General features: G+C 35.1%; 62 protein-coding genes (2 of these 62 only partly in view). 9 read left to right on the top strand and 53 right to left on the bottom strand.

The features are described from left to right. Positions 1-435: the end of an NADP-dependent oxidoreductase gene (locus tag PYW37_RS01270; RefSeq protein WP_023190008.1), read on the top strand. The gene continues 477 nt to the left of window position 1, outside the view; the window shows 435 of its 912 coding nt (coding positions 478-912); the start codon falls outside the window, past its left edge; it ends in the stop codon at positions 433-435. A 32-nt stretch (positions 436-467) separates the two neighbouring features. Here the strand turns inward: PYW37_RS01270 and PYW37_RS01265 are convergent, their stop codons facing one another. From PYW37_RS01265 to guaB, 15 genes are all read right to left on the bottom strand, one after another. Continuing rightward, positions 468-1,127: a uracil-DNA glycosylase gene (locus PYW37_RS01265; protein ID WP_003129839.1), complete on the bottom strand. Its 660-nt coding sequence runs from the start codon at positions 1,125-1,127 to the stop codon at positions 468-470. Continuing rightward, positions 1,124-1,765: a GyrI-like domain-containing protein gene (locus PYW37_RS01260; protein WP_023190009.1), complete on the bottom strand. Its 642-nt coding sequence runs from the start codon at positions 1,763-1,765 to the stop codon at positions 1,124-1,126. Before PYW37_RS01260 ends, PYW37_RS01265 begins: the two co-directional genes overlap by 4 nt. A gap of 65 nt (positions 1,766-1,830) precedes the next feature. Further along, entirely contained in the window at positions 1,831-2,547 is a 717-nt protein-coding gene (locus PYW37_RS01255) for a YebC/PmpR family DNA-binding transcriptional regulator (protein WP_025016584.1), read from the bottom strand. 155 nt (positions 2,548-2,702) lie between these two features. Then, complete coding sequence (locus PYW37_RS01250) at positions 2,703-3,128, bottom strand: hypothetical protein (RefSeq protein ID WP_012897058.1); 426 nt, start codon at positions 3,126-3,128, stop codon at positions 2,703-2,705. Between the two features lie 69 nt (positions 3,129-3,197). Then, positions 3,198-4,367, bottom strand: a complete 1,170-nt coding sequence (locus PYW37_RS01245; protein ID WP_023190010.1) for a nucleotidyltransferase — start codon at positions 4,365-4,367, stop codon at positions 3,198-3,200. 50 nt (positions 4,368-4,417) lie between these two features. Next, on the bottom strand, positions 4,418-5,152 hold the full coding sequence (locus PYW37_RS01240) for a class I SAM-dependent DNA methyltransferase (protein WP_012897056.1): 735 nt from the start codon (positions 5,150-5,152) through the stop codon (positions 4,418-4,420). Positions 5,153-5,252: 100 nt separating this feature from the next. Next, complete coding sequence (gene rsfS, locus PYW37_RS01235) at positions 5,253-5,612, bottom strand: ribosome silencing factor (RefSeq protein ID WP_003129832.1); 360 nt, start codon at positions 5,610-5,612, stop codon at positions 5,253-5,255. Between the two features lie 165 nt (positions 5,613-5,777). Then, a complete protein-coding gene (locus PYW37_RS01230) occupies positions 5,778-6,203 on the bottom strand; it encodes a GNAT family N-acetyltransferase (RefSeq protein WP_021469173.1) in 426 nt (141 codons plus the stop codon). A gap of 45 nt (positions 6,204-6,248) precedes the next feature. After that, a complete protein-coding gene (yqeK, locus tag PYW37_RS01225) occupies positions 6,249-6,839 on the bottom strand; it encodes a bis(5'-nucleosyl)-tetraphosphatase (symmetrical) YqeK (RefSeq protein WP_017864046.1) in 591 nt (196 codons plus the stop codon). Beyond that, positions 6,832-7,431: a nicotinate-nucleotide adenylyltransferase gene (locus tag PYW37_RS01220; protein WP_012897052.1), complete on the bottom strand. Its 600-nt coding sequence runs from the start codon at positions 7,429-7,431 to the stop codon at positions 6,832-6,834. The genes yqeK and PYW37_RS01220 overlap by 8 nt, the downstream gene beginning before the upstream one ends. Positions 7,432-7,477: 46 nt before the next feature. After that, a complete protein-coding gene (gene yhbY / locus PYW37_RS01215; RefSeq protein ID WP_003129828.1) occupies positions 7,478-7,792 on the bottom strand; it encodes a ribosome assembly RNA-binding protein YhbY in 315 nt (104 codons plus the stop codon). Between the two features lie 44 nt (positions 7,793-7,836). Beyond that, complete coding sequence (gene hflX / locus PYW37_RS01210; protein ID WP_023190011.1) at positions 7,837-9,081, bottom strand: GTPase HflX; 1,245 nt, start codon at positions 9,079-9,081, stop codon at positions 7,837-7,839. Positions 9,082-9,164: 83 nt separating this feature from the next. Then, the gene (locus PYW37_RS01205; RefSeq protein ID WP_023190012.1) at positions 9,165-9,668 is read right to left on the bottom strand and encodes an NUDIX hydrolase; all 504 of its coding nucleotides are present in this window, start codon (positions 9,666-9,668) and stop codon (positions 9,165-9,167) included. A gap of 69 nt (positions 9,669-9,737) precedes the next feature. Next, positions 9,738-10,892, bottom strand: coding sequence for a ribosome biogenesis GTPase YqeH (gene yqeH, locus PYW37_RS01200; protein ID WP_025016585.1), 1,155 nt, complete (start codon positions 10,890-10,892; stop codon positions 9,738-9,740). Positions 10,893-11,088: 196 nt separating this feature from the next. Continuing rightward, entirely contained in the window at positions 11,089-12,570 is a 1,482-nt protein-coding gene (gene guaB / locus PYW37_RS01195; RefSeq protein ID WP_003129822.1) for an IMP dehydrogenase, read from the bottom strand. A 381-nt stretch (positions 12,571-12,951) separates the two neighbouring features. On the opposite strand from guaB, the gene PYW37_RS01190 reads away from it, so the two are divergent. Continuing rightward, entirely contained in the window at positions 12,952-14,322 is a 1,371-nt protein-coding gene (locus tag PYW37_RS01190; protein WP_044009726.1) for a GH25 family lysozyme, read from the top strand. A 67-nt stretch (positions 14,323-14,389) separates the two neighbouring features. Here the strand turns inward: PYW37_RS01190 and PYW37_RS01185 are convergent, their stop codons facing one another. The 26 genes from PYW37_RS01185 to PYW37_RS01060 form a co-directional block, all read right to left on the bottom strand. After that, positions 14,390-15,769 carry a DUF2142 domain-containing protein gene (locus tag PYW37_RS01185; RefSeq protein ID WP_044009727.1) on the bottom strand — a complete coding sequence of 460 codons (1,380 nt, stop codon included), beginning with the start codon at positions 15,767-15,769 and terminating at the stop codon, positions 14,390-14,392. A gap of 8 nt (positions 15,770-15,777) precedes the next feature. Further along, positions 15,778-17,505, bottom strand: coding sequence for a hypothetical protein (locus PYW37_RS01180; RefSeq protein WP_025016587.1), 1,728 nt, complete (start codon positions 17,503-17,505; stop codon positions 15,778-15,780). A 25-nt stretch (positions 17,506-17,530) separates the two neighbouring features. Next, complete coding sequence (tagD, locus tag PYW37_RS01175; protein ID WP_032943240.1) at positions 17,531-17,941, bottom strand: glycerol-3-phosphate cytidylyltransferase; 411 nt, start codon at positions 17,939-17,941, stop codon at positions 17,531-17,533. A gap of 33 nt (positions 17,942-17,974) precedes the next feature. Continuing rightward, positions 17,975-18,874 (bottom strand): glycosyltransferase family 2 protein, encoded by a 900-nt coding sequence (locus PYW37_RS01170; RefSeq protein WP_044009728.1) that lies wholly within the window; start codon positions 18,872-18,874, stop codon positions 17,975-17,977. Between the two features lies 1 nt (position 18,875). Continuing rightward, positions 18,876-19,421: a glycosyltransferase gene (locus PYW37_RS01165; protein ID WP_174433831.1), complete on the bottom strand. Its 546-nt coding sequence runs from the start codon at positions 19,419-19,421 to the stop codon at positions 18,876-18,878. Positions 19,422-19,423: 2 nt separating this feature from the next. Then, a complete protein-coding gene (locus PYW37_RS01160) occupies positions 19,424-20,002 on the bottom strand; it encodes a glycosyltransferase family protein (protein WP_174433833.1) in 579 nt (192 codons plus the stop codon). Next, positions 19,986-20,831, bottom strand: coding sequence for a LicD family protein (locus PYW37_RS01155; protein WP_025016589.1), 846 nt, complete (start codon positions 20,829-20,831; stop codon positions 19,986-19,988). Before PYW37_RS01155 ends, PYW37_RS01160 begins: the two co-directional genes overlap by 17 nt. After that, on the bottom strand, positions 20,831-21,970 hold the full coding sequence (locus PYW37_RS01150) for a glycosyltransferase family 4 protein (RefSeq protein ID WP_044009729.1): 1,140 nt from the start codon (positions 21,968-21,970) through the stop codon (positions 20,831-20,833). The genes PYW37_RS01155 and PYW37_RS01150 overlap by 1 nt, the downstream gene beginning before the upstream one ends. Continuing rightward, positions 21,967-23,394, bottom strand: coding sequence for a lipopolysaccharide biosynthesis protein (locus PYW37_RS01145; protein WP_025016590.1), 1,428 nt, complete (start codon positions 23,392-23,394; stop codon positions 21,967-21,969). Before PYW37_RS01145 ends, PYW37_RS01150 begins: the two co-directional genes overlap by 4 nt. Continuing rightward, entirely contained in the window at positions 23,394-24,335 is a 942-nt protein-coding gene (locus PYW37_RS01140; RefSeq protein ID WP_025016591.1) for an NAD-dependent epimerase/dehydratase family protein, read from the bottom strand. The genes PYW37_RS01145 and PYW37_RS01140 overlap by 1 nt, the downstream gene beginning before the upstream one ends. Continuing rightward, positions 24,319-24,684 carry a DUF2304 domain-containing protein gene (locus PYW37_RS01135; RefSeq protein ID WP_025016592.1) on the bottom strand — a complete coding sequence of 122 codons (366 nt, stop codon included), beginning with the start codon at positions 24,682-24,684 and terminating at the stop codon, positions 24,319-24,321. Before PYW37_RS01135 ends, PYW37_RS01140 begins: the two co-directional genes overlap by 17 nt. Further along, entirely contained in the window at positions 24,684-25,403 is a 720-nt protein-coding gene (locus PYW37_RS01130) for a glycosyltransferase family 2 protein (RefSeq protein WP_032943221.1), read from the bottom strand. The genes PYW37_RS01135 and PYW37_RS01130 overlap by 1 nt, the downstream gene beginning before the upstream one ends. 93 nt (positions 25,404-25,496) lie before the next feature. Further along, positions 25,497-27,263 carry a rhamnan synthesis F family protein gene (locus PYW37_RS01125; RefSeq protein ID WP_025016594.1) on the bottom strand — a complete coding sequence of 589 codons (1,767 nt, stop codon included), beginning with the start codon at positions 27,261-27,263 and terminating at the stop codon, positions 25,497-25,499. Next, positions 27,253-28,218 (bottom strand): glycosyltransferase family 2 protein, encoded by a 966-nt coding sequence (locus PYW37_RS01120; RefSeq protein WP_025016595.1) that lies wholly within the window; start codon positions 28,216-28,218, stop codon positions 27,253-27,255. Before PYW37_RS01120 ends, PYW37_RS01125 begins: the two co-directional genes overlap by 11 nt. A gap of 8 nt (positions 28,219-28,226) precedes the next feature. Next, positions 28,227-29,603 carry a DUF2142 domain-containing protein gene (locus tag PYW37_RS01115; RefSeq protein ID WP_232238906.1) on the bottom strand — a complete coding sequence of 459 codons (1,377 nt, stop codon included), beginning with the start codon at positions 29,601-29,603 and terminating at the stop codon, positions 28,227-28,229. Then, positions 29,596-30,789: an ABC transporter ATP-binding protein gene (locus PYW37_RS01110; RefSeq protein WP_011675427.1), complete on the bottom strand. Its 1,194-nt coding sequence runs from the start codon at positions 30,787-30,789 to the stop codon at positions 29,596-29,598. The genes PYW37_RS01115 and PYW37_RS01110 overlap by 8 nt, the downstream gene beginning before the upstream one ends. Positions 30,790-30,802: 13 nt before the next feature. Beyond that, the gene (locus PYW37_RS01105) at positions 30,803-31,612 is read right to left on the bottom strand and encodes an ABC transporter permease (RefSeq protein ID WP_025016596.1); all 810 of its coding nucleotides are present in this window, start codon (positions 31,610-31,612) and stop codon (positions 30,803-30,805) included. Continuing rightward, a complete protein-coding gene (locus tag PYW37_RS01100; RefSeq protein ID WP_025016597.1) occupies positions 31,613-32,551 on the bottom strand; it encodes a glycosyltransferase family 2 protein in 939 nt (312 codons plus the stop codon). It abuts the gene before it with no gap. Next, positions 32,541-33,749, bottom strand: coding sequence for a beta 1-4 rhamnosyltransferase Cps2T (gene cps2T / locus PYW37_RS01095; RefSeq protein ID WP_025016598.1), 1,209 nt, complete (start codon positions 33,747-33,749; stop codon positions 32,541-32,543). Before cps2T ends, PYW37_RS01100 begins: the two co-directional genes overlap by 11 nt. Before the next feature lie 133 nt (positions 33,750-33,882). Then, complete coding sequence (gene rfbD / locus PYW37_RS01090) at positions 33,883-34,782, bottom strand: dTDP-4-dehydrorhamnose reductase (protein ID WP_025016599.1); 900 nt, start codon at positions 34,780-34,782, stop codon at positions 33,883-33,885. 57 nt (positions 34,783-34,839) lie between these two features. Next, a complete protein-coding gene (locus tag PYW37_RS01085) occupies positions 34,840-35,220 on the bottom strand; it encodes a VOC family protein (RefSeq protein ID WP_023190039.1) in 381 nt (126 codons plus the stop codon). A gap of 256 nt (positions 35,221-35,476) precedes the next feature. Then, positions 35,477-36,529 carry a dTDP-glucose 4,6-dehydratase gene (gene rfbB, locus PYW37_RS01080; protein WP_023190041.1) on the bottom strand — a complete coding sequence of 351 codons (1,053 nt, stop codon included), beginning with the start codon at positions 36,527-36,529 and terminating at the stop codon, positions 35,477-35,479. A gap of 41 nt (positions 36,530-36,570) precedes the next feature. Next, positions 36,571-36,825 carry a hypothetical protein gene (locus tag PYW37_RS01075; RefSeq protein WP_003129781.1) on the bottom strand — a complete coding sequence of 85 codons (255 nt, stop codon included), beginning with the start codon at positions 36,823-36,825 and terminating at the stop codon, positions 36,571-36,573. After that, the gene (locus PYW37_RS01070) at positions 36,825-37,418 is read right to left on the bottom strand and encodes a dTDP-4-dehydrorhamnose 3,5-epimerase family protein (RefSeq protein ID WP_010905193.1); all 594 of its coding nucleotides are present in this window, start codon (positions 37,416-37,418) and stop codon (positions 36,825-36,827) included. The genes PYW37_RS01075 and PYW37_RS01070 overlap by 1 nt, the downstream gene beginning before the upstream one ends. Positions 37,419-37,816: 398 nt before the next feature. Further along, a complete protein-coding gene (gene rfbA, locus PYW37_RS01065) occupies positions 37,817-38,686 on the bottom strand; it encodes a glucose-1-phosphate thymidylyltransferase RfbA (RefSeq protein WP_025016600.1) in 870 nt (289 codons plus the stop codon). 198 nt (positions 38,687-38,884) lie between these two features. After that, complete coding sequence (locus tag PYW37_RS01060) at positions 38,885-39,544, bottom strand: DUF1129 domain-containing protein (RefSeq protein WP_012897029.1); 660 nt, start codon at positions 39,542-39,544, stop codon at positions 38,885-38,887. Positions 39,545-39,679: 135 nt separating this feature from the next. Between PYW37_RS01060 and rpmB the strand changes: the two genes are divergently transcribed. The 3 genes from rpmB to PYW37_RS01045 all read left to right on the top strand — a co-directional run bounded on the left by rpmB (position 39,680) and on the right by PYW37_RS01045 (position 42,179). Beyond that, positions 39,680-39,874, top strand: coding sequence for a 50S ribosomal protein L28 (gene rpmB / locus PYW37_RS01055; RefSeq protein ID WP_003129776.1), 195 nt, complete (start codon positions 39,680-39,682; stop codon positions 39,872-39,874). Between the two features lie 278 nt (positions 39,875-40,152). Next, positions 40,153-40,515, top strand: a complete 363-nt coding sequence (locus PYW37_RS01050) for an Asp23/Gls24 family envelope stress response protein (RefSeq protein ID WP_025016601.1) — start codon at positions 40,153-40,155, stop codon at positions 40,513-40,515. After that, positions 40,515-42,179: a DAK2 domain-containing protein gene (locus PYW37_RS01045; RefSeq protein ID WP_021721783.1), complete on the top strand. Its 1,665-nt coding sequence runs from the start codon at positions 40,515-40,517 to the stop codon at positions 42,177-42,179. The genes PYW37_RS01050 and PYW37_RS01045 overlap by 1 nt, the downstream gene beginning before the upstream one ends. Positions 42,180-42,309: 130 nt before the next feature. Here the strand turns inward: PYW37_RS01045 and msrB are convergent, their stop codons facing one another. Beyond that, positions 42,310-42,738, bottom strand: a complete 429-nt coding sequence (msrB, locus tag PYW37_RS01040) for a peptide-methionine (R)-S-oxide reductase MsrB (protein ID WP_023190049.1) — start codon at positions 42,736-42,738, stop codon at positions 42,310-42,312. Between the two features lie 334 nt (positions 42,739-43,072). Here msrB and PYW37_RS01035 point away from each other — a divergent pair, with 334 nt between their 5' ends. The 4 genes from PYW37_RS01035 (at position 43,073) to PYW37_RS01020 (ending at position 47,378) form a co-directional block, all read left to right on the top strand. Next, the gene (locus PYW37_RS01035; RefSeq protein WP_003129762.1) at positions 43,073-43,531 is read left to right on the top strand and encodes a ferrous iron transport protein A; all 459 of its coding nucleotides are present in this window, start codon (positions 43,073-43,075) and stop codon (positions 43,529-43,531) included. 101 nt (positions 43,532-43,632) lie between these two features. Further along, the gene (feoB, locus tag PYW37_RS01030; protein WP_023190052.1) at positions 43,633-45,762 is read left to right on the top strand and encodes a ferrous iron transport protein B; all 2,130 of its coding nucleotides are present in this window, start codon (positions 43,633-43,635) and stop codon (positions 45,760-45,762) included. Next, entirely contained in the window at positions 45,749-45,949 is a 201-nt protein-coding gene (locus tag PYW37_RS01025; RefSeq protein ID WP_003129760.1) for a hypothetical protein, read from the top strand. Before feoB ends, PYW37_RS01025 begins: the two co-directional genes overlap by 14 nt. A gap of 280 nt (positions 45,950-46,229) precedes the next feature. Beyond that, positions 46,230-47,378: a CPBP family intramembrane glutamic endopeptidase gene (locus tag PYW37_RS01020; protein WP_023190054.1), complete on the top strand. Its 1,149-nt coding sequence runs from the start codon at positions 46,230-46,232 to the stop codon at positions 47,376-47,378. 21 nt (positions 47,379-47,399) lie between these two features. On the opposite strand, the gene PYW37_RS01015 is transcribed toward PYW37_RS01020, so the two are convergent. The 11 genes from PYW37_RS01015 to PYW37_RS00965 all read right to left on the bottom strand — a co-directional run. Continuing rightward, positions 47,400-48,305: a prenyltransferase gene (locus PYW37_RS01015; protein ID WP_023190056.1), complete on the bottom strand. Its 906-nt coding sequence runs from the start codon at positions 48,303-48,305 to the stop codon at positions 47,400-47,402. Between the two features lie 192 nt (positions 48,306-48,497). Further along, positions 48,498-49,478, bottom strand: coding sequence for a polyprenyl synthetase family protein (locus PYW37_RS01010; protein ID WP_012897024.1), 981 nt, complete (start codon positions 49,476-49,478; stop codon positions 48,498-48,500). 149 nt (positions 49,479-49,627) lie between these two features. Next, positions 49,628-50,239 (bottom strand): nitroreductase family protein, encoded by a 612-nt coding sequence (locus PYW37_RS01005; protein ID WP_003129755.1) that lies wholly within the window; start codon positions 50,237-50,239, stop codon positions 49,628-49,630. A 244-nt stretch (positions 50,240-50,483) separates the two neighbouring features. Beyond that, a complete protein-coding gene (rlmN, locus tag PYW37_RS01000; protein ID WP_012897023.1) occupies positions 50,484-51,581 on the bottom strand; it encodes a dual-specificity RNA methyltransferase RlmN in 1,098 nt (365 codons plus the stop codon). A gap of 193 nt (positions 51,582-51,774) precedes the next feature. Beyond that, a complete protein-coding gene (locus tag PYW37_RS00995) occupies positions 51,775-52,533 on the bottom strand; it encodes a YutD family protein (RefSeq protein WP_012897022.1) in 759 nt (252 codons plus the stop codon). A 14-nt stretch (positions 52,534-52,547) separates the two neighbouring features. Then, a complete protein-coding gene (locus PYW37_RS00990) occupies positions 52,548-53,891 on the bottom strand; it encodes a bifunctional metallophosphatase/5'-nucleotidase (RefSeq protein ID WP_010905177.1) in 1,344 nt (447 codons plus the stop codon). A gap of 252 nt (positions 53,892-54,143) precedes the next feature. After that, complete coding sequence (locus PYW37_RS00985; protein WP_023190059.1) at positions 54,144-54,596, bottom strand: dUTP diphosphatase; 453 nt, start codon at positions 54,594-54,596, stop codon at positions 54,144-54,146. A 63-nt stretch (positions 54,597-54,659) separates the two neighbouring features. Continuing rightward, positions 54,660-56,096 carry a glycoside hydrolase family 1 protein gene (locus PYW37_RS00980; protein ID WP_025016602.1) on the bottom strand — a complete coding sequence of 479 codons (1,437 nt, stop codon included), beginning with the start codon at positions 56,094-56,096 and terminating at the stop codon, positions 54,660-54,662. 130 nt (positions 56,097-56,226) lie between these two features. Next, positions 56,227-56,421 (bottom strand): hypothetical protein, encoded by a 195-nt coding sequence (locus PYW37_RS00975; RefSeq protein WP_023190065.1) that lies wholly within the window; start codon positions 56,419-56,421, stop codon positions 56,227-56,229. Continuing rightward, entirely contained in the window at positions 56,418-56,624 is a 207-nt protein-coding gene (locus PYW37_RS00970) for a hypothetical protein (protein WP_025016603.1), read from the bottom strand. The genes PYW37_RS00975 and PYW37_RS00970 overlap by 4 nt, the downstream gene beginning before the upstream one ends. Positions 56,625-56,748: 124 nt before the next feature. Continuing rightward, positions 56,749-57,486, bottom strand: the final stretch of a protein-coding gene (locus PYW37_RS00965) for a PTS sugar transporter subunit IIC (protein WP_012897016.1). It continues 747 nt past the right edge of the window; 738 of the gene's 1,485 nt are visible here — the last part of the coding sequence; its start codon lies beyond the right edge, outside the window; the stop codon is at positions 56,749-56,751.

Below are 57,486 nucleotides of genomic sequence, written 5' to 3'. Positions count from 1 at the left end.
TTTACGGTTCAACTTGCTCAAATTTTAGGCGCTAAAGTAATCGGTACTGCTTCTGACTCTACCGCTGACTTCCTACAAGATTTAGGTGCCGAACAAATAAGTTATGGCCCGGGTCTGGCTGACCGTTTGAAAAATAAAGAAATCACGGCGGCTATCGATCTATTCAGCCATGAAACGCTTAAAGCTGCTCTCGAATTAGAAGTCAAAGCTGATAAGATGTCGACTGTCATCATGTATCCAGAGCCTCCAGCTGGGATTCCAACGGCTACAGGTGGCGAAGCTCTTCCTTCTGATATGGAAATGATTTTAAATGCCATCTCTAATCATCAACTGACGGTTCCAATTGCAGCAAAGTACTCTATCGATGACTATTTGGAAGCAATCAACTTACAGATGAATCGTCACGCACATGGAAAAATCGTTCTTTATTTTTAAATAAATAAAAAAGCAGTCAAATCAGACTGTTTTTATTTACTCCAATCAATCGGACTTTGACCAGATTCAACCAGAAATTCATTGGTTTTTGAGAAAGGATGCGAACCAAAAAAACCACGACTTGCTGACAAAGGTGACGGATGCGCCGCTTCTAGTATGAGATGCTTACTTCCATCAATTAGTTTGGCTTTCTTTCTAGCAAACCCCCCCCAAAGAATGAAAACTTTTGGTCGCTCATCATCTGAGGCAATCTTGATAATTTCGTCTGTCAACGGTTCCCAAATTTTACCAGCATGGGCATTTGAAGCAAACTCAGGTACGGTCAGAACTGCGTTTAGAAGTAAAACACCTTGTTCGGCCCAAGCCGTCAAATCACTGTCATCTTTAGAAAAACCTTCCTCACGCAATTCTTTTTGGATATTAACAATCGAGTCTGGACGATTCACTTTGAAAGTAGCAGGATAAGAAAAAGCCAAGCCTTGAGCTTTTCCAGGCTGAGGGTAAGGGTCTTGCCCAACAATGATAACCTTTGTTTGCGCCAAAGGAGTCAATTCAATCGCCCGAAAAATTTGATTTTCTGGTGGATATACTTTGCCCTCTTGATAAGTCTGATTGATAAATTCAATCATTTTAGGAAAATAATCTTCTGCTAATCGGTTGCGTAAGGGTTGTGACCAATCTGTTTTCTTCATTTTTCTTGTCCTCTCTCCACAAAAATTCGGAGGGTTGTTTTCAATTTTTCTGTTGCTGTCTTTCTGAAATCACTGGTATAAATTTCTCGATGATGAAATTCTTTGTGAACAGCTTTTAAATCATGTTCTTTAGCATACTCAAAGAGTTTCTCAAAGCTCTCCCCTTCGTCATCAAAAGAACCTAAATGAATGGTTTGCAGACATAATCCGTCTTGAATAGCTTCAAATTTAACTTTTGATAAATCAGATCCTTTTTTACTCTCAACTAACTTCTTAGCTTTTTCAACTATTTCAGAATCCACAAAATCGGGCATTCTAATCATCAATCGCCAAATAAAGTCATTTTTATCTAGTTTACCAGCTCTAGGTTCATTTTTACTGGTCCATAAACCTTCAAGAGGCGGAACCACAAAAGGTTGGAAATTTTCAATTATAAAGTCTGGGTTTCGATAAGACATTGAAATCATATAGGCTGTCGCATACAAATATTGAATGGCTTCTTGAAAAGCTGGACTTGTTGGTGCTCCTTTGCCATCTATCATTAGATAATTAAGGGCAGGCAGCTCAATTAAAGAAATTCCTTTTGGTAAATAATAATTTTTATCAGATTTTTTATAATCAATTTTCGGGCTAGACATGCTTTTATTATATCAAATTTATAAATAAAAAAACCTGCCTTAATGACAGATTTTGTATTTTCAAATTAGAGATTTGCAACGTTATGATAAACTTTTTGGACGTCATCGTCATCTTCAAGAGCATCAATGAGTCCTTCAAAGATTTCTAAATCTTCAGGTGAAAGTTCAACTTCTGATTGAGGAATCATTTCTAATTCTGTTGTTGAGAACTCAGTAATTCCAGCTTCTTTAAGTGCTGCAATTCCTTTATGAAGGTCTGTTGGTTCTGTATAAACAACAATATTTCCTTCTTCTTCGGTCACATCACGAACATCAACTTCAGCATCAAGCAAAATTTCAAAGATATGGTCAGGGTCAGTTCCTTCAAAAACAATCAACCCTGTATTGTCAAACATATAGCTGACAGCACCGGCTGCTCCGATATTCCCACCATTTTTGTGGAAAGTAGTACGGACATTAGCGATTGTACGGTTAACATTTGAAGTCAAAGTTTCGACGATAACCATTGAACCATTTGGTCCAAATCCTTCATAACGTCCTTGAACGAAAGTTTCATCACCACCACCTTTAGCTTTATCGATTGCTTTATCAATAACGTGTTTTGGAACTTGCGCTTGTTTGGCACGTTCAATAACGAATTTTAATGATGAATTTGATTCTGGATCTGGTTCACCTTGTTTAGCAGCGGCATAGATTTCAACACCGAATTTTGCATATACTTTAGAAGTTGCACCGTCTTTAGCGGTTTTTTTAGCAACAATATTGGCCCATTTACGTCCCATTGGAATAATCTCCTTGAAATTTTATTTAAATTATTGGCAGAGGATTAATCTGCATGATTTTTTCTATCATATTATATCACAATTTGTAAAGGCTCGTCTATGAGAAATCAAAAAAATCCCGATTTTACGGGATTTTACTTTAATTTCATCAGGGATTATTCTTGTGAGGAAATTTCATTAGAGTTTTCTTCACCTTCTTTTATTTTCATTCTTAATAAGAACACGGCAGCAATAATCCATAAAACAAGCGAAACAAATATAATAACCCAAGCAAAGATTCCTGCAATCAGTGTTAAAATTGCTGCTGCATTGCTCAAATTGAATCTTCTATTTTGGCGAAGTAAAATAATCGCAAGGACAAATGTTGCTATTCCCACAAACCCAATAATAATTTTGATAAACATAGCAGGGCCAGAATTTGCTGCATTAAATCCGGCTTCAAAGCTGTTTGAACCAGTTGAATTGAGTGCTTGCGATAGTGAAGCCATTGAAACGATGGTTGAAAGCACAACCAAGGCAGCACCAATGATGTTAAGAATCCCCGTCACTTTGACAAGATTCTTCATGCTTTTTTCAGTCATAATAAAAATTCCTTTTCTTTTTATCATAACATATTTTTTACGTTATTTACAAATATTTATCGTAAATGTCTATCTGATTGATGAACGAATTGGTTTTCGACCAAAATTTTGTTCTTCAAATTGAACATTTCCTAATTGATAAATTTCATCAGCTTTCTGTGTCAAGTTGTCCCATGGGTTTTGCCCAATTTTACTGATAATTTTTCCCCGATTTTGAGCTAAAATTTCTTGACCAGTTTTTGAAAAGCCTAGCACATGAATTTGTTCTGGTAAATCAAACTGCTTTGGAATATTTAACAAAATATAAGTTAAAAACCTACGAACACGCGCTTTCGTATAACGTTTGGTATAAACTTGTTCGACCAATTCATCAAGATTTTTAGCAGATTTGACCGCCTTTTTTAAGCGGACAGAAAGTTCTTGATTGACTTGAAAAATATTTTCCAAGTGCTCATCAACTCGAATTTTATATTGCAGAAGTGGAAAATAAGCTGCCCAATTAGTTTTTGGACTTGCATAAGTCGCTAAAATGGCTGACGGAACATGATTTTTTATTGCTGACAAGTCTGTCAGCACCGATTTATTACTGACAGATTGATTAGTTTGCTCTGTCAGTAAATTTTGCCTTTCTGTCAGTGAAAATAACTCCTGACGGAGTGCGGTTGCACTAGCAAATCCTTCTGTCAGCTCTAGTGAATGAAATTTTCCGACGCGTTTAATCGCTTGTAAATTAATTTGTTTACCTGCCGCTGCTTTAGCATAGGCAAGAGCTAAGACGTGATTTGGTGTGTTCCCGTCAAATTCAATTCCCGTAAAATGCTGCCACATTTTTTGAGTTTTTTCAGGGTAGGAAAACTGGTCAGCTAATGATTGAATGTAACTTTCCATTTCCTCCCCTCTTTTTTCATAAATATCAGCAATTTCATTATAATCAATTGCTGATTCTGAACCAAAAGCCAGGTCAGTAATTCCAAGATTTTTTAAAATAGCCACAGCACCACTTGCAAAAAAATCAGCTGCCTGTACCGAAACAGTGACAGGTAATTCAACCACTAAATCAGCACCACAAGCTAAAGCCATTTGTGCTCTCGTCCATTTATCAAAAATAGCAGGCTCACCTCGCTGCATCCAATTCCCTGACATGGCTACTATTTTTATGCCCTCAATCTGGTCCAAAAGATATTCATGTCCCTTATGAAATGGATTAAATTCGGCAATAATTCCTGTAATCTTATTCATTTTCTACCTCTAAAAAAATCTGTCAGTAACTGACAGAAATATTTTTTCGATTATTTTTTACAGACAAAGAACCAACGCGCACTTTCTTCGCTCGGCGCCTCGTCAGTAAAATCTGCACAGACCATCGCTTCTTTAAAGCCAGCAGTTGCCAAGCGTGCGAGATAATCGTCGATTGGATAAGTCCGTTCTTCATGAACTTCGTCTTTTCGTGTAAATTTCCCATCAGAACCCTGAATGAAAAAACTTAATTCATGGACAATAGAATGTGGAACTTCTCCTCCAAATGAGTCCCATAAAAAAGCAAAATCTTCCGCATTTTCATGGTAAGAGTAATTGGGGAAAACTTCATCTACTTGATAAGTTGAATGCACATCAAAAATAAAAGTTCCACCTTCATTTAGTATTTCAAAAACACCATCAAACGTAGCTTGTAATTCATCCAAATTTTCCAAATAGCAAAGTGAGTCAGAATAGCAAGTTACCGCATCAAATTTTCCAAGTCCAGAAAGTTCGCGCATATCCCCAGCAGTAAAATCAAGTTGATAACCAGCTTGTCGAGCTTTTTTACTGGCCAAAGTTAACATTTCTTCAGAAATATCAAGTCCAGTCACTTTGTAGCCTTCTTGGGCCAAACGAACTGATAAAGCACCAGAGCCACAAGCTAATTCAAAAACTGATTTTGTTTCTTTTGGTAAATGTCTTTTTGTAAAATCAAGCCATTGCTCATAAAGTTCTTGGTCCATGACCTGATCATAGACTCTCGAAAAATCTTCGTAAAATGCCATTTCAGACCTTTCTAGAATTACTGACAGCTCTTTTAATAGGGCTGTCAGTAAATTTTAAAATAAATAAGAGCTCTGTCAGTAAGACCGACAAAGCTATTAATTATTCAGCCATAAATCCAGAAATATCTACCATTGGTGCATCAGACCAAAGTTTTTCTAAATTAAAGTGTCCACGTTCATCATGGCCAAAGACACTGACTACGATATCACCAAGGTCAATCAAAACCCAACCTGTTTTTGCATCGCCTTCAATATGACCTGCTGCTTTTGCTCCAGCAAGTTCAGCCGCTTCAGCAATATTATCAGCAATTGCATCTAACTGACGGCTATTCATTGCTTCCATGATCACAAAATAATCTGCAACAAATGTCACTTCAGACATATCTAAGGCCACAATATCAAGTGCTTTTTTATCATCGGCTGCTTTTACAACCACTTCAAGTAATTTTTTTGAATCCAATTCTTTCCTCCGAGACTTTTTGCCTCTTTTTATTCATTAAAAATCTTTTTAAGATTTATTATTCATTTTCTCTAGATCCTTTACAATCAAATGTAAAAACTAGACCCACTTATTTTAACATAAAAAGTTACAGCAACCAAAAGTTGCCTGTTATATTCATTATTTTTAGAGAAATTTTAAAAAACGCTTCTGTGAATGATTACTGGTATAACCTTGATGTTCATAAAATTGATGCGCCTCATGCCTTTGCACTCCGGAGTTCAGTCTAATAACTTTAATCTCTCTCGCTTTAGCCTTTTCTTCTAAGGCATTAAGTAATTGAGCACCAATTCCCTGTCCTTGATTTTTTTCATCCACAACTAAACCTAAGACATTTAGCATCACTTGTTCAGCATAAACCGGAGCATAAATTTCTGCTTCGATGAAAGCTGTCACTCTTTCTCCCAATTCAAAAACAAGAAATTCATGGTCAGCATCTTTTAAAATACGTGCAAGATTTTTCTTGACAGCCGCTTCAGAAATTGGATAACCAAGTACTCCAGAAAGGCGAGCAATGTCAAGATAATCTTTCATTTCAGCTTTTCTAATCATTCATTTTCCTCTGTTCATAATAAGCAGTTTATCTCTAACGATATTTCAAGACAAATAACCAATAAAAGCATTATAGGCTTCAAAAGTTTGAGGATAAATGGTCAAACGACGTTCTGCCAAATACTCAACCAAACGCATGGTTTCAAAAGCAACTGCTTGATTTAAATCTTGATTAGCAACGGCACGGGCTTCAATGACCCCAGGAAATGTTCGACCTTCCTCAATGTAATCTGCTACATACAACACCTTAGCCAAACCAGACATTTCTTTATCTCCGACCGTATGAATCTCAATCGCCCTTAAAATTTCTTCATCTTCAAGTCCGAAATCTTCACGCATTTTATAAATTCCGACTTTTCCATGCCAAATATTATTATCCCAATTTTTCAAATCAGCATCTAAGCCATATTTATCAATCAAGGCTAGAAAAGTTTCATCATCCACTTCTTTACAATAGTCATGTAAAAGTCCAGCTAAACTTGCTTTATGCGGGTCAACTTCATATTTTTGCGCTAACGCAATTGCTGCTTTTTCCACACCGAGCATATGTTCAAAACGTGATTTTTTGACCATGCTAGCAATTTTCGCTAACAAATCCTCTCTTGATAAATTCACTTCTGGATAAAAGTCAAACATATAAGCCTTCTTTCAAAATGTAATCTAAAACCTTCGGTGCCAAAAGAAAATGTGGTTTAATTCCACGGTGCAATTGTTCCCGAATCAAATTTCCAGAAATATCCATCATTGGAACATCCACCCACATAATCGGATAAGAAGTTCCTGCCCGATAACGAGGCCTACGAATCCCAACGAATTGAACTAATTCTAATAACTCATCAATATGTGCCCAATGAGCTAAACCAGAAATCATGTCACCACCGATAATAAAATAAAAATCACAATCTGGATTTTCTTCATGAAGCTCAAGTACCGTTTGATAAATATCAGCGCCATCTTTAGCTTTCAGGCGACAAGCGTCTACTTCTAAACCAGGACAATCTTCAATAGCTGCGGTCAGCATAGCTGCAACATGCCCGTCAGTATTATGTTCTGGTAAAAAGACAACTTTTTCCAAATTAAGTTCTTGGCGCACTTGGTCAGCAATTGTCAAATGGCCAACATGAACAGGATTAAAATTACCCCAAAAAAGTCCGATTGCCCGTCGTTTCTCGTCTTCTTTAGCTTTTAATTCTACCTTTGTAAAAGGAGTCAATAAATCTATTGCCATTTGTTCACCCATTATATCTTAGTCTTTGATTATTTTTTAGAACACTTTATTTCACAATATTTTTAACTTCAACCGAAATTTTGCGATTTTCTTTGCGGTCAGAAACTTTAAACACAATGAGATTTCGACCGATGATTTGAACAACATCAAGTCCCATTTCTTCAATTGCTTCTGCCACATCTGTTGCCACTTCATCTGAGTTTTGTAAAATATTAACTTTGATTAGTTCACGTGCATCAGCAGCATTACGAATGCTTGTCAAAATTTCATTAGACAAACCACTTTTGCCAATTTGAACAATTGGTTTAATGTTAACTGCCAAGCTACGCAAGTAGCGTTTTTGTTTCCCGTTCATTTCCATGATTTAATTTTTCCTATTTCTATTTTTAAAATTTCCGGCAACCTTTAGTTATTGGGTAATTTCCAACTCAATTCAGGCGCAATCAATCCTTTAATCTGATACCCTTCTTCACCCTCAATCACTGATTGCACCAAGGCACTTTTTCGTAATTCAGGTAACTGATAGGCTTTTTCGTAAGGTAACTCTAACTCAAAAGCATCAAAAAGTTCATGTAATTTTTCCAAAATTGCTGTTTTCAGCCATTGCACGCCACTTTCAGATTTAATTGAGAGTTGTAAACTTGGCGATAAAGTTGGCAAGAAATCACTTGGTGCTATATCCATTTTATTATAAACATTCAGCACAGGAATATTGGTAAGCTTCAAATCTTCCATGATTTTCAAAACTGTTTGTTCATGAATTTCGTGATGAGGGTTGCTGGCATCCACAACATGAATCAGTAAATCAACATTAGCTGATTCTTCTAGTGTTGATTTGAATGCTTTAATCAGCTCTGTTGGCAGGTTTTGGATAAAACCGACAGTATCGGTCAGTGACACCGTAAAATCTTCAACCAGTTTAACTGCTTTTGTTGTGGCATCCAAAGTCGCAAAAAGTTCATTTTGCTCATATTGTTCTTTATCAAGCCCAACTAAAGCATTCATAATGCTGGATTTTCCGGCATTGGTGTAACCAATTAAACCAATCCGAAAAATTCCTGATTTCGAGCGATTTTGACGAATATTTTCCCTTGTTTTTTCAACTTTTTTGAGGGCTTTATCAATGTTTTCAATTCGAGTGCGAATATAACGTCGATCTGTTTCAAGCTTGGTTTCACCCGGCCCTTTAGAACCAATTCCCCCACCTTGACGGCTGAGCATAATCCCTTGTCCCACCAAACGAGGCAAAAGATAATTGAGCTGGGCTTCTTCAACTTGAAGCATTCCTTCATGCGAGCGCGCACGCATAGCAAAAATATCCAAAATCAATTGCATTCTATCGATGACTTTGACACCCAAAGCTTCTTCTAAATTGACATTTTGCCTTGGTGATAAGCGATCATTGAAAATAACCGTATCAATTTCACCCACTTCAATCGCCCAACGCATTTGTTCTAATTTTCCAGAACCAATCATTGTCCGACTATCTGGACGTTCTCTTTTTTGAGTGAATTGGTCAATAACCAAGCCGCCAGCTGTTTTTGTCAGTTCAGCAAGTTCAATCATTGATGACTCAAAAGCCTGAAAATTTTCAGCTGTTTCCACTCCTGCAAGGAGAACTCTTTCTTGTTTTTCTTCTAAATCTATCAAATTTTTAGTAAAATTTTCCTTTTTTATTTTTGTCAGCTGAGTTTAGACTAAAATTGTTATGGAGTCAAACTCTGCTCATTTATTTATTCAGCTGTCACAATTCTTTTGATTTGAGAATTTACTGACAGATTTTTCAGCTCGTCAGCAAAGAATGTCGGGAAAGCTTTGTAATTTTTATACTCAGCAATTGGAATCCATTTCAAAAATTCTTTGCTACCATCAGTCCCAAAACTCTCCGATTTTACTGACAGATTTTCTGTCAGTGGTTTCATCAGAAAATAAAAACTCAATTCATGACAATTGACCTTATTTAAAAAATCACTTTCCTGACCTGTAAAAAAATTTTCATGGATAAAAGCTAATCTTTCGATTTCAAGTTGTAAACCAGTTTCCTCATAAATCTCACGCAGACAAGCCTTCTCGGCCGTTTCACCCAGTTGCACGGCACCACCAACCGAATAATAATAATCATTGTGGTCATTGCCAACCATCAAAACAGCATCATCTTTAATAATAATTCCAGCTGCCCGATATCGAAACCACTGATTATTACGCGTAAAACCAATATCCTGACTAGTCTCTTCCATTTTAATTCTCCAAGATTTTACTGACAGAAATTCTGTCAGTAATTTTACAAGACAAACTGTGAATATTTTTTACCCAATCAAAGCCTTACGAACAACTACATCCACACCTTCTGGCACCCAAGCTGCCACAACTGCTTTTTGTGGCACACGAACCCAGCCGAGACCAGAAAAGACAATATCCGATTTGTCAGTAATTTTAAACTCACTACGAACCAATTTGGCACCAACTAAAGCAGGGGCCAAGAGTTCTCCTTTATGCTTTTCATAAAATTCAGTCGCACCTTCAAGTTTCGTCCGATGAACATTGATTTCATTGTCAAAATAAGCCGTCATTCCTTGACGTTCGCCACTTATAAAATCAAAACGTGCCAAACCACCAAAGAATAATGTTTGTTCAGGATTGAGCTGATAAGTTTTCGGCTTAATTTCTTTACGCGGTGACACGTATTTCAAATCTTCTGGTTCCAAATAATGAGCCATTTGCCCACGGTGAATAATCCCCGGTGTGTCAATCAATGCCGAATCTTCATCAAGCGGAATTTCAATCTTATCAAGGGTTGTCCCAGGGAAACGTGAAGTTGTAATCACATCCTCAGAACCTGAAGCTGATTTAATAATTGCATTAATCAAAGTTGATTTACCAACATTCGTTACCCCAACCACATAGACATCACGCCCACGGCGGTAGTATTCAATAGCTTCCATCAATTCAGCCACATCATCTTTATTTTGAGCTGAAGTCACTAAGATATCTTTAGGTTTAAGCGAACGTGAAGCCGCTTGTTCTCTTAACCAAGCAGTTAATTTTCCAACTTTTAGTGATTTTGGTAAAACATCACGTTTATTGGCAACCATGAGTAAATCATTTCCACCAGTCAATTTATGAAGGTTAGGAATCAAAGAGCCGTTAAAGTCAAAAATATCAACCACATTGACAATCAAAGCGTCATGTTGACCAATTTCTTTAAGTAAACGCAAAAAATCTGCATCCGTCAAACTTGTCGGTGCAATCTCATTATAATGGCGCAAACGGAAACAACGCTGACAGTATAAATCCTCAGTTTTGATAGAAGCTTCGCTTCCCTCATCTCCAGCCTGAACAGCTTCCATTTGGTCGCGTTCAGCTATTTTTTTCTTCAAAGCACCCGCAGGCAAAAAGCCAAGTGCATTTTTATCCTCAGTTTGAATTTTTGCACCACAACCAATACAGTACAAATCTTCCATTGTATTTTCATTTTCAATCATATTGCTTATTATACCACATTTCAACAGCATTTTTAGCCTTTTTTCCTATAATAAAAGACCTATTTTTATCATCTTTTTACTGACAAATTTTTCTGTCAGTAAATTTCAAAATAAAAAAGAGAACGACAACTTGTCAATTCCCTTTTTTTACTGACAGAATTCTTGTCAGTAATTTTTATTGTACAGAATAGTTAGGTGCTTCTTTAGTAATTTGTACATCATGCGGATGTGATTCTTTCAAACCAGCACCAGACATTTCGATAAATTGTGCTGAATCATGCAAAGCAGTAATATCAGCCGCACCAGTATATCCCATTCCTGCTTTCAATCCGCCAAGCATTTGGAAAACGATATCTGTCGCTGTTCCTTTATAAGCCACACGTCCTTCAATTCCCTCTGGAACAAGTTTGTTAGCTTCATTAACAGCCCCTTGGAAATAACGGTCTTTAGAACCTTTTTTCATTGCTGCCAAGCTACCCATTCCACGGTAGGTTTTAAACTTACGACCTTGGAAGATTTCAAATTCCCCAGGAGATTCGTCAGTACCTGCAAGCATTGAACCAAGCATAACAGCGTCTCCACCAGCAGCAAGCGCCTTAACAATATCACCAGAATATTTAATCCCACCATCAGCGATGATTGTTTTACCAAATTCACGCGCCACATTTGCCGCATCATAAATGGCTGTAATTTGCGGAACGCCTACACCAGCAACAACACGAGTCGTACAGATAGAACCAGGACCAATCCCAACTTTAACCACATCAACACCAGCTTCAAACAAAGCACGAGCACCCTCACCAGTAGCAATATTACCAGCAATCAAAGTACGGTCTGGGAAATGATTACGGATTTCACGGATTTTACGTAAAACACCAGCTGAATGTCCATGAGCCGTATCAATAACAATCGCATCAGCCCCTGCAGCGAACAAAGCTTCCGCACGCTCAAAAGTATCAGAAGATACACCAACTGCTCCAGCAACAAGCAAACGACCTTGCTCATCTTTAGCAGCATTTGGGAATTCAATCACACGTTCAATATCTTTAATTGTAATCAAACCAGCCAATTTACCAGCTTCATCAACCAAAGGTAATTTTTCAATTTTATGCTCTTGCAAAATACGAGCAGCTGTATCTAAAGTTGTTCCAACCGGAGCAGTAATCAGATTTTCAGAAGTCATCATATTTTTGATTTGTTGATTATAATCCGTAATAAAACGCAAATCACGGTTAGTAATAATCCCTACCAATTTACGATTTTCAAGCGTATCAACGATTGGTACGCCAGAAATTCGGTAAGTTGCCATCAAGTTTTCAGCTTCTTCAATTTTATGATTTGGAGTCAAGAAAAACGGATCTGTAATAACACCAGATTCTGAACGTTTCACTTTATGAATTTCTTCAGCTTGTTCCTCAACAGACATATTTTTATGAACTACACCAAGTCCACCTTGACGCGCCATTGAAATAGCCATTTTTGAGTCAGTTACAGTATCCATGGCAGCAGAGATAATTGGAATATTCAAAGTCAAATTTTTAGCCAACTTTGTCTTCATACTCACCTCATTTGGTAAAACATGAGACTCTGCTGGAATCAGCAATACATCATCAAAAGTAAATCCCTTTTTCAAAAACTTAGTTTCCCAGTTTGACATCGAAAATATTCCTCCATTATCGTGCTATATATAAGCAATATAGCTATATTTCTATGGCATTCGCCAATTTTTTATTTTTACTATTCTACCACTATTCCCAAAGCATTTCAACAGTAGAAAACAGATTAAATAAAAAATATGCAAAATTTAAACTCATAATTACCTTATTATTTCATAAACTCGCCTTAAATATGGTAACATATATTATACAGGGTAAAAAAAGACTGTTTAAAATTACATTTAAAACCCAAAGAAAACATTTTCATTAAAATGTTAGTTATTTTTTACTATAACGCAACAAAGCTTTGTTGTCCTCATTGTAAAATATTATATGAAACCATTTATTTTTCATCCACACAAAGGAAAGCTGAAAATTTAGAAATGAAACTGAAAAAATCCCACATTATTCCCCTAATTCTATTGTCAGGGCTATTAATCGCCAAACCAGTATTTGCTGAAGATAATGTTAGTCAAGATGACCATCCAATGGGCTACTACATCAAACAAGAGCAAGAGGCCCTCCTCGCCCAAAAGAACCTTCCTGCACCACAAACACAGGTTGCTCCAGCAACTCCAGAGGAGGATGAGTCTGAAAATACTGTAACCCCTACCCAAACTTTACCTTCTTCAGCTATTCATGTCCGTATGCTCTCGACTGCTGCTCCCATGCTAAATTCTAACACAAGTTCTCTACCTAGGCGTGATGCCGTTGATATTTCCAGCTACCAAAATTGGATGAATCAAGCCGATTTTTATGCTCTAAGATCGGCTGGTGTTAAGACAATCGTTGTAAAATTAACAGAAGGAGAAAATTACACTAATCCTTACGCTAAAACTCAAATTAATATGGCTAAAACGGCTGGGTTGACTATTGCCACTTATCACTTCGTAAGTGATCCAACACGTATCCAGTACGAAGCCGCATACTACGCTAAGACTGCAAAAACACTTGGTCTCTCTAGTAATACTGTTATGATTGAAGACGCTGAAGCTCCCTCTACCGCTTATAATTGGACAAACGTCTCAATCGTTTTTAAAAATACCATGGCTAGCCATGGTTTCCATAATATTCGTTACTATACTAGCCAAAGTTGGATAACGTCCGGTGTTATAAATACTTCAACTCTTGGAGCTAAGAACATGTGGGTAGCACAATATCCACCCGGGACACCCAGTACTTATGCTGCAATGTGGAAAAACTCAAATACAATAAACTCCACTTACGGCGCTTGGCAGTATACCAGCGAAATGCGTTTCAAAGGTGGAACAGCAAATCTTTTAAATAATGACTTAGATACTTCAATTGACTATAATAATATCTTCGGTGCTCCTTCACAAAACTTACAAGATGTCTATCGTCTCTACAATGCCAACACAGGTGAACATTTTTATACATTAAATTTTGCCGAAAAAACTAATCTTCAAAATGTTGGTTGGCGTTACGAAGGAATCGGTTGGCTTTCTTCCTCAACTGGTTCACCCGTTTATCGAGTTTATAATCCTAATGCAAAAGGTGGAGACCATTATTACACCATGAGCAAATATGAAGCACAGCAACTCGTTAGCAAAGGTTGGCGTTGGGACAATAATGGAGGAGCAGCTTTTTACTCAAATGGTTCCAAAAATCTCTATGTTGCCTACAACCCAAATGCTTCTTCAGGATCACACAACTACACCACAAATTCCTATGAACAAGACAACCTCCTCAGACTTGGTTGGAAGTATGGTGCAGTCGCGTGGAAAGTTAATTAAAATAAAAAAACTAAGAAAATTTTCTTAGTTTTTTTATATTTTATTGATATTTTATATACCATGCCGACTATAGATAATAGATTCCAAACAAGGTCGCAAATAGCAAAATAATATTAGAAACTATGGCCAGCATAGCCGAGAGCCAGAGTACTGCTTGTCCAGAAACGACCTGTAATCGTATCTTTGAACTCGCTAAAGCCAAGGCTAGTACCAGAAGGAAAGGAGTAAAATAACGTCCCTGTTGCCCATAAATTGAACCCATTATTACACTACGAGGCGCTGGAGCATATCCACCTCCCTGAAATGTCAAAAAGCCATGATAAACTCCTAGAAAATTAATAAAGAAGATAGCTATTGCTCCTAACCCAACCCATTTAGAAATAGGGTACTTATCAACGAGCATTGACAGTAAAATAATAACATACCAAGCTCCAGCAACCCAATAAGGCATATAATTATAACTTGGATAAGGTGACGCAAGTAACCCTAAGAATATATTATTCATTGAAAGACTTGGGGACAAATTTACTGAAAAATTAATAATAATACGATAAATTGAAAAAATCAAGCTAGGTTTTATCGTAAAAATAATTCCCATAGCAATAATTATAAACCCTAAGATAACCATGGAAAAAATCCATAATTTCCTACCCCTAAATTCAAAATGAATTTTTCTTTTATCTTTAAATTTTTCAAATACTAAAATAAATAATACCAAAGGAAAAAGTAGTAATAGTAATTTTACATTAGTTTTTGCCCCAAGCACTATCAAAACAGAAACAATCCCAATAGAGGCTATCCTCTTCCATGTAATCTGCTTCGTTACAAGTAAATTTGTAGTAATTAAAAAAACAAGCAGAGCAAGTAGATATGAAAACGTATCATAAGTTAGACTTGCCAATGTCCCAGCAATAACTGGAGTCAAAGATAAAGCAAAAACAACCAATTTACCTTTTTGGATTTTTTTAATAATTAAACAAATTATAAAACTTGAAATTATACTTGAAAATAAACGTCCTACAACGATCATTACCCCAGCAGAAGGGTAGATATGGTATCCTATCCACACACCTATTGCTGGTATCAAGTGACCTAAAAAATTAGAACTCAATACTGGGGGAATACTATTTGTTCGAGGAATATTTTGAATGGGCATTTTGACAATTTTATTTTCAAAATACTGTTCAAAATGATTTCCTCGTTGATAAGCCGATTTTTGAACATTCAACCCTGTCCCAACAGGCTCTCCATAAGCTGAGAGGTCATTACTTAGATGTACCATATTTGTACTTACCGAATAATGCCACTGACCATCTGGTTCACTAAATAAAGGCATACCAACGGAGAGAATAATTCCAATCACCACCGCTAAAACAAAGTAAATTTTATGAATTTTATTTTCTAAAATTTCTTTTTTATCGATTTTTTTATTTATTCTTTTTTTCATTATTCTCCTCACACAAACTTAATAACTAAAATAATTGTTAATAAGATAACACAAATAGCAATGAAAGAAGCAATGAGAATATTTCTAAGTAAAGTTCCTTTTTTCATAGGAGAATCACTGACAAGTAAGGCATTATATTCATTTAGTCCAGAAGAAAAATCTGGGATTAAACTATTCAATGATGGAATCGGAGCACTCGCATTAGATATTGAACTCTTCACCAAAAAAGTACCATTTGGAGAAACGAAATTTTCATAATCAATTTTAAAATCATGAACTTTATCTTTTATTGTAAATCCCTTAGCCTCAGTTATTTGATACAAAGAATAATTGTATCCTTTGCTTAAACCGTAAAGTTGAATCAGAGAATGATTAATCTCTTCACTTCTTTTTGCGTTAAAGTTAAAGCGATTCAGATCAAGAGGAATGTCAGTTTCCCCAAATCCAATAATATATCTCTGTCCTCCCGTGATTACTTTACCATTTATTGGCCCATCACTCTCTATATTCTCTACCTCTCCCCAACTATTGTCTTGTAGATAAACTTCTTTTTTCCCTTTGTCTTCACGAGTCAACAGATACTCTGCACCACTGGCCAAACTATCAGTTTTTCCATTGACCATCGCAAAATTTATTCCTGAAGTGACCAGCTTAGGCGTGGTTGCAGTATCTACTCCACTTCCCATTTGACTAGTAACAGCAGTCATACCAAGATTTAATGGTGGAAGTGAAAAGTTCGAAATCAATCCCATATTCATATGAGCTTTTATTACCACTGTAATATCACTTGTTAAATTTTTATCGAATCCAATTGTTGCAACAACCATAGGTTGAGAATTATTAGAAGGAGACGGATTAAAAGCCACCTTATTAGTATTTAAAATTGCACTTAAATTATCAGTTACTACAGAATCTATCTCCAATTGAGAATTTGCTGGAATGGTTATATTAACTGTATTGGTAGATTGAGCAAGTTTCTTATTGATAAGTAAATGATATTCAATACCCTGATTTAAAGAAACAACATAACTTTCAAAATTTGTCTTTTGGGTAGAATAATTTCCTTCCAAGCTAAACTTTAGATTTTTGCTTGTGTTTCCTAAATCAATACTTAACTTTTGAGGATTGGAGTTAATTTCAACCAGCTTAACATAGTTCAAATTAGCATCTAGTATTGCTGTTAGCCCTGGGCTTAAAAAAGTTTCAGCTATTCCACTTTGATTGGTAAATTTGTTTGTTATTTTTCCTGGTTGGTAGAAAGGAATAGGTGATACTTTGTTTCCTTCCATATCCTTGTTTAATTCGTCAATCACTGCTTGACCATTAGAAACTAAAATACTAGTAATAATTCTTTTGGCATCTACTTCATTATTTTTAATATTTAAACCAAATTTTAGTCCATTTTCAAAAATGATAACATTATCTTCAACATTCATCCATGTTGGAGCATTTTGTAAAAAATCTTTCCATGTGCTACTTTCAAGAAATTGCTGTGAAAATTCTCCACTCTCTATTTCCTTTAATGCCATTTCGACATTCAAGGCATTGTACGAAGTGTTGATAACTGGTACCCCATTATTTTTTACCAATATTTTAGTCAATACATCTTCTGATTGTTTAGCCGATACGTTAATTGGAGTTACTGCTCCCAAAATCAGAATAAAACTAGCAATAAAAAAAAGGAAAGTTAGTTTAAAATCTTTACCTTTGAAAACTTTTCGAGTGCTTTCGATCATTATATTATTCCCCTATCGAAAATTTTCATTTTATATTTTGCTTTTCTTGATATAATTTCCAAAGATCTTCCTTTATTTTTGATGAAGATGTCTTACCTCTTGGAAAATACATTGTTTTGAGATTAGGAAATTGTTCTTTTAAGACATCGAATTTTCCTCTCCAATCATCTCCCATCGCAAAAACATCTACATCAAACATATCAATATAAAGTGCTTTATCTTCCCAAGATTGCTCTGGAACTACCAAGTCAACATATCTTATAGCCTCCAAGATATATTTTCTTGTATCATACTCTTGGTAAGAAACTTTTTGTTTTTCACTCCAATTGAACTCATCTGTAGACAACATAACAATCAGACGATCTCCAAGATTACGTGCATTTTTTAATAAATTAATGTGACTTTCATGCAAAATATCAAAGGTACCAGCGACCATTACAATTTTTTCTTTTTCTTTCAAAACTTTCTCCTATAATTTATACTTGTTTTTCCAATAACGATAAATCAGCCAACCAAATAAAAGATTAGTTATTACTAACCCAGATTGTCCACTCTCATGTACAATTTCAGATAGCTTTTTTTTTGCAAAAAATCCATAAGCTGTATAAAGAAGAGTATTTTGTAGCCTCATTTTGAATGAGAACTCCTTAGTCATTGCCAGTTTAGCATTTAACCCTGCTCCAAGAGGATTTTTTATTAATAATTTTCTTCCAGAGTTTGTCAAACCATCTGATAGATACTCTGTAATATAAATAATCTCATTTATGAATAGTGTCTTGGTACCAGAACCAAGCTGTTTCCACAAAATCCCTTCACTCAAAAACTTTTCACCATTAAATTTGGGAAAAGGGTATTTCTTTAACATGTCAGTACGGACAACTTCTGCTTTATCACCACTTATTCCTAAGTTATATCTTACTTTATTTGCATTGTCAATCATTTCATTTTTAGGAAATTTTTTTCCAATAACTTCAGTCTCTGAATAACCCCGAAGAAAAGTTACTCCTACACAGTTATTTTTGTCAGCTTTTTTCCAATATTCTTTTATTGATTTAACCGCATCTACTGTTAAAACGTCATCACTATCAACAATCATAGTCAAATCTGTTGCAATAATATTCACTCCAGAATTAATAGCAATATGTTTTCCTGAATTTTCTTGTTTGATATACTCTATTTTAATTAGATTTTGTCTTATATATTCTGAAATGAGTTCTTCAGTATTATCTGTACTTCCATCATCCACTACAACCCAGGTTAAATCTTTATCTAATTGTCCAATCAAACTTCTATATAGATTGTCTAACGTATACGCTCTATTGTATGTAGGGGTTAAAATAGATAAAGTATAATCCTTTGTGTATTTCATTTTAGTTCCTTATCCTATCTATTTCTTGCTCTAAATAAAAATCTTGGAGCCAGTTGACAGTAGCCTTTATATCGTAGCCACTTTCAATTACTTCTGATTGTCTTGAATAACGATTATTAATTCTAGTTTCTAATATTTTCTTTGCCCAATAACTTGCTGGTTTAGTCAAGGGGAGACTTTGTAGCAAGTCAGCATGAATATCAACCTCATCAGGTACCGTATCAGAAATAATGCAATTAATTCCAGTTGCCTGAGCTTCTACAACCACCACTCCTAAGCCTTCATATAAAGATGGAAAAACAAATATATCCATTGCTTGCAGTAACTCTGGAATATCTTTTCTCAAACCTAAGAAAATGACTTTATCCTCAATTTTTAAATCTTTCACTTTTTGTTTTATTTTGTCTTCCAGGGGACCAATACCAACAAGAACTAAAACAGCGTTGTTTTTTTTATAAGCAACTTCTTTAAAAACATCTAATAAAAAGGTGTGATTTTTCGCGAGTGCTAGTCTTCCTATATGACCAATTACAAACTTATCTTTCAATCCTAATTCTTGTAACTTTTTTCTTTTACTTCATCTGAATAAGAAAAATTATCAGATTGAATTGCATTTTTCAAAACAGAAAAACGATTTCCTTTGACAACCTTCTCCCCAAATCTGTCCTGACCTGCTAGCAACGAACAGGCCAAAAAGTAGTCCGCAATATGTCTTGTAGGATAAGAAACGATACCATATTTTATTCTCTCGCTAAATATCGTACTGTTTAATGCGTGGGAATGTGCAATGGTATACTTTCCAAATTTTTTAGCTATCTTTAAATAAATCGCGGCACTGCTACCGATATGCCCATGAACAATTTTGTGTTCTGAATGACTTTTAAAAAACTCTTTCCACTTTTTGGTATAGTCAAAGTAGTTTGCGACATTAAAATAAGGTACATGATAAATTTTTCCACCTAAGGCGAGTATTTCGTCGTCATAGTCTCCTTTTTCCGAGCTGTGAACCATGAAGTCAAACTGGATTTTTGAACGATTAATCGTTCTATAAAGATTCATAATCATTGTTTCAGCACCAGCGCGGTCCATTTTCCCAATAACATGCAGAATCCTAATTGGTTCCTCCATTTTCGTCCCCTTTCCAATACCATTTGTAATAATCATGATTCACTCGCTCATTCTCTGGTGGGAGTTTCATGTAGTCCCCATATTGACGAGTTAAATACGCTTCATGATTTTTAAGTTTTCGAGCGATTAACCCCTCAAACTTAACATCTTCGTATTCTTCCCAAATGTCTTTAGGGAAAATAGCTTTTTTATAGCCAGTATAAAGATAGCTAATTAATTGGTTATCGCTATTACGATATTTTTGCATGAATTTATCCAATTTTTCAGCCAAAATTCGATATTTTCCATAGAAACGAATGTGTTGAGGCATCCATAAAACAAGTTTACCCCAAAAATATATTTTTTTACTTGAACTTGCAAAATCTAAGCCATGAGGATTGGAAGCCGTTAGTTGAATTGCCTTTTTCAAAAACTCTTTTTTAAAGAGTTGTCTTTCTTCTTCATTGTCAGGTAAAATATCCATTGGAAAGATATCTAAAAAGACACCAGTCCCTCGATTTAAGTTATCAATTTTACTTGTAAAACTCGTCCGAGTATCATAAAGTTTAGCAAAAGGGAGATAAGTTTCCCTTACTTTATAATGTAAGAGCGCATATTTTTCATTTGGTAGCTGGTTCATTAAAACACTAATTAGATGTTCATAATGTGGGCGCATTAACTCTATATCAATATCGTCGTCCCATGGAATGTAGCCGCCATGACGAATTGCCCCAATCAAAGAACCACCCGCAAGTGTGTATTCAATTCCATTTTCTCGACAAATACTGTCGATATATTTTAATTGTTCTAATTGTATTCCTCGAAGTTCTTCGTTAGTAAGTTCTTTCATTATTTTTCATCCAATTCGTTAAAAACTTTTATAAACCGTTTTGCAGACTGCTCCCATGTGAAATTTTCCAACACATTTTTAGAAATTTTCTTCTGCATTGATCTCATCTGCTCTTTATTATCTAAAACTTTTGTTAATGTTTCAAATAATTCTGTTTCATTATTTTCAATAATATAGCCATAAGTTTCATCGGGCATAATATCTTTAGCCCCTCCAACAGTCGAAGTTGTTACGATAACATTCTCTAACATCGCCGCTTCTAGCATCGCCGTTGCAAAACCTTCACTACGAGACATGAGCACAAACACATCTGATTTTGCATCAATTTCTAATACTTTCTCATAAGGAACATACCCCAAAAACTTGATATTGTCTTGTGAATAATTTCTTTGAACCTCTTTTAAAAGTGGACCATCCCCTGCAATAATTAATTCTAAATTTTTTCGTTCTTTTGAGAGTTTAGAAAAAGTAGATAGGAGTATTTCTACACCTTTCATTTGAGGAATCAGACGACCTGCATAGGATATAGTAATCTTATTTTCATCTTTTTCGATTTTTTGATTAAGATACTCATCAACAGCAACTGCATTAGATAAGACCCCTTTAGCTTTTATATTAAAAGTTTTTAACCACTCGGATGCTTCGTTTGAAACACCATAGAATAAACTTGTATCTTTTTTCACCCTTCCAATAAGCCATTGTTCTATTTTTCTCAATATAAAGTCTAAAATAGGATTATTTAATGTCAAATAAGACGAACCATGTTCAATTACAATAGCTTCTTTTCCTTTTGCTTTTGCCATTTTAACACCAAGAATAGCTGGAATATGGAAGCGAGTATTGGCAACATAATAATCAATTGATTCTGTTTCAATTTTTTCTATTAATGAGTGATAAATTCGATTTTTTTTCAAAAAAGGATATCTATTTTTCCAAAGATTTTTTATGGGCAAGCGATAAATTTTTATTCCTTCTTGAATTTCTTCATTAGTTAAGTTTTCATCATGTTGGGTTGTTATGATAATAACACGGTAACCCTTTTCAGTCAACTTCTTAGCGATATTATAAGTATAACGTTCTACTCCTCCAAGATGGGGAATATAATAACCATTAAAAATTGCAACTGTTTTTTCCTTCATTTTTTTACCATTTCCTTAATTTTCTTAAGTTCTCCTGTAACGACTAAAAATAGTGCAACAATAATTAGCCAAATAATCCCTCTCAGTAACAGAGTGATAAACAGATTTGAAAAACTAATATATGGATTGGTTAAAATGACAATAACACTCAAAATGATTCCTAAAAATAGTGGTTTAATAATTACTTTAAAAAGTTGGAAAAAGTTACTATCTAAGGCACGTCTCATCAATAGACTTCCAGAAACAATAAAATTCAAGAAATATGCTCCTGAAACGGCAATTGAAACACTAGTTAAGTTACCACCTAAAATCCCTATGAAAATACATAAGCTGATGATTCCAAGAGAAATAAAACCACTTACTGATTGAATTTTAGTAAGGTTACGAGATTGCCAAATTGCAGACATTGACTGTGACAACATTTGGGGACAAATACTTAAACTTAGTATAGAAAGTGGGAGAATTGCCATACTCCATTGCTTACCAAAAAGTAAATAAATAATAGGACCCGCATTTAATGAAAAGAAAATTGAAACTGGAATAGCAACAATTGCAAGGAGGCGACAAACTTTGAGGTAGGTATCTCTAATTAATACAACATTTTTTTCATGTTCAGCCAGAATAGGTTGCATCACTGGATTGATAACATTCAAAAAAATTGTAATTGGGAAAGATAAAAGTTGATAACTCTTTGAATAATTTCCTAGCAGTGTAGTGCCAAGAAATTTCCCAACTAATAAATTGTCCAAATTTCGATAAAAATAATTGATAACGGAGAATCCTGTCTGATGTTTAACAAAAGGTAAAATTTCTCTAACTGGTTTAAAATTTAGAGATCTAGTATAATCTATCTTAACAATTTTAAAGGTCAATAGAAAACTTGTTAAGTCAGTGACAACATAGACAAGAACCATTGCATAAACTCCAGCGTGTAGAAAAGCTGCCGTAATACCAAAAATCGCTCCCAAAATACCTGATAAAAGTAAACGAATACTTATTTCTTTGAATCGCTTTTCTTTACCAAGAATTCCATTAGGAACTTGTACCATAGAACTCATCATAATAATAGGCGTCATTGCCCAACATAGTGGGATATATATTGGATTACTATAAATAGTGCTAAGGATTATTCCCCCTCCAAAGCCAAAAGCAAGAACCAAAAATATACCAAAAATAACAGAATAGTTAAAAATTATTCCGTAGTCTTTTTCATTCAAATTTTTGTTTTGGATGATAGCAGGTCCAATTGCTGATCCGGCTAAAAGTTGGAAGAAAAATATAATAACTTGCACGATAGTAACCATCCCAATTTCTTCAGGAGTTAATAATCGTGAAAGAATCATATTAATTATAAGTTGTACAATAACTGTACTATACTGGGCAATTGCAGTAAAAAAGATTCCTGTTTTAAATTCGTTTTTCATTATTTAAACTCGTAGTTGAGATACTTCTTCATTCCGTCAGCTAAATCAAAGTTAGGTTTATATCCTATGCTTTCAAGTTTTGAAACATCTGATAATGAATCCTTTATATCTCCTTGACGTGCAGCATCATATTTTATTGATAATTCTTTATCTGTAAATTTCTGAGCAAATTTCGTCAAATCATTTATAGTATTTTTGATTCCTGTTCCAACATTGTAGACTTCCCCCAAAGATTGATTAGAGGTTGCTATTAACAGTAATGCTTGAATAACATCTTCTATATAAACAAAATCTCGAGATTGTTCTCCATCTCCAAAAATGGTTAATTCTGTATTTTCTCGTAAACGATTAACAAGAATGGAGATAAAACCTGAATATGGAGAATTAGGGTTTTGATTAGGTCCATAAACGTTGAAAAAGCGTGTTGCACTGGCAGGAATATCATATAAATTATAATAAATCATCGCCATTTTTTCAGAAGCAAATTTATCAATCGCATAGGGAGTAAGAGGACGAATTGTACTTTCTTCAGTTTTAGGGAGCGTAGGTTCGTCACCATAAACAGCAGCACTTGAGGAGAAAACAAATCGTTTCAATGATTTTTTATTTTGACGTAAAATTTCTAAAATCATCATCGTACTGTCAAAATTAACTTGATGAGTTTCATAAGGGCGAGCAACTGAATCTGCTACTGAGGCAATTGCCGCTAAGTGAAAAATATAATCAAAATCATTTTCTTCAAAAACTTTTGTCAAAAGTTTTTTATCCGTAACATCACCTAAAATTTTCGTCAGATTAGCTGACTCGTGCAGATTTTTAAAATCACCCATTGAAAGATTGTCAATAACAGTAACTTTGTTTTGAGGTAATAACACATTGGCTAAACTTGAGCCAATAAATCCTGCCCCACCCGTTATTAATACATTATTCTTTTTTATCATTTTTTCTCTCCAGCTCTTTTATTTTCTTATTCAACAAGGATACCTCTTGTATCAAATTCTTAATCTGTTTTTCAGCTGATATTAAAGACATTTGATACTTTAAGGAAATAATTAGAAGAATACCTACCAACATGAATAAAGTAAGTGCTGTTAGAGTTTCAATTCCGAAGAAGTGGGCAATATTACTTCCCACTTCCGGAAATATAGCTCCGATCAACATGATGAGAGCCAAGATAAGCCATTTCAACATATGCCTTACCTCTGCCTTATCTTTTCTAACCAATCTTATGGTATAGACAAAGAAAAGCACAGCAAGAACGATGGCTAATATCCGAAGTTGTATCGGCATTATGGTTTCTCCTTTCCTAACACAGAGCTTGCTAAAATTGCTAGAGATACGCTAACCATATAGTTCACGCCTTTAAGCATATTAATACTTGAAACTCCAGTAGTTCGCTCAAACATCCTTACTCCCACTTCTTTTACACGAATATTTTTAGAAAAGAGGTGCATGTAGCTTTCAGGTTCTGGATATTGTCTTGGATATCTTTTAACAAATTGCTCAATCACTTTACGATTTCCTGCTCGATAACCGCTGGTAACATCTTTAATTTTTATTTTAGAAGACATATAAATTAAAGATGATAGAATTTTTATACCCATTTGACGTGATTTTGAAGACTTAAATTCAGAATTGCTTTCGTCTAAAAATCTAGAACCAACGGTAAAATCAGCTTCATCATTCAAAATAGGCTCTACCAGATTTGGTAAAGAATGGATATCATGCTGACCATCTCCATCAAATTGAACGGCTATATCGTAAGAATTTTGTAGGGCATAAAGATAACCTGTTTGTACGGCTCCACCTATTCCGAGATTTTGAATCAATTCAACGTGGTTAATGTTGTTTGCCATCAAAATTTCTTCTTCGTTGTCAGTGGATCCATCATTTATTACTACATAATCTAATTGATAAGGACAAGTGGCTTGATAGTCCTCTACAATTTTTAGATTTTCTAATATTCCTTCGCCCTCATTATAAGCCGGGATAATTAGTAAAATTTTCATTTTCTTGTCTTCGGACACAGTGCCAAGTTCTCCTCATAATATTTGCGCTGTACAACTTTCTATACAGTTTTCTAATATAAATTTTACCATAAATTACTTATTTTTTTTATTAAGTCCTAAACGGTATACAATAATTACTTTAATCTTTTTAAAAATCATTTTAACCAGATCCCGTAATTTTGTCTGTGTTAAATCAGTCTCTACAGAACGTAAGAGTCGATTTGCTGAAATGTTCGCAACAAACCCATTATTTGTTTGTATTTGAGAAATACGGAAATCATAGCCATTTGCCCACGAAACATAAACAAGAAGGCGTTCAAATGCATGTAAAATACTATTATATGGTAAAGGCTCTTCTGGAACGTCAGCCTGAATATTAACATTTAATAAGTTATTCAAAGCTTGAGGACGATACCAAATCATTGTGCCGTAACTCATTACATAGCTATCTTTCTGCTTCAATTCTTTGGAATTTTCAAAGTCTATTTTTTGCCAAATTTCTTGCATATCTGGCCAAATATCACGTTCGGTGATGTATGTTGGCCCATAAAAATGTTCAAAAAATGATGGAACGTCAGCAATCATTAAGCCAAGCTTTGGATTTTTTTCAAATTCATGAAAAATAGCTTGAGCAGGTTCTAATAAAGAATATTCAATATCTCGTCTCCAAGATTCTCCCACAATCCAATCATTATCTTTTGATTTTTTAGTGTGAAAATGTCCGCAAAGGTCATAATCTGTCATTAATTCTGAAACTTGCATCCACGGAAGAACGTCTCTTCCTTTATTACCGGTTACGATAACTTTTTTTATTTGTGGAAGAGGATAATTTTTAAGAATTTCTTCATACTTTTCTTCTGTATCTGTGGTGATATATAAATCATAATTTTGAACATATTTATCAAAATAATTAAGATATTCAGGAATTAGGTCAAGATAAAATGCATGAAGGTGAATACCAATTTTCAAATTAGTTTTCGAACTTACTTCTTTTGTGAATTTCAGTGTTTTTTCTTCTAACATGTATTCACGGTCCGGATAATCTACTTCTGTCATGTGATTAACAATAAGTTTAACCGGAAAAGAAGTTTCTTGTTTTAAACGTTCAATCACTAAAGGAGTATAAATATTTTCTGCACCATAGCTGAAAGCTTTTATTTTTAGGAAAGGAATGTGTCTTTTCAACAATTCTGGTAAATTGAATACGGAAAAATCATGGACAAGCATGCCTGCCCACTCTTCTTTACGTGTATCAAATACAACTCCTGACTTAAATCCAGCATCTTCAAAATACTTGGTCATTGCTGTTTCGTATTTTACGATAACTTCTACAACATCATCTAAAACTTCAATATTTGCCCAAAAATTTTCAAATGCTCCACTCTTTACAATTTTTTGTTTATAGTTGACAAAATAGCTTTGAATATGGTCTGGTAATACAATCGCTTCTCGATTTTCCCAAGGTTTTACCTTATGGCTTCGATTATTAGTAATTCCCCAAAAGTCAACGCTTGTATCTTTGTCAAATTTTGCTAAAATTCCTTCAAAATCATAAACAGGACCAAAACATGTATCATTCATAACAGTAACTGAATCATACGAAGCCAATTTATCAAATCCATAATGCTTCATCGCGTCTGACCAAGCGACAAAATCATACCCCTTGTTTTCACGTTGCATAAAACCGTCAATAAGATTTTGCCCTGTTAATGTTGATAAATCGTTCTCATCCATCTGACTATTTGAAATGAAGAAAATCTCTTTAAAATTCTGACGTAAATGGGTTAGTTGATATATAACATGGTCGCTTAATTCGTTATTTCGGTTAAAATGTACGTATAGTAATAATTTATTGTTCATGTTTCTTTCCTAAGGGGTGTAGAAGTTTGTTTAATATTCGATAAGCTAGGGAGTTGGTGATATCAGAAATCATTTTTTCTTGGTTAGCAATATGAGTATCTTTGTCAGCTATGATTTTTCTCATTATCTCTTCTTGGGTATTATGATTAATGAGTTCTTGTTCTTTGTCAGCAAGTTTTTGCTCACTATCAATTACTAGATTTTGGTAGTTGTCTACCCAAAGTAGTAAATTTTTTTGTAAGGCTTCTATCAATTCTGCTGGAATTTTTTGAATATATTTGTTGATGATATAGAAATAGGATTTATAATAATTTTCCCAATTGCCGCGCTTACTTAAGGACTCATTTAATACTCTATAATTTAACTTTGTAGTGGAGACATAAACTGGTTTTGCTTCATTGTTTATAATTAAATTAAGCCAAAAGTCGTAATCTTCAAGAGTTTGGTTATTCAAAGATTCATCAAATTTTGCATCAACAATCTTAGAAGTCCTGACAAGTGATGAGGCATCAATTAAATTCCCCACAATTTCTTTTTCAAAGCTGTATTCTAAGTCTGGACGTAAAACGTCTCTTTGGGCATTAAAATCCCAAAGTTGACAATAAGCAATGTCTGAATTTGTTACTGACAATTCTGTCAGTAATTTTTCGATATGATCATCATTTAAAAAGTTATCACTATCTACGAACAACAGAAAATCGCCAGTCATTTTACTCAAAGCATCATTTCGGACGTAGGCCAAACCTCTATTTTTTTCTGAAAAATAATGTGTTTCTGTAAACGGAGAATCTTGCAACACTTCTGAAATTACCTCTCCAGAAGCATCTGTTGAACCATCATTAAAAATTAAGAGTTCTATTTCTTGATGAGTTTGCCCAAAGATACTGCGCAAGCATTCCTCAATGTATTTTTCATGATTATAACATGTCACTACGACTGATACTTTTTTATCCATAATTTCACCTATTTAAAGATATAATGTTCTATTCCTGAGCGGTATTCATCCATTGGTAGATGCAAGTGGTAAGACCTAAGTGTGGTAACACCTAAGTTCAAGGCAAGGGCCATTAAACTAACAAAAAGTACGATTCTTCTCAACCAACTTCCAGTTGATTTAACTGAAATTTTTTGGGCTAGAAGGGCCAAAATTGGTGCCAAGAGTAAGATAAAGACTGTGAAGTATCTTCCTTGTGGCCCTGTGATTACGTGTTCAGTAAAAGCTGGGTCAATGGCAAATTTAAATAATACTCCAAACAGATTAATCAAGTTAATAAGTAAACCTAACCATGCAAACCAACGCGGCACTTGTTCTTTAGTATAAGATAAGAATAAAAGAATTAATGCACCATATTGGATTGGATAAAACCAAGCAGGTATTGCTGCTGTTGAAGTTCCACTGATAACTTGAGTTGTTAATACTGAGTAATAAGGCTCCATGAACGTGTAAAGGAACTTACTTACTACAAGGCATAATTGGTCATGATATCTAAAAATATAAACCAAAGCTCCTAGGCCAATTAATACACCACTTCCAATAAGAACTTGTAGTTTTGTTAAGCTAAGTTTTAATTTTTTCGCAACTATTACTATAAATACTGCCAAAACAATTAAATAAAGTAAGCGTGAGTTGGCCTTTGAAAAATACAAGGCAATCGACGGAAGAATAATTCTTAAGAAAAAATCTTTTAGCTGAATTTCTTTATTTTCTTGCAACTCTACTGCCAAGTTAATCAAGGTTGCACTTAGCCAAGCAAAAACAATATAATTATAAGAATCATAACTTAAACTTGTAGCAAATTGAATAGCAACAGGAGTGACAGATATGATTGTGAATATCATTTGGTAAGCTTTTAGTTTTTTGATGATAAAATACATCGTCAAAACAAAGAAAATTAAACTAAATAACCGAGCAACCAAGACCATCGAACCTACTGATGGGTAAATCATATAACCCACTTTTACGCCCAAAGCAGGAATCAAATGCATGATATCCTGATACCATTTTTTTCCTAAGGCACGCTTATCTGTTACTTTACTTTTAGAAACCAGTGGAAGTTTTGTTTCAAAAAAATCTTTGAAATAAGTTCCATCTTTCATTTTCGTTGTGACCGTTGTAAAAGGAAGGGGTGCTGATTGATAATCCTCAGCAGGAAAGCCAATTTTTGTTCTATCCACAACTGTATTTGAAAGATAAGACGATTTATCAAAATGATAACTTGAATCCGGCTCAATAAAAAGTGGTTGAGCAATCGCAAAAATCAAGCCAGCAACAAGAGTAACAATTAAAAAAAGTCGCTCTGGTTTCATTAATTTTTTAGTTTGAGTCTTTTCTTTAACCAAAATTCCAATCTCCATTCCGCAAGATTAGGCCGCTTGCTGAATCTTTAGCACTGAGGTCATCTTTTGGAATGTCGAGACGATTAATAATAATGATTTTTTCATCGATATCATAAGCAACCATTTCATCTTTGGCATTCCGCACTGAAACTTGTAGCTTGAGTTTTAAATTATTAACTTGGTCTAGTTTGCATTCATAAACAGCTCGTTTTTCACCTTGACCTTCGGTCAGGTAATCCATTGAGTTGTCATTATAAATCCAGATATTACGGTCTGCATCGGTTAATGAGAAAGCAACATAAGTTTTAATATCTTCTTTAACATTATAAGAAACTTCAAATTTAATGGGTTGTTCTGGCGTTGTTTGTACTGGTGATAATAAATTTACTTTTAAATCACTGACAAACTCTTCAACTTCTTCTGTTGATTCTTCTTGAGCCGCTTTAAGACGTTTTAAATTGTCCAAACTGTATTGGTTAGCAACTTTATCTACATTTCCTGCAACTTTAATTAGACCATCTTCGATAAGTACCGCTTTATTACAATATTTTTTTACGGCATTCATGTCATGGGTAACTAAAATGGTTGTCAATCCAGATTTTTTTCTTTCCAAGAAATAATCATTACATTTTCTTTGGAATGCTTCATCCCCAACAGCCAAAACTTCATCTAAAACAAGAACATCTCCTCTTGCTTTGATAGCAACTGAGAAAGCCAAACGAACTTGCATTCCACTAGAATAATTTTTGAGTTTTTGGTTCATAAACTCATGTAACTCTGCAAAATCGACAATTTCGTCATACATTTCATCAATTTCTTGAGTTGAAAATCCAAGCATCGCACCGTTCATATAAACATTTTCACGGCCTGTAAGCTCGGGATTGAAACCAACACCAAGTTCAATGAAAGAAACTAATTTACCATTAACGGTAACTTTTCCTTTTTCTGGAACATAAATTTGAGAAATGATTTTTAAAAGTGTTGATTTACCTGACCCATTACGACCAACAATCCCAAAGAAATCACCTTTTTCTACTTCAAAATCAATGTCTTTTAGGACATGTTGTTCTTTATAACCTTTGATTCCTCTAAATCGATTGACAAGAGTTGTCCGAAGGCTTGTACTCGCTTCTGTCGGAAGACGAAAATACTTACTTACATGATCAATTTTTACTGCTAATTCAGCCATTTTGTCTCCTTAATTAAATAACTTCTGCGAATTTCTTAGAGTTTTTAGTAAATATCCAAAGTCCAAGTCCGAATACAAGAATCGGCAAGATATATGGAACGATAATTACAAAAGGATTGTGCCACATTTGCCATAGTGTTGGATTGGCATTGTTACTAAAAGTTAAAATATAACGCATATCTTGAACAATTTGAGCCATTGGATTAAGCATCAATATTTTGGCAATTTCAAGATGTGAAGTTGAGATTTGTGTTACTGGATAGATAATTGGTGTTCCGTAGAAAGCTGCTTGCATTACTACTTCCCAAATTGGTCCTAAATCACGGAAATAAACAAAAAGGGTTGAAAGGATAAAGGCAATTCCCATCGTGAAGATGATTAATTCTAGAAGTAAAGGAACGGCGAATATTACTGTCCAGCTCATTTGTACGCCATTAATTAAAGCAAAGATAATAACGACAACTAAAGAAATCATTAAATTAATAAAAGCGTTGGCAACAACTGAGAAGATGAGGACAGGCTTTGAAAAGTTAACTTTTCGCAATAAATCTCCACGGCTGACAATTGAGAGCATTCCCATATTTGTTGCTTCACTAAAGAAATTCCAGATTGTAATCCCGAGTAACAGAGCAACAGCAAAGTGAGGAATTGCTTCCCCAAAACGCATGAATCTTACGAAGACGAGATAGAGAATCAAGAAAAGTAAAAGGGGTTTTAAGATAGACCATAGGTAACCTATGACACTTCCTTGGTAACGAAGTTTAAAGTCAGTTTTAATTAACTCTTTAAGTAGAATTTGATTTCTACGGCTGAAGAAATTCATTTATTTTTTTCCTTTATATGCAAATTTTGTGATGATAAGTGTTCGAAAAATTCTTGTATGATAATTTTTATTTTTACGTAAATCATATTGTTCAAGAATTTGACGACGCTTTGCTTTCGGTTCTGCTAAAATATTGACATAAGCTGTCACAAGCGCTTTGTCATCTTCCGACATTAGTGACAAATTTTCTGTCAGTAATTTTTGAGCTTGTTTTTGACTGGCTGTAATGAGCCACCAATATTTTTCAAACCATAAGTTTGGGTGTGTCCATTTTTTTATCCGTTTTGAGAGGGTTCTTGCTCCCAAAACATTAGAATCGTGCTGACGATAAAGATGAGTAGGTTGGTCAATATAAACCAACTCACCGAGTGCAGCTGCTACAATTGCCAAATACCAATCATGCATAATAATATCATTTGTGCTTTGCCAAAGTTGTGCAAGCTCATGATTAATCATACTCGCTCCGCCTGTGACCGTATTCTCGGTCAATTCTTGAACAAGCTTTGTATTTGCATGGTCAGACTGACTGCGTATCATGGATTCCGAAGTCACATTAAGGTTTCTGTCAGTAACTTTCAAATCTGTATAATACATAACCGGTTTACTATTATCATGTTTCTTAGTTTCTTCTAGCATTACTGATAGCTTCTCTGGCAACCAATAATCATCTTGGTCAGCAAAAAAATAGAAGTCAGCATTGTTATTATCTGTTACAAGCTCATGAAAGGATTTAATCACCCCAACATTTTCAGCTCGAATTAATTTAATTCTGTTGTCTTTACTGACAAAATCATCAACAATTTCGCAGGTTCTATCAATTGAACCATCGTCACGAATAATTAAATTCCAGTCAGTATAAGTTTGTTTTTGAATACTCTCAATCTGATCAGCGACGAACTTCTCGCCGTTGTAGGTTGACATTAAAATATTAACTCTCATCTCCGCCTCTGGCTAGGTTCTCCATTTTTCTTAAAGGCTCAGACTCATCAGTAAACTTTGGAGCGAAAAGGTCCTCATATTGAGCACAAATATGCTCCCAAGTATATTTTTCTTCGATAATTGCCTGAGCTTTTTCGTGTAATCTTTGACCTTCATCTGGGGTCAAATTTTCAACTTCTGACAAAGTTGTCAGTAAATTTTCCTTGTCAAAATAAATGACGGAATCGCCTGCTGTCGTCCGGTTGAAATTGACTCCTAAAACAACATTGACCGCTGTTGACCACATGGCCTCAAGCAATCCAGGATTTGTCCCCCCTACCTCATGACCATGTAAATAAGCAAAGGCATGTTCACGAATATATCTCAATTCGTTTTGATTATAGACTGTTCCAACAAATTTAATTCGTGCATCCTTGTCGAATTGCGTTTTTTCGCGCAATTCTTTGAAGTAAGCATTCCCTTCGTGATTAGTAATAATCACAAGGTCTCGTTTTGTTGAACTTTTCATGAAGTCTCTAATTAGCGTTTCATAATTATTTTCAGGCACAAAACGCCCTACAATCAAATAATAATCATTAACTTTATATTTTACCAGAGTTTCTGATTCTGTCAAATCGGACTTGAACTTTTCTGTTCCATAAGCAATCACTTCTGATTCAACTTGTCCATATTCACTTGTTAAATATTCTTTAATTCCTGCGTTATCTGAAATAATCAAATCAGCATATCGCACCATTTTTTTCTCAGCAAATTTCAAATAAGAACGAATTGGTGCTGCCCACTTGGTTCTTTTCCATTCCAATCCATCAGGATTGACAAATAATTTTCCACCAAGTTTATGGATTTTATTGGCATAGTGGCCAATAAATCCACCTGCTGTATTCCCAAGAATATAAAAAATAGGCGCTTTGATTTCTTCTTTTTTACAATATTTAAGTGCCGCATTAATGGCTAAAATATCATAAGCAATCACACGTGCTGAACCAATTTTGGGTAACTTAATTACAAAACAATCTGCTCCAAGATACTCAAAATGTTCTCCAGGTAGTGCCATGTCTGAATTCTCACTTTGACAAGCTACATGATATTTTATATTTTTATTATTTTGATGTTTGACGAGTTCTTCAACAAATGTTTCAAACCCTCCATATTTCGCTGGTAAGCCACGGCTACCAATGATAAAAACGTGTTTTTTCATGTTGTTCCTTTTACTCACTAAAATTTATTTAGTGATTATTTCAGCCTCTCAAAATGAGAATTCTGTCAGTACTGACGAGCTTTTGCAGGTCGCTGACAGAATTTTCAATTAGTTTATTTTAATGACAGAGTCATTATTTTTTGTTAATTTCGCCTTTTACGCCATCTTTATTTTCACGCAAATCGCCTTTTTCAAGCATACTTGCTAAAGCTTCTTGCCATGTTGGAATGACAAAACCTGTCGCTTTTGCTTTTTCAAGACTCATTGTTGAATTAAATGGACGTTTTGCTTTTGCCGGGAATTTGCTTGAATCCACAGGTTTAACGAGCACATCTGTGTCTTTCAAGATTTCTTTAGCAAAATCAAACCAAGTCACATCTTCACCAGGCGCAGCATCGTTTGTTAGATGATAAAAACCAAAATCAGCTTTTTCATTAACCAAATAAACCATAAATTCAGCAAGTGTACGTGTCCAAGTTGGTCTGCCGTGTTGATCATTAACAACGGTTAATTCTGGAAAACGTGTCGCCAAGTTTTGCATTGTGAAGACAAAGTTTGGTCCATAAGAACCAAAAACCCAAGCAGTACGGATGATGTAATGTTTTACACCAGAAGCCACAACTGCTTCTTCACCAAGATGTTTCGTCCGCCCATATTCAGATTCAGGAGCTTTTGGTGCATCAACCGGCCACTCTTGGCCAATTGGCAAAGTTCCGCCAAAAACATAGTCAGTTGAAATATAAACGAGTGTTGCCCCAACACGTGCTGCCGCTTCGGCTACATTTTTAGTTCCATCAACATTGATTTTTTCATCAAGTTCACGACCTTCGTCTTCAGCTTTATCAACAGCTGTATAAGCCGCACAATGATAGACAAGTTCAGGTTTATTTTCATCAAAGAATTTATCAACAGCGACGCCGTCAGTAATATCGAGTTCTTTAGCATCTGTTGCTGTATAAGCTATGCCACGTTCATCAAGTAAATGACGCAACTCTGTTCCAAGTTGTCCATTTCCACCTGTTATTAAAATCATTTGTTCTCCAATCTTTAATCTTTCTACTGAGAGATTTGTCATTTAAAATGTTAAATCCTAGTGCGGTTGATTATTATGGCAAACTGCTTCTATAGCATAACCATCAGGGTCATAAATAAAAGCCGCATAATAATTTTCATGAAAATGTTTGTGATAGCCAGGCCTGCCATATCCTTTAGCACCAAGCTTTATGGCCGCTTCGTTAAAATCATCTACTTCTTGATTAAATTTGGCTTGGAAAGCTAAATGAAAAGAGAAAGGTTGTCCTTCATAAATTGCAAAATCACCAAAAGGATCTGTTGAAATACTGTCCGAAAAATTTGCTGATTTTTCGGAGCGATGATGAAGTTTATAACCCAAAGGAGCAAGCACAGATTCATAAAATTGAATAGAACGTTCAATGTCTTTAACAGCAAAACCACCAATATGATTAATCATATTTCCACGCTTTCCCGCACTTATTTACTGATAGAGGCTATTTCTGTTTAGAATTATATGCAATCGTAAAATTTGCCACTCCTACCACTATCAAGCACAGCGCAATAAATTTATTTCTCGCAAAGAGCTCAATGATAGCAACTATAAACATCACAATTCCTAAAACAACATTTAGCAGCTGAGTATTTTTCATCAGAAAATACCTTTCTATACTCACAAGCTTTGCAAACAAAGCCTGTCAAATTTGACAGAAAAATTATTTATCCAAAACCTTTTGTGTTTCAGCATATTTTGCTTCAACAGCTTCTTTTTCAGCTTTCCACCAGTTTTCGTTTTCACGATACCAGTCGATTGTCGCTTGCAAACCAGATTCAAAGTCAGTATGTTTTGGAGCCCAACCAAGTTCTGTACGTAATTTACTATTATCAATCGCATAACGAAGGTCATGGCCAGCACGGTCAGTTACACGGTCATAATCGTCTTTATCTTTGCCCATACGAGTCAAAATATCTTCAAGAACTTCTTTGTTATTTTTTTCACCGTCTGCACCGATAAGATAAGTTTCACCCATACGACCTTTAGTCAAAATTGTCCAAACACCTGATGAATGGTCTTCTGTATGAATCCAGTCACGAACGTTTTTACCATCACCGTAAAGTTTTGGTTTGATTCCTGAAAGAATATTAGTAATTTGACGAGGAATAAATTTTTCGATGTGTTGGAAAGGTCCGTAGTTATTTGAGCAGTTTGAAATTGTTGCTTTAAGCCCAAATGAACGGACCCAAGCACGAACAATCAAATCAGAAGCCGCTTTAGTTGAAGAGTAAGGGCTTGATGGATTGTAAGGTGTTTTGTCAGTAAATTTTTCACCTTCACCTTCGCCATGACCTGGCAAATCTTCGCGATAAGGCAAATCACCATAAACTTCATCAGTAGAAACATGGTGGAAGCGTAAATCATATTTACGAGCCGCTTGAATCAAAGTATAAGTTCCGATAAAGTTTGTTTGGATAAATTCATCTTGAGATTTCAAAGAATTATCATTATGGCTTTCAGCTGCATAGTGAACAATTGCGTCTGCTTTAGAAGCCACTTGATCAACAATTTCAGGGTCTGCAATGTCGCCAACAACAAGTTCGACACGTCCACTGTCAAATAACATGTTAATGTTATTAACATTTCCTGCATAAGTTAATTTATCCAAAACTGTGATATGCACGTCTGGATGATTGTTATAAACATAGTGTACAAAGTTTGAGCCGATAAATCCTGCTCCTCCTGTCACAACGATATTTTTAAATTCAGTCATGTTTTTTCCTTTTTCGATTATTTATTAGTAAATCTTGAAAATTAATCCACTCGATACTCTCTGACAAATTTTGCTTTTGGCACAGCTTTTAAATATTTTCCATTGAAGACCAAATAATCGCCAATAGGGACTGTCATTTTGAGTAAACCACCGACATTTTTTACTGACAGCGATTTATCATTCCAAGAAAAGCCCCCGTCAGTAAATGCCTGATTGGCCCAGCTCGGTCTGTCAGTATTTTTTTCAACTTGCCAAAATTCTAAACGTTTTTTAGTTCGTAAATGTAAAGCAAACATTAGAGTTCATCAGCCTTCAAAGCTTTTACATCTTTTAATAATGGATGATTTTTATCAGCTTCAGAAACTTCAGCATTTTCAACATCTTCCCACTTAATTCCCAAAGTTGGGTCAGCATAATTCACAAAAGCGTATTTAGGTTTAAGTTCAAGTGCCCAGTAATCATTAACTAAATAGCTATAAGAAACTGTGTCAGACAAAACTTGGAATCCATTAGCCACACCACGTGGAACAAAAATTCCTTTACTTGCATCAATCACAGTTTGATAAACATGACCGAAATTTTCTCCTTCACGTAAATCAACCCATGCGCCTAAAACACTTCCGCCATCAGCGACAGAAATATACTTATCCCAAGGTTCAGCGTGGAGACCACGCAAAACATTTTTACGAGAAAAACTTACATTGTTTTGTAATTTTTCTTCGGCAAAGAAGCTTTCTGGAAAGCCAAGTGGCATCATTTTTTCTTTTTGGAAATTTTCTTTAAACCATCCACGATTATCACCATGAACTGGGATATCAAATTCTAACATTCCAGGAATTTGGCTGATTTCTCGTGCAGCCAATGTTTTTTCAAAAAAATTATCAGTCATATTTTTCTTTCTAATCACTATTTTCAAAGTTTATTCAAGAACAACGCTAACTTCATTCAGTCACTATCTTTTTTCTCTTTTGCATTGACGTGTGATTTTTGAATGTGTTCGAGCGTTAGCTTATTAGGTACATCTGGATGATGTTTTCGACAAAGAACATAAAGTCCATCAGCTGTGCGATGAAGTCCAATTCGATGACAACCTGGTGCATGACATTTTAGTCTTCGCCAAACAACAGCAAAGACACCAAAAAGTGGTAAACAGCTGAAAAAATCCGCCCCACCACGCTGACCAACCTACGTCAGTCACACCAGTAAACCACAAAAACCATTCCCAAATATTTTTTAGCATTGATTGTCCTTCTTGTACTTTGACAACTTTACTTTAATAATGACTTTTTAGTCTTTTCCAATCAAACGAAGCAAGTATTGACCATACTCATTTTTCTTAAGCGGTTGAGCCAATTTAAGAACATCGTCAGCTGTAATATAACCCATACGATAAGCAATTTCTTCCAAGTTTGCCACTTGCATATTTTGCATCCGTTGAACTGTTTCAATATATTGTGCGGCTTCAAGGAGAGATTCATGTGTTCCAGTATCTAACCAAGCAAAACCACGGCCCATTAATTCAACTGACAAATCGCCACGTTCAAGATAAGCTTTATTTACGTCAGTAATTTCAAGCTCTCCACGAGATGAAGGTTCAATGTTTTTGGCAATTTCAATAACATCATTATCGTAGAAGTATAAACCAGTTACTGCATAATTTGATTTAGGTTCTTCTGGTTTTTCTTCAATAGAAACAGCTTTCATGTTTTCATCAAATTCAACGACACCAAAACGTTCTGGGTCAGGAACATGATAACCAAAAACAGTGGCTCCTTTTTCTTTTGCAGCTGCATTTTGGAGCATTTTAGACATTCCAGGTCCGTGATAAATATTATCACCCAAAATAAGCGCAACTGAATCATCACCAATAAATTCTTCACCAATAATAAAAGCTTGAGCCAATCCATCTGGTGATGGTTGTACCGCATATTGCAGATTAATCCCAAACTCAGAACCGTCTTGAAGTAACTCTTTAAAACGTGGGGTATCTGTTGGTGTCGAGATAATCAAAATGTCTTTAATCCCAGCCAACATCAAAGTTGACAATGGGTAATAAATCATTGGTTTATCGTAAATAGGCATCAATTGTTTTGAGGCAGCACGTGTGAGTGGGTAAAGTCGTGTTCCAGACCCTCCTGCTAAAATAATCCCTTTCATCAAAGGACCTCCATAATCATAATTAATCAATATACATTATAACACAAAATTTTTATCAATACACAACCCTCTGTGGTCATTTTGAGGATAAAAGGTTGATAAATAGGCATTTCTGATACTATTTTAAAACACTAATGAAAAGATTCTACCTATATAAATTATAAATAAAAAAATCTCTAAAATTAGAGACTTCCTTTTTTATCTTCTTGGTTGAGCAACCAAAGCAGATTGAATATTAAATTGACGTTTCAAGAGCCAACGAACTCCAAAGGCTACAAGTCCAACAATGACCAAAGCAATTGCAGGAAGTTGCAAATTAACTGATGTTGGCAAAAGGCCAGAGAAGATAGTTACCGCAATCCAAAGGAGAACTGACAGAGTGGTTGCTGCAAAACCTTTCCAATTCCAAGTTCTACGACTGTTATCCGCTTTAGGACGATAAAAGTAACGATACATCATATACATTACCAAACCAGCAACTGCCGCTGACAAGATTGTTGTAATCAAGCCATAAACCGGAGCCTTAGAAGTGATAAGTGCGGTTACTCCATTTAAAAGAGAAATAAATCCTAAAAAGAGTAGGCTACTATCAAGCCACATCAAAACTGGATTTTCATTTTTTTCACTGACTGGTCTATCAGCAACTTTTGGTTGATATTGAGCAACAAATTCAGTTGGCGCTCCCAATAATTTACGAGCAATAATTCCTGATTTTTGACCTTCAATAATTTGCGGAAGAATGTCATTCAAGATTTCTTTAACTTCTTCATCTGATTTCCCAACTAAAATCAGTTGTTTCGTTACCGAATGAATGTATTCTTTATTTTTAGCAGTAAGTTCTTCGATTAAATTTTCCATAATCTCATTTTATCAGAAAGCGTGAAAAAAAACAGCCAAAAATAGTCAAAAGCTTGATTTTTTTATTTGAAAAATGTTATAATCAACAAGTATGTTGTTTTTAAGCACATAAAAATCTAATGGGAGGTAAATATCATGTCTAAAGAATGTTATTTTACTGGTCGTAAGACTGTTTCAAGTAACAACCGTTCACACGCGATGAATCAAACTAAACGTGTAGTTAAACCAAATCTTCAAAAAGTTACAATTCTTGAAAACGGTGAACTCAAAACTGTATGGGCTTCAGCTAAAGCTTTGAAGAAATTGCCAGCAGGCGTAGAACGCGTATAATTTTTGTTTTTTGCAAAACACAAAAATATCCTGTCATCTGACGGGGTTTTTTATTTACTGACAGCTCTGTCAGTAAATAAAATTGTTACCAACAAACTCTGTCAGCGCTGACAAATGGTAAATTTCAAAAAGCAGTTCAAAAGAGCTGTTTTATTTTATAAAAGTATGATAAAATGAGTAATGATATTTAAATAATATGGAGGAAAGTGCCGTTTGTCAGTCAATTTTTCTTTATTTACAAAAATTTGTAAATTATTGACGACGGTACAGCTATGAAAATGAGTGTTACTATCAACAACCAACACGGGAATGTCGATATTGCTACCGAAGTCATTGCAACGGTTGTGGGTGCGTCTACAACTGAAATTTTCGGCGTAGTCGGCATGACCAGTAAATCTGCTGTTAAAGATAATGTTCGCAGTGTTTTGCGTCAAGAAAACTATTCTAAAGGAGTTGTCGTTACAACTGCTGACAACGAAACTTCTATCGATGTTTATGTTGTCATTTCTTATGGTGTAAAAATTAGCGAAGTTGCAAAAAATATTCAAGAACGTGTTCGTTTCAATCTCGAAAATCAACTTGGCATCACAGCCAGTAGCGTAAACGTATATGTACAAAATGTGAAGGTGGTTGAAGATTAGTGTCAAATATTAATGCAAGTAAATTTCAAGAAATGATTCAAGCAGCGGCAAGCCGTTTGAACGAACAAGCCGAATATGTTAACTCGCTTAATGTTTTCCCTGTTCCCGATGGAGATACAGGAACAAACATGGGCATGACCATTACAAATGGGGCAAAAGATGTTGCTTCTAAACCAGCTGATACTGTTGGTCAAGTGGCTCAAATTCTTTCAAAAGGTCTTCTTATGGGGGCTCGTGGAAATTCTGGTGTTATTTTAAGCCAACTTTTCCGTGGTTTCGCTCAATATGTTAAAGATTACGAAGAAATTGATGGAATCCATCTTGCAGCTGCACTTCAAAATGGGGTCGAAGTAGCCTATAAGGCAGTTATGAAACCTGTTGAGGGAACAATTTTAACTGTTTCTCGTGGTGCTGCTGAGTTAGCAAAACGCAAAACTGACGAAACTGATGATGCTGTTAAAATTATGGAAGCAGCACTTGAAGGAGCTAAAAAAGCACTTGCCATGACTCCTGATATGCTCCCAGTTCTTAAAGAAGTTGGAGTTGTTGACTCTGGTGGTCAAGGTTTGGTTTATATCTATGAAGGCTTTTTAATGGCGCTTAATGGTGAATTCGTACCAGAAACACCTGTTGCCGAACTTGGCGCAATGGACCGTATGGTTAATGTTGAACACGAAAGTGTTGCCAATGCTTCAACAGCGGACATCAAATTTGGTTATTGTACAGAAATCATGGTTGAACTCGGTAAAGGTCCAACTTCTCGTGAAAGTTACGACCACGATAACTTCCAAGCTTATCTTGCAGGAATTGGGAATTCACTTCTTGTTGTTGATGATGAGGAAGTCGTTAAAGTCCACGTTCATACAGAAGATCCTGGTTTAGTTATGCAAGAAGGACTTAAATATGGACGTCTTGTAAAAGTTAAAGTTGACAATATGCGCCTGCAAAATGAAGGAGTCGCTGAAAAAGAAGCAAAATCAACAAATGTTTCAACTTCTACTTCTAAAAAAGACTGGGGCTTAATTGCTATTGCTGCTGGTGAAGGTTTAGCTGATATTTTCCGTGAAATGGGTGTTAATCATGTTGTTTCTGGTGGTCAAACAATGAATCCTTCGACAGAAGATATTTTGACTGCTATTGAAGCTGTTAACGCAGAAAAAGTAATTATCTTACCTAATAACAAGAATATCTTTATGGCTGCAAAATCTGCTGCTGAAGTTGCTGAAATTCCTGTTGAAGTGATTGAATCTGCCACTGTTCCTCAAGGATTTACAGCACTCTTGAGCTTTGACCCTACACGTTCAATTGAAGAAAATAAAGCCGCTATGACTGATGCACTTCTTGACGTTAAATCTGGTTCAGTAACAACGGCCATTCGTGATACAAATGTCGATGGTATCGAAATTCATAAAAAAGATACACTTGGAATGTTGAATAACAAAATTGTTGTTTCAACACGAAAAATGAATGATGCAATCTTTGCTGTCTTTGATCAAATGATTGATGAAGATAGTGAGATTGTGGCGATTTATATTGGTGAAGAAGGCAAAAAAGCCAATGCTGACAAAATTGCTAAAGAACTTGAGAAAAAATATCCTGAAATTGAAGTTGAAATCCACGAAGGAAAACAACCGGTTTACCCATATCTCTTCTCAGTTGAGTAAAATATAGAAATAAAAAAAATTCTGATGTTTAACATCAGAATTTTTCTTTTGCTTTATAAAAAGTTACTGACAGAAGCATTTTTCATCGATTAAAATTTCTGTCAGTAACTTTTTTATTGAGTGTATAGAATTATGAAAAGTATTTTACGTACTCTCCATAACCCTCTGCTTCTAATTGGTCAAAAGGAACGAAATGCAAAGCGGCAGAATTAATACAATAACGCAAGCCTCCCTTATCTAGGGGGCCGTCAGTAAAAACATGACCCAAATGACTGTCAGCATTACTAGAACGAACTTCTGTACGTTCCATAAATAGAGATTTATCTCGTTTTTCTTTGACAACTCCTTTATCAATCGGTTGTGTAAAGGCTGGCCAACCGCAGCCTGATTGATATTTATCTAAACTTGTAAATAGGGCTTCACCACTCACAACATCAACATACAATCCTTTTTCAAAGAAATCATCAAACTCATTAGCAAAAGGGGCCTCTGTCCCATTTTCTTGGGTAACACGATAAGCAAGTGGGCTTAATTTCTTTTTAAGTTCTTCTTTTTCCATCAGCAATTTTCCTTTCCTACATGTGACCATTGACTGTCAACCTTTTTGACACTAGTGTAAACTTGGTTGACAAAGGGCTTGACACCTTTACATTAGGTTACCAACAAGTACTTTTTGTCAAAAACAAGTCCTCATCTGATATGATTCATCCTATCAAAAATCGCTATTGATTTCCATTGAAAGTACTTAAAGATTTTAGGAATTCCATTTCTTAAATATTAAAAGTTACTGTTATTTTTCAGAAAATTATTGTATCGTACTTTAAATTTTGATATAATCATGAATGTAAAACGTACTTGACATTTTCTGTAATCATTTGATTCCGGGAGGTAAAATGAAAACTCTTAACAATACCCATATTGGGCAAATTTATTATATTCATAAAATTATTGGGAAAAACCAAGCTAAACTGCGTGATTTAGGCATGATTTCCGATAAAAAAATAACACTAATTTCTACTGACGGTGAGAATGCAATTGTTAAAATTGATGAAACTCGCCTTGCTTTAAGTTCTGAATTCTTGGAGCAAATTTTTGTAAAAGAAGAACGTTCTAGCGAGGATATCATTGGTTTAGCTCACTTGCAAGTTGGCCAAACTGGTGTCGTTCGTATGATTGACGCAACGTCTGATATCAGGCGCCGCTTGATGGACATGGGCATTACGCGAGGAACAAGTGTTCATCTGCAAAAATTAGCACCACTTGGCGACCCTCTTGAACTTAGGCTTCGAGGCTATTCTCTCTCTTTGAGAAAGACGGATGCTGAAAAAATCAAAGTCGTTCTTGAACGATAGTAAGCAAAATTGTTGACCTATTTTTATCGTTATTTTTGTAAAGAAATTGTCCTAGAACACTTAACAAAGTCTAACGAAATTTAAGAAGAAATTTTAATAATATGAAAATAATTGCACTACTCGGAAACCCCAATAGTGGAAAAACGAGTATTTTTAATCAACTAACCGGATCAAATCAGCAAGTTGGTAATTGGCCAGGGGTTACTGTTGAAAAGAAATCTGGATTTTATCGAAAAGATAAAAGTATTTGTATCCAAGATTTGCCTGGTCTTTACTCTCTTTCTCCTTATTCACTTGATGAGCAAGTTGCCAGAGATTTTTTGACAAAAACACCACCGGATGCCCTCATTAATATTGTGGATTCAACGAATTTAGAGCGTTCACTTTATTTGACTTTACAGCTGATGGAACTTGGAATCCCTATGGTTTTAGCGCTTAATATGAGCGACCTTTTGGCTGGTCAAGGAAAAAAAATCGACATTGAAAAACTTTCTTATAGCCTTGGAATTCCTGTTGTTACAACCTCGGCCATTAAAAATAAAGGTTTAGATGAGGTTGTTAAAGTAGCACTTAAAAGTCATGAAAGTCAGCCTTTAGATTATGACCATCGACTTGAAGGGGCGCTCTCGGAAATTGGTAAAGTAACTGGTTTTACCAATCGTTTTGAACAAATAAAAGTTTTCGAAGGCGACAAACTTTTATTAGCTGGAGAAACAGATAAAGCGCTAAGCCAGCAAGTTCCTACTGACAATTCTCAAGCTGGCTTATCAGCAAAACAACTGGCTGAAATTGAGGAAATTGTTTCTATCACCGAAAAATTAATGGCAGATGACCGTGAATCGATTATCGTTAATGAACGTTATGATTTAATTGGTCATATTGTTCAACTTTGCGTTACTCAGACTGAAACTGGTAAAATTAATCTGACAGATCGAATCGACCAGATTATTACCCATAAATGGTTGGGACTTCCTATTTTTGTTTTTATCATGTGGTTGGTCTATTTTATTTCTATTCAAACTGTCGGAACAGCAGCGACCGATTGGCTCAATGATGTCTTCTTTGGTCAATGGCTTCCTGATTTAATTGCCAATGGAATGAATGCTTTAGCTGTTACTCCTTGGGTTCAAGATTTAGTTTTAAATGGTGTCGTTGCCGGAATTGGGGCAATTTTAGGTTTTGTTCCACAGATTTTTGTGCTATTTTTACTTTTAGGAATTCTGGAAGATTCTGGATATATGGCTCGGGTAGCCTTTGTCATGGACCGAATTTTTAGACGCTTTGGCCTTTCTGGTAAGTCTTTTATTCCCATGCTTATTGCTTCCGGCTGTGGCGTGCCTGGAATTATGGCGACGAGAACGATTGAGCAAGAGCGTGACCGAAAAATTACAATTATGGTCACAACTTTTATGCCTTGTTCTGCCAAACTCCCTATTATCGCATTAGTTTCTGGTGCTTTTTTCCCTCATGCTTCTTGGGTTGCTCCTAGTGCTTACTTTTTAGGAATGTCCATGATTATTCTCTCCGGTATTATTTTGAAAAAAACAAGGATGTTTTCTGGTGATACTTCGGCTTTCATCATGGAACTTCCTGCCTATCATTTACCTTATGCGATGACTGTTTTAAAATATGCTTTCGACCGTGCGTTTTCTTTCGTCAAGCGGGCTGGTACGATCATTTTCGCTATGAATGTTTTGATTTGGTTCACTTCAAATTATAATTGGACCTTGGCACATGTTGATGCGAGTCAATCCATTCTTGCTGATGTTGGTAAAGTTGTTGCTGTTATCTTTGCTCCTCTTGGTTTTGGCGAGTGGCGTGCAACAGTCGCTACAATTACTGGACTAATTGCAAAAGAAACAATCGTCGGAACAATGGGTGTCCTTTTCGCTCATAATTCTTCTGACAGTCACCAACTCTGGTCTGCTGTTCAAGCCACCTATACTCCTCTTTCCGCTTATTCTCTCCTTGTTTTCAATCTGCTTTGCGCGCCATGTGTTGCTGCAATCTCAACAATTTATAAAGAAATGGGCGATGTTCGTTGGACTTTACGAGCGGTTGGTTTTCAAACTTTAGTTGCTTATAGCATGAGTTTCATTATTTATCAATTGGATAGTTTGTTTAGCTCACAAAACTTTGATGTTTTTAGTTTATTAGCATTAATTGTATTGTCGGTTGGTTTATATTTCATTTTCAGAAAAGGGAAAGGTCTTACTTATGAACTTAGCTAGTATTGTCATTTTGGCTGTCATCCTCATTATTACTGGATTTGCCATTTTTAAAACTGTTCGTAGCAAAGGGGCTTGCGAAGACTGCAATGTTAACACTTGTCCGGTCAAGGGAGCGGCGGCTCTACCCGTTTCAGCTGAATCTCATTCAACTAAAAAAACAGATGTTAAACATGATTGTTGTAATTAAAAAAATTTACTGACAGATTTATTATGGTTAAATTTACTACCATAACAAGTCTGTCAGTATTTTTTTAAGCTTATTTTGAATGTTTTAGAATACCGATAAATTTGTCAGTACTTTTTACTTAATAATCTTGATCTGCTTATCACTTACCCTTTGTTTATAATTGACAAGAAGAAAATTTATAACTATAATCAAAATATAACTGAAACATTATGCAAAATCTGTCAAAGTTTTTTCACAAAGGCTCACTGACAACTATTTTTTAACTCAAGAAAGGTCTTCTATGAAAAAATACATCAGCGTCTTTAGTGTTTTCTTGGTCTGGCTTGCCTACTTACTGGCACTCAATCCTATTCTCAAGGCTCTTGGTCTTATCAATTGGTTACGCAGCCTCGGACTTTTTGCTTCACTAACCTCTATTATTATTCAAGAAATTCCAATTATCATCATCTTACTGCTACTCAATCATTTTTTCTGGCATCAAAAATTGCTATTTAAAGGATATAACTGGAAAAAAGCATTAGGAATGCTCATTCTTCCTTTAGTCATGTTTTTGGCAGGTTTAGTTCTTGCAATAGGAAAACATGCCCCCACTTCGTATATTTTTCTAGCCATTGGAGCCACTTTATTAATTGGTTTTGCTGAAGAACTCTCTTTTAGAGGTTTGATTTTTGGTATTTTAGTTAAAAATTCTAAAGATAAGATTATTGTTCCTTTATTTATTTCAAGTATACTATTTGGACTCATGCATTTGGTCAATATTCGTAATCAACCTTTAGGAAATACTATCATTCAAGTTCTTGGAGTTATGGCTTTTGGACTTTTCGCAGCTGTGGTTTACATGAAAACAAGCAATTTGATTTTTGCGATTGTGGTACATGCCATGAATGATTTCATGGCTATCATGGCCAGTTCGGGTAGTTTATCTTCACAACAAACCAACCCTCTGACAATTCTCTACGAATGGTTTATTTTTGGAACACTCGCTTTCGCATTATTTTACACGGGTTGGACTCAAAGAGAAAAATTCATTGCCGCCATTCAAGAACGTAGTCCACAACTTACGGCCCGTAAGTTACCTACTCTTGCTCAAAGTTCAACTTTCCGTAGAATTTTTGCCCTAGTTTCAATGATTTATGGAATTTTGATTTTACCAACGATGCTCCTTTTTTCAAAAATATCTACTAGTGCTGGCAGTCGAGCAGAAATTGCAAATAAAGCATTACCTATTTATCTTTTATTTCTTCTAGGAATCGCCCTATATATCTTTTTAATTGTTTTCTTTGATTTCCACTTAGGAAATCTTTGCTGGTTATTACTTCCTTATATCGGTGGTCCAGTCTTTGCATTAATCGCTCTGGTTAATGGTGCAAGACCACTAACTGAAAAAACAAATCAATCTAAAACAATCAATAATAAAACTCCAAATTAATTCATTTGGAGTTTTTCTTTTTTAAAATTTAATTAAACTAACAAAGAATAGTAGGACTTGTACAAGTTGAAAAACCATTAAGATTTTAACTGATGAAATAAATGTTTCTTTTTTTACTTGTTTTTGCAAATATGGTCGAGCAAATTTTATCATCAATGGTGCAATTAACAGAATTAAAAGCATAATTGGAGAAAGTAATCCTAAAATTACTGCAACAACAATGGCAACAAAAGCCAAAATTAAAGCTGTAGTCCACCAAATAAGTGCTGCCTTTTTCCCAATATAATGCACGATTGTGTAGCGGTGATTGGCTTCATCTTCTTCTAAATCGCAGGTGTTATTGGCTAACATCAGATTTGCAATCAATAATGTATTAGGTAAAGCAATCAAGAAAGTTGTTGCCAGATTCGCAAATGACCAAACAAAATTCTGAGAACTATTGATATAAAGGCAAATCAGAAAAATGATATAACCCATTGTCAAACCTGATAAAAGTTCCCCAAGTGGAAGTGATGAGAGTGGTTTTGGCCCTCCAGCATAGAAAACTCCAACAGCATAGCAGAGTAGTCCCAACCAAAAGACTGCCCAACCAGTCATTAAAGCGACAATAATTCCTAAAATCAGACTACCAAAAAAGAAAAAGGCCAATAAACTTTTGATGAGTCCCATTGATAAGTTCTCGCGTCCGATAATATTTGTATTTTTTTGATAATCATCTGTATCTACTGCTTTATGATAATCATTATAGTTGTCCCAAATATCAACAAAACAGTTGAACATAAACATTGCCACAAAATAAATGGCAAGTGCTGACAAATTGACTGACTGATAATGATAAAGCGAGTAAGCAAGCCCTAGTAAAAATGGAAAAATTGAAGCAGTTTTAGCTTTCAATTCAATTAGTTCAGCAAATATTTTAAAATTCATTATTTCCTCTTTTTATTTATCAATTCGTCTATAAAAACTATTTCTTATTTTATCACATTTTAAATCAAAACTTTTAAAATCAAACTAGAGAAATACTAGCTTTAAAAGCTTTATCTCAAAAGTTACTGACAGAAAACTTTCTAATAGCTGTCAGTAAAATTTTCTATGAAAAAGCCTGTCAGTGACAGGTTTTCAATAATTTCTTTCCAATAAAATTTGTGTTGCTTCTTCTAAAATCTGCCGATTTGGCGACTCTGGTAATTTCCGAATTTCATTCAAAGCCAGTTCTGTTAATCTTCCAGCAACAAGGAGCGCTCCTGCTATCCCACCTGATTCTGTCACTAATTCTGCTAAATCTAAACATTCTTGTCTTGACAAATTTTCTGGCGCTTCTAAATAAGGAGCAATCGCTTCATCATTTACTTCACGAGCCAAGAGTAAAGGTAATGTATAAATCCCTTGACGGAAATCTGTCAAAATAGGTTTATCAGCTTCATCAAGTCCTACTGTAAAATTTAAAATGTCATCATAAACTTGAAAAGCAAGACCAATTGCTCGACCAATTTTACGGGCAGAATGTTGTAATTTTTTATCCCCGCCAGCAAAATAAACGCCTTCTAAACAGCTAAGACTCAGTAATTCAGCTGTTTTTCCGCTAATTGCTTTCATATAGCGTCTCGCTGTATTATTTTTGTCAAAAGCAGATTGCATTTGAGTCAATTCACCCTGAAGAATTTTTTTCATTGATTGAGCATTTTTAGCGACAAAACTTGTCCCATTCATGGTTTCAATCAATAATTCAAAATAAACAGTATAAACAAAATCTCCAGCATAAACAGCTACATCTTTGCCAAATTGTGACTCTATTGACGGTAAACCACGTCTTAAAGGAGAGTCGTCGATAATATCATCGTGAATCAATGTTGCTGAATGAAGCATCTCTAATGATGCAGCGATTTTAATGAGCTTCTCTTCATCTTTAGAGCCATTAGGGACAATCCCAGCGAACAGCAAAAAAAGCGCAGGACGAACCATTTTCCCGCCACGTGATGCAAATTTCTCTAGTGCTGCTTCTATCTCTTGATTATTAATTTTTAAACGCTCAATCATGAGCGCTTGGACATCCTTTAATTTATTCTGAATTTCGGGATAATCCTGCCAAAATGTGAGCAATGTTTTTTCTCTTTCCTCTCGATAATTCATTCATTTCTTTTGATAATGACTTATCAAATATCTTACTCCATTTTAGCAAAATAGACCCAATGTTGCGAACATAATGCCTTTTTTTCATAAGTAAAAAGAAGTTCAGATGAACTCCTTTTTTATCGAATTTCCATAATTTGACTTTGAGGTAAGCGGTAACTTGGTTTTCCTTTGTCTTCTGAATTTCCAAGCGGAATAATTAGTTCTGGGCGATAACGTTTTTCAACTTCTAAAAGTTCATTCACTTTTTGAGTTCGATTAAAGCCCATGATGATGTTGCTTTCATAACCGTAATTTTTAATAGCCAAAACAAGATTCATTGTAACCAAACCAATATTGATAGAAAGATAATTACTTTCATGAAGTTCTTCAAATCCTTCATACATTTGTGGATAACGACTATTGAAGCGCAGAAGTTGTTCATCATCCAACTCTCCAGCTCCTAATCTAGCAATATCACGAGAACGTTCAACTAAATCTGTATCGCTAAAGAGGACGATGACTGCACCAGCTTGTTTGATTTGTTCGTGATTGCCAGGATCAACTTCAGAAAGTAATGCTTCCCGTTTTTCTTCTGATTCTACAATGACAAAATGCCAACTTTGAATATTGTGGGCAGAAGGAGCTAAACTTGCTGCAGAAATAATTTGTTTAACATCCACTGTGGGAATTTTTTTACCGTCAAAGTTTTTTACTTTGTGTCGTGATTTATTGAGCTTTACGTAATCCATGATACTCCTCTATTCCTCTTATGAGATGTAGCTGAATAGTTTCTCTGAAATTGTTTGCATCAATTTCTAAGTCTAGTAGAGCAGACACCCGTTTTTTCTTTGTTTATATTTTAGCAAATTTTTGTCACTTTTGCATAGCATATTTATTCATTATATTTATTTTTTTATTAAATATAGGTTATTTCCGAAATATTTTACTGACAAAAGTGGAAATAAAAAAACTGCCTGGTCAGCAGTTTTTATATTAGGCTAATTTGGCCTTATTTTTCTTAATTTGTTTTGAACGTAATTGTCCACAAGCTGCATCAATATCTGTTCCATGTTCTTGACGAACGACACAGTTAATGCCATTTTTCTTCAAAACATCATAAAATTTTGCCGTATTATCTTTTGTTGAACGTTCATATTTAATATGTTCTGCAACTGGATTGTATGGAATCAAGTTAACATAAGACAATTTATTTCTAGGTTTTATCAAGTCAGCCAATTGTTGAGCAATTTCTGGGCTGTCATTTTCACCAGAAAGCATAATATATTCGTAAGTCACACGTCGATTGGTTGTTTCTGTGTAATAGTCAATCGCTTCAAAAAGTTTTTCAAGTGGTGCGTTACGAGTAATACGCATCAATGAAGTACGCAACTCATTATTTGGAGCATGAAGTGAAATTGCTAAATTGATTTGTAGATTTTCATGCGCAAATTCTTTAATTTTTGCTGGCATAAATCCACAAGTCGAAACTGTGATGTGACGGGCCCCAATTGCCAGCCCATTATCATCATTAATAACACGCAAGAAGTTCATTAGATGTTCGTAATTATCAAAAGGTTCACCAATTCCCATAACTACCACGTGTGAAACACGTTCATCTAAACCACGTTCATCAAAGTATTTTTGAACGAGCATGATTTGGCTGACAATTTCCCCAGCAGTCACATCACGTTCTTTTTTCAAAATCCCAGAAGCACAGAAAGTACAACCCATATTACAACCTACTTGAGTTGTAACACAAACAGACAAACCATAAGATTGACGCATCAAAACTGTTTCAATCATCATCTTGTCAGGAAGCATAAATAGATATTTCACTGTTCCGTCAGCAGATTCTTGAACAACAACTTGTTCTAATGGATTCAAAATAAAATGCTCATTAAGTTTATCAATAAAAGCAGCTGATAAATTGCTCATTTCTTCAAAAGATTGAACACGTTTACGGTAAAGCCAATCCCAAACCTGAGTTGCTCGGAATTTCTTTTCTCCATTTTCAATTGCCCATTCAATTAATTGGTCACGTGTCAATCCATAAATTGAAGGACGCGTTTCTGTTATTATATTCTCTGTCATTATTTTCCTTAAGTATCTCAAATTTTAATCGTGCAATTTTTCATATCCCTTGAATACACTCATAAAATCAATTTAAATTATTATCATTTATTTATGAAAAACTAAATCACTTAGAAGTCCATAAATGTTAATTCTACGATAATTTTTAGTCTTTGACAAGTTGGCTGACCGTCAAATAACTTTTACAAAATCCTCAATCCTTTTTACGATTACGAATGACAAAGCCTTGATTCTCTTGCTTTTTAGTCTCTGTTTGCTCAACTTTTTTACGAGGATTCCGTTTTTTCATTGTAAATTTTTTATCAGAATCTTTAGCTGGATTTTGTTTTTTATTGTCTGTTTTTCTCTCTTGAGATTTTTTACTGACAGAAACTTTTTTATTTTTGTCAGTAACTTTTGGTTTTCTGTCAGTAGATTTTTCACGAATTTTAAAATCTTTTCGAGCTTCTAATGAATTTTCTGAACGTTTGTCTTCTTTAGCATTAACTTTTTGCTCATCACGCACCCGATTTCGATTGCGATTTCTCTTACGACGTGGCTTATCAAATCCTTGCTTCAACTCTTTTTCGGTAAAAAGTTTCTCAGAAACAAAAGCTTCATCTTTTGTCCGAATCCGCCGTAAAACAAAATAAGCACAACCATAATTACAATATTCATTGACATAATCTTCAAGATGATCAATTTTATTGTCTGCCAACATTTTTCTACGACTGGTTGAGAAAAAACCCTTCAAACGTAATTGCTCAAAGCCCCAATCTCCCACAATATAATCATACTTATCTAAAACATCAGAAAAACGTTGTTCTAATTTTTCCGCATCAAAAGCCTCACGATAATTATGAACAATATGAAAAGTTCGTTGTCCAACTTGAACAACTTCCCCTACTGCCATAACATGTTCGCCAGGATATTTATTATAATTTAACTTACTTTCGTCTATTACTTTAGCCATTAATTTTTCTATTTCTATTTATTTTTAAAATGTTCTGCTACAATTTCTCGTAAGAAATAAGGGAATAAAATTTCTGATTTTCCCAATTTTTTCAATAAAGGGAAATACCAAGCAAACAAATATTGGTCAGGTAAAACAATTTGATAACTCTCTTCATCAGAAATTTTTTCAAGTGACTGATTTTCCGAATTTTTTATGTAAAAATCACCTTCGCGTGGTTCAATTCCATGAAATATAAGAGAACCAAATGTTTTTCCACGAAAACCCATTCCTTGAATTTTTTGGGTGGCAAGGAAATCCGAAACATCCATAATTTCAAGCAAAACTTGTCTAAGTTCTTCACCTGTAAATGTGAAACGAACTAAACGAATCGAATGGGGTAAAAATTCATGTAAATCATCTAAAGTTAAATGATTTGGTAATTCATCTGTCACCAACAAACCGGAATTCATGAGACAAAGTTTTGTATTTCCATAGTCTGCAAAGATTTTTGCCAAATAATGGCTTCCCTTGAAATCCGGTAAAACATTAGGTAAGGCTTTAGGTAAATCAGCAACGACTGTTCCCTCTAAGAGTTTATGCCCTCTCAGTTCCCAACCATTGGTTTCTACCAAATCCGATTTTCTTTGAGGAAGCGTATTGGTTGCTATAGCTTCAATTTGTGCATCAACTAATTGATTATTTTCATTAAAAGTTAAATCAATTTGCCCCACATATTCGCCGTAGCGTCCAGCAGCTGCAAGAAGGGTTTGATTAACTTGAGCACCATGTTCAAATAAATGATGTGTATGAGCTCCAATAATCAAGTCAATCTCATCATAGTCCTTCGCAATTTGCTCATCAACATTCTTACCCAAATGAGAAAGTAAAATGGTAAAATCACAATCCAGTTTTGGTAAAAGTTCATCTAAAACCACAAAAGGGTCTGACAATTCCCAGCCCGCCTGTGGATAAGCAAGAACATAAGGGGCTGTCAAACCAATTAATCCAATTCGTAAGCCAAATGAAGTCGTGACTATCAAAGGCTCAGATTGTGCAAAATTTGTCGCCAAATTTGACAAGAGAACAGGAAAATTAGCTTCATCATAGAGATGAGAAAGCATCTCATGTGTCAGTCCTAATCCCTCATTATTACCTATTGTCGCCGCCGTCAAATCTAAACGATTCATCAATTCAACATTAAATTGTCCCTCTGTTGCCTCCGTCAAAGGATGAACCCGATCCACATTGTCACCCAAGTCGAAAGACAAACTTTCAACTTCTTCATGTGATTTTTCCGCAAAAAAACGCTCAATCACAGGGAAACGTTCCAAGTGAGAGTGTAAATCATTCAAATGGAGGATACGCAGTTTATTCATAATACTATTATAGCATAGCTACTAAGGCTAAACAATATTTCGTCTTACTAGCTTTCGCCTAATTTATAAGCAAGTGAAACTTAAGATTGCTATAGTATCTTCCTCAGAGCAATAAAGCATCTACAGATGCCCTAGCAGTTTGCTTGTGACAAACTTAAGATTTATAACACAGGTAATATGAATAGGCTTTAAAAGCTTCCATTCGCAAAAATAAAAAGCGCAATTGCGCTTCTTAAATTACTTTAATTTGGATTAAGCTCCTGTTGACCCAAAACCACCAGTCCGTTCTTCTTTTTCTTGATTTTCATCACCATCAGCGACCAAGAAAGGCATGAAGACTCCCTGAACCACGCGCTCCCCTTTTTCAATTACGACTTCTTCATCAGTGAAATTACGCATCTGCATGAACATATGCCCTTCATTATCAGGATTATTATAGTAATCCTTGTCAATAACACCTACTGAATTGATTAAAACCAAGCCTTTTTTACGAGGATTTGATGAACGGTCATACATGTAAAGCACTTCACCTGCCTGCATATAGGCCTTCAAGCCTGTTGGAATTAATTTAATTTCCCTTGGCGCAAAACTAACGGTTTCAGCTGCTTCAATGTCATAACCTGCTGAATGTTCAGTTGAACGTTTTGGTATATTAATTCCAGCATTTTTATATTTAGTTACCACTTCAAATCCACGAATTTTCATCTCTTACCTCATTTGTTTTTTTCTATTATATCATAAAAAAAGCACTCAGAGAGCGCTTTTCATTTAGACTTCTTCAGCATTTGTTTCGATGAGATGTTGATACCAGTAATAAGAATCCTTCGGTATCCGTTTCAATGAACCTTCCATTGTTTCATCTTGGTCAACATAGACAAAGCCATAACGTTTTTGGTAGCCATTTAACCAAGAAAGGAGGTCAGTATAAGACCAAGTGTGATAACCAATGACTTTTGCTCCATCCGTCATCGCTTCTTTGATTGCTTTAACATGACTTTCTAGATATTTGATTCGATAATCATCATGAATTTTTCCATCTTCAACTTTATCATATTCGCCCAAGCCATTTTCTGTAATCATCACTGGAATACGATAACGAGAAGTGATACGACGAAGTGCAATTCTCAGGCCTTCAGGGTCAATTTCCCAATCCCAATTTGTTCGGTTAATAAAAGGATTTTGAATTTTTTTATGGAGGCCTGGAATTCCTGATTCTTTGGTTGTTCCTTTTTTACCACTTGTATTAAAGGAACCGACTCCAACTCCTCCGTCAACTGGATTCCATGCGTTAGTAGCTGTCTGGTAATAATTAATACCTAGAAAATCAGGTTTAGCTGATTTCAAAAGTTCAGCATCCCCTGCTTCAAATTCAGGTGCTAGCCCATTTTCACGTAAATAAGCCATTGCCGCAATTGGGTATTCTCCGTAAAGATAAACATCCATCCAAAAGTGACTATAAAGCTCTTCTGCATTTTCAGCCGCTAAAACATTGAGTGGGTCAGAATCCTTAGCATATTGTGGCGTATAGGCAAACGAAGGGCCAATTTGTCCATCCATTTCAAGTTCATGAAATTTATTGATTACCGCAGCATTTGTCAGATTAGCAATATGATTGACCTGATAAAAAAGTTTCATATCTCTTTTTCCAGGTGGGTGAGTCGCGAGTGACCAACCTTGACTTGTAAAAATATTTTGTTCATTAAGCGATACCCAATGTTTTACTTTACCTTTGAAAGCATTAAACAAAACTTCAGCATAGTTAACAAAATCTGCGATAATTTCTCGTGATTCCCAACCACCATATAAATCTTCTAAGGCTTGGGGCAAATCCCAATGATAAATCGTGACAATTGGTTCAATCTCATTAGCAATCAACTCATCAATCAAATCTTCATAGAATTTCAAGCCCGCTTGATTGACCTCGCCACGTCCGTCAGGTAAAATCCGCGTCCAAGCAATTGAAAAACGGTAGGATTTAAGGCCCAACTCTTTCATTAAAGCCACATCTTCTTTATAGCGATGATAATGATCAACAGCGACATCCCCATTCGTTCCTTTAAAAGTCTTGCCTGGAATACGGACAAAATTATCCCAGACACTGGCTTTTTTGCCATCTTCAAAAGGTGCTCCCTCAACTTGATAAGCTGCCGAAGCTGAACCCCATAGAAAATTATTTGGAAATGCTTTTAATTTTTTGTGCTCCATTTTATTCCCCCATTACTTGTTTATAGTCTATATTATAACATTTGTAACCGTTTTATTTTGTTTTATCTTTTGGAATTTGTTTTTTTATTTTTACGTGATTGTCCTAAAAAAGTTGTCTTAAAAGACAACTTTATTTTCTTGATTTTATTTTTATATCTTTATGTGCTTGTTGATTTTCTACTTCTATTTTATTGGCTTTCTTTTTTTGGCTGCGTGCAATAAGAATCATTGCCAAGCCAATTAAAACGATTGCTAAACCAAGCCAGTTATGATAAGCCACAAGCAATAGACCTAAACTGATAAAAGCGATGCCCCAGGTACTCATACAACACTCACATTAAAGAAGACAGCTGCTCCAAATGAGCTTCCTTTAATTAGCTGTTTAGCCATTGCTGCGTCAGTCGTTGCGTCATCTGTTGGTGTTTCAAAGAAAAGTTTTAATCCTTGTTTTTTTGTATGTTTAAAGTCATTTTCTTCTAAAAGTTGAATAATTTCTTTTTGCATCATTGCAGAATTTACGAGTATCATAGTATTTCCTCCTCTATGAGTGTTTTTTATCACATCTGATAAGGTTTATATTATAAATCTTACCAGATTTAACAAAAAATGTGTAGAGCAAGTTTTCTTACTTGCTCTACCATTAATTTCAAATTTAGTCGAGTTCAGTTTCTTCCAACTTGTTAGCTGCGATAACGAATGGTACCCAGATAACAAAGGTAATGATCAAGTTAATAATTGTAAGGACAATTGCCCGCCAGTCAAAACCGGTTGCCATGAAGGCATTCATAATTGGTGGTGTTACCCATGGCACAGCATTGACAACTGGGTCAACCAAGTGAAGGGCTGTTGCAGTGTAGGCAATGATTACAGAAATCAATGGAGCGACTGCAAATGGAATAAAGAAGATTGCATTCAAGACAACTGGCAGACCGAAGAGGACTGGTTCGTTGATGTTGAAGATACCAGGTGCAAGTCCGAGACGTCCAACAATCTTGTAGTCTTTACGTTTAGAGAAGAGAATGATTGCAATAACAAGTGTAATTGTACCACCTGATCCACCAAACCATGCAAAGGCGTCCCATGAACCACGTACCCAAAGGTTAACGTAGTCACCATTAATGGCATGTGCTTTATCAACCGCACCTTTAGCAATCAAGTCACGGATACCTTGTGAGTGAACTTGGAAGTAAAGGGCTTGGTTATTAAGTCCAAGAGGTCCCCAGATACCATCGAGTACTGGTGCCAAAACGTTTGGTCCGTGAAGTCCGAAGAACCAGAAGACTGAAACAAAGAGTGTAACAATCAGTACTGAGAAGATATTTTGTGACAGAATTTGGAATGGCTCTGCGATATAGTGGGTAATCAGGTTAATGACAGAGTCATTTGTCAA

Origin of the sequence: Lactococcus lactis, assembly GCF_029023865.1 — a bacterium.
Classification (GTDB): domain Bacteria; phylum Bacillota; class Bacilli; order Lactobacillales; family Streptococcaceae; genus Lactococcus; species Lactococcus lactis.
Note: the sequence above shows the minus strand (reverse complement) of the source record. Positions and strands in the feature narration are given on the sequence as shown.

Excerpts from the sequence above, each read along its gene's own strand:
- PYW37_RS01070 (WP_010905193.1), bottom strand. The coding sequence starts at position 37,418 with ATGACTGATAATTTTTTTGAAAAAACATTGGCTGCACGAGAAATCAGC.
- rfbA (WP_025016600.1), bottom strand. The coding sequence starts at position 38,686 with ATGAAAGGGATTATTTTAGCAGGAGGGTCTGGAACACGACTTTACCCA.
- PYW37_RS01120 (WP_025016595.1), bottom strand. The coding sequence starts at position 28,218 with ATGGATAAAAAAGTATCAGTCGTAGTGACATGTTATAATCATGAAAAA.
- rfbD (WP_025016599.1), bottom strand. The coding sequence starts at position 34,782 with ATGATTTTAATAACAGGTGGAAATGGACAACTTGGAACAGAGTTGCGT.
- PYW37_RS01025 (WP_003129760.1), top strand. The coding sequence starts at position 45,749 with ATGAACTTAGCTAGTATTGTCATTTTGGCTGTCATCCTCATTATTACT.
- PYW37_RS01185 (WP_044009727.1), bottom strand. The coding sequence starts at position 15,769 with ATGAAAAAAAGAATAAATAAAAAAATCGATAAAAAAGAAATTTTAGAA.
- PYW37_RS01190 (WP_044009726.1), top strand. The coding sequence starts at position 12,952 with ATGAAACTGAAAAAATCCCACATTATTCCCCTAATTCTATTGTCAGGG.
- PYW37_RS01015 (WP_023190056.1), bottom strand. The coding sequence starts at position 48,305 with ATGAATTTTAAAATATTTGCTGAACTAATTGAATTGAAAGCTAAAACT.
- yqeK (WP_017864046.1), bottom strand. The coding sequence starts at position 6,839 with ATGTTTGACTTTTATCCAGAAGTGAATTTATCAAGAGAGGATTTGTTA.
- PYW37_RS01150 (WP_044009729.1), bottom strand. The coding sequence starts at position 21,970 with ATGAAGGAAAAAACAGTTGCAATTTTTAATGGTTATTATATTCCCCAT.
- PYW37_RS01180 (WP_025016587.1), bottom strand. The coding sequence starts at position 17,505 with ATGATCGAAAGCACTCGAAAAGTTTTCAAAGGTAAAGATTTTAAACTA.
- PYW37_RS00975 (WP_023190065.1), bottom strand. The coding sequence starts at position 56,421 with ATGAGTACCTGGGGCATCGCTTTTATCAGTTTAGGTCTATTGCTTGTG.
- PYW37_RS01105 (WP_025016596.1), bottom strand. The coding sequence starts at position 31,612 with ATGAATTTCTTCAGCCGTAGAAATCAAATTCTACTTAAAGAGTTAATT.
- yqeH (WP_025016585.1), bottom strand. The coding sequence starts at position 10,892 with ATGGAAGATTTGTACTGTATTGGTTGTGGTGCAAAAATTCAAACTGAG.
- PYW37_RS01075 (WP_003129781.1), bottom strand. The coding sequence starts at position 36,825 with ATGTTTGCTTTACATTTACGAACTAAAAAACGTTTAGAATTTTGGCAA.
- PYW37_RS01110 (WP_011675427.1), bottom strand. The coding sequence starts at position 30,789 with ATGGCTGAATTAGCAGTAAAAATTGATCATGTAAGTAAGTATTTTCGT.
- PYW37_RS01230 (WP_021469173.1), bottom strand. The coding sequence starts at position 6,203 with ATGATTAGAAAAGCTGAAATGAAAGATTATCTTGACATTGCTCGCCTT.
- PYW37_RS01260 (WP_023190009.1), bottom strand. The coding sequence starts at position 1,765 with ATGTCTAGCCCGAAAATTGATTATAAAAAATCTGATAAAAATTATTAT.
- PYW37_RS00990 (WP_010905177.1), bottom strand. The coding sequence starts at position 53,891 with ATGAATAAACTGCGTATCCTCCATTTGAATGATTTACACTCTCACTTG.
- PYW37_RS00970 (WP_025016603.1), bottom strand. The coding sequence starts at position 56,624 with ATGATACTCGTAAATTCTGCAATGATGCAAAAAGAAATTATTCAACTT.
- PYW37_RS01125 (WP_025016594.1), bottom strand. The coding sequence starts at position 27,263 with ATGAACAATAAATTATTACTATACGTACATTTTAACCGAAATAACGAA.
- PYW37_RS01170 (WP_044009728.1), bottom strand. The coding sequence starts at position 18,874 with ATGAAATACACAAAGGATTATACTTTATCTATTTTAACCCCTACATAC.
- PYW37_RS01005 (WP_003129755.1), bottom strand. The coding sequence starts at position 50,239 with ATGGATTACGTAAAGCTCAATAAATCACGACACAAAGTAAAAAACTTT.
- tagD (WP_032943240.1), bottom strand. The coding sequence starts at position 17,941 with ATGGTCGCTGGTACCTTTGATATTTTGCATGAAAGTCACATTAATTTA.
- PYW37_RS01035 (WP_003129762.1), top strand. The coding sequence starts at position 43,073 with ATGAAAACTCTTAACAATACCCATATTGGGCAAATTTATTATATTCAT.
- PYW37_RS01050 (WP_025016601.1), top strand. The coding sequence starts at position 40,153 with ATGAGTGTTACTATCAACAACCAACACGGGAATGTCGATATTGCTACC.
- yhbY (WP_003129828.1), bottom strand. The coding sequence starts at position 7,792 with ATGGAAATGAACGGGAAACAAAAACGCTACTTGCGTAGCTTGGCAGTT.
- PYW37_RS01085 (WP_023190039.1), bottom strand. The coding sequence starts at position 35,220 with ATGATTAATCATATTGGTGGTTTTGCTGTTAAAGACATTGAACGTTCT.
- PYW37_RS01060 (WP_012897029.1), bottom strand. The coding sequence starts at position 39,544 with ATGGAAAATTTAATCGAAGAACTTACTGCTAAAAATAAAGAATACATT.
- PYW37_RS01155 (WP_025016589.1), bottom strand. The coding sequence starts at position 20,831 with ATGAAAGAACTTACTAACGAAGAACTTCGAGGAATACAATTAGAACAA.
- PYW37_RS01145 (WP_025016590.1), bottom strand. The coding sequence starts at position 23,394 with ATGAAAAACGAATTTAAAACAGGAATCTTTTTTACTGCAATTGCCCAG.
- rfbB (WP_023190041.1), bottom strand. The coding sequence starts at position 36,529 with ATGACTGAATTTAAAAATATCGTTGTGACAGGAGGAGCAGGATTTATC.
- feoB (WP_023190052.1), top strand. The coding sequence starts at position 43,633 with ATGAAAATAATTGCACTACTCGGAAACCCCAATAGTGGAAAAACGAGT.
- cps2T (WP_025016598.1), bottom strand. The coding sequence starts at position 33,749 with ATGAAAAAACACGTTTTTATCATTGGTAGCCGTGGCTTACCAGCGAAA.
- PYW37_RS01265 (WP_003129839.1), bottom strand. The coding sequence starts at position 1,127 with ATGAAGAAAACAGATTGGTCACAACCCTTACGCAACCGATTAGCAGAA.
- guaB (WP_003129822.1), bottom strand. The coding sequence starts at position 12,570 with ATGTCAAACTGGGAAACTAAGTTTTTGAAAAAGGGATTTACTTTTGAT.
- PYW37_RS01220 (WP_012897052.1), bottom strand. The coding sequence starts at position 7,431 with ATGGCAATAGATTTATTGACTCCTTTTACAAAGGTAGAATTAAAAGCT.
- PYW37_RS01205 (WP_023190012.1), bottom strand. The coding sequence starts at position 9,668 with ATGGAAGAGACTAGTCAGGATATTGGTTTTACGCGTAATAATCAGTGG.
- PYW37_RS01130 (WP_032943221.1), bottom strand. The coding sequence starts at position 25,403 with ATGAAAATTTTACTAATTATCCCGGCTTATAATGAGGGCGAAGGAATA.
- PYW37_RS01250 (WP_012897058.1), bottom strand. The coding sequence starts at position 3,128 with ATGACTGAAAAAAGCATGAAGAATCTTGTCAAAGTGACGGGGATTCTT.
- PYW37_RS00985 (WP_023190059.1), bottom strand. The coding sequence starts at position 54,596 with ATGAAAATTCGTGGATTTGAAGTGGTAACTAAATATAAAAATGCTGGA.
- PYW37_RS01245 (WP_023190010.1), bottom strand. The coding sequence starts at position 4,367 with ATGAATAAGATTACAGGAATTATTGCCGAATTTAATCCATTTCATAAG.
- msrB (WP_023190049.1), bottom strand. The coding sequence starts at position 42,738 with ATGGAAAAAGAAGAACTTAAAAAGAAATTAAGCCCACTTGCTTATCGT.
- PYW37_RS01140 (WP_025016591.1), bottom strand. The coding sequence starts at position 24,335 with ATGATAAAAAAGAATAATGTATTAATAACGGGTGGGGCAGGATTTATT.
- PYW37_RS00995 (WP_012897022.1), bottom strand. The coding sequence starts at position 52,533 with ATGGCTAAAGTAATAGACGAAAGTAAGTTAAATTATAATAAATATCCT.
- PYW37_RS01135 (WP_025016592.1), bottom strand. The coding sequence starts at position 24,684 with ATGCCGATACAACTTCGGATATTAGCCATCGTTCTTGCTGTGCTTTTC.
- PYW37_RS01020 (WP_023190054.1), top strand. The coding sequence starts at position 46,230 with ATGAAAAAATACATCAGCGTCTTTAGTGTTTTCTTGGTCTGGCTTGCC.
- PYW37_RS01160 (WP_174433833.1), bottom strand. The coding sequence starts at position 20,002 with ATGGAGGAACCAATTAGGATTCTGCATGTTATTGGGAAAATGGACCGC.
- rpmB (WP_003129776.1), top strand. The coding sequence starts at position 39,680 with ATGTCTAAAGAATGTTATTTTACTGGTCGTAAGACTGTTTCAAGTAAC.
- PYW37_RS01100 (WP_025016597.1), bottom strand. The coding sequence starts at position 32,551 with ATGAGAGTTAATATTTTAATGTCAACCTACAACGGCGAGAAGTTCGTC.
- rlmN (WP_012897023.1), bottom strand. The coding sequence starts at position 51,581 with ATGACAGAGAATATAATAACAGAAACGCGTCCTTCAATTTATGGATTG.
- PYW37_RS01255 (WP_025016584.1), bottom strand. The coding sequence starts at position 2,547 with ATGGGACGTAAATGGGCCAATATTGTTGCTAAAAAAACCGCTAAAGAC.
- PYW37_RS01240 (WP_012897056.1), bottom strand. The coding sequence starts at position 5,152 with ATGGCATTTTACGAAGATTTTTCGAGAGTCTATGATCAGGTCATGGAC.
- PYW37_RS00980 (WP_025016602.1), bottom strand. The coding sequence starts at position 56,096 with ATGGAGCACAAAAAATTAAAAGCATTTCCAAATAATTTTCTATGGGGT.